48 protein-coding genes and 1 pseudogene (2 of these 49 cut by a window edge) are annotated in these 57,671 nt (G+C 57.7%); 20 read left to right on the top strand and 29 right to left on the bottom strand.

Going from position 1 to position 57,671, the window contains the following annotated elements; translation table 11 throughout:
* Positions 1 to 124, bottom strand: the 5' end (the start) of a protein-coding gene (locus H8S34_RS06625; RefSeq protein ID WP_186963384.1) for an FAD:protein FMN transferase. Its footprint begins 947 nt before the window's first position; only the first 124 of its 1,071 coding nucleotides appear in the window; the start codon lies at positions 122 to 124; its stop codon lies beyond the left edge, outside the window.
* Positions 125 to 315: 191 nt separating this feature from the next.
* On the opposite strand from H8S34_RS06625, the gene H8S34_RS06620 reads away from it, so the two are divergent.
* On the top strand, positions 316 to 1,086 hold the full coding sequence (locus H8S34_RS06620) for a hypothetical protein (RefSeq protein WP_101691873.1): 771 nt from the start codon (positions 316 to 318) through the stop codon (positions 1,084 to 1,086).
* A gap of 67 nt (positions 1,087 to 1,153) precedes the next feature.
* Here the strand turns inward: H8S34_RS06620 and H8S34_RS06615 are convergent, their stop codons facing one another.
* Positions 1,154 to 2,947, bottom strand: a complete 1,794-nt coding sequence (locus tag H8S34_RS06615; RefSeq protein WP_235964248.1) for a Na/Pi cotransporter family protein — start codon at positions 2,945 to 2,947, stop codon at positions 1,154 to 1,156.
* Positions 2,948 to 3,199: 252 nt separating this feature from the next.
* Between H8S34_RS06615 and H8S34_RS15115 the strand changes: the two are divergent.
* Both H8S34_RS15115 and H8S34_RS06605 read left to right on the top strand, forming a co-directional pair.
* Positions 3,200 to 3,544, top strand: a pseudogene (locus H8S34_RS15115) (sigma-70 family RNA polymerase sigma factor); the annotation flags it as partial.
* Between the two features lie 95 nt (positions 3,545 to 3,639).
* Complete coding sequence (locus tag H8S34_RS06605) at positions 3,640 to 4,146, top strand: helix-turn-helix domain-containing protein (RefSeq protein ID WP_186963383.1); 507 nt, start codon at positions 3,640 to 3,642, stop codon at positions 4,144 to 4,146.
* Between the two features lie 15 nt (positions 4,147 to 4,161).
* On the opposite strand, the gene H8S34_RS06600 is transcribed toward H8S34_RS06605, so the two are convergent.
* From H8S34_RS06600 to H8S34_RS06590, 3 genes are all read right to left on the bottom strand, one after another.
* On the bottom strand, positions 4,162 to 4,344 hold the full coding sequence (locus H8S34_RS06600) for a hypothetical protein (protein WP_087262208.1): 183 nt from the start codon (positions 4,342 to 4,344) through the stop codon (positions 4,162 to 4,164).
* Between the two features lie 37 nt (positions 4,345 to 4,381).
* A complete protein-coding gene (locus tag H8S34_RS06595) occupies positions 4,382 to 5,302 on the bottom strand; it encodes a tyrosine-type recombinase/integrase (protein ID WP_186963382.1) in 921 nt (306 codons plus the stop codon).
* Between the two features lie 1,041 nt (positions 5,303 to 6,343).
* A complete protein-coding gene (locus tag H8S34_RS06590) occupies positions 6,344 to 6,553 on the bottom strand; it encodes a helix-turn-helix domain-containing protein (protein WP_101691877.1) in 210 nt (69 codons plus the stop codon).
* Positions 6,554 to 6,649: 96 nt separating this feature from the next.
* Between H8S34_RS06590 and H8S34_RS06585 the strand changes: the two genes are divergently transcribed.
* From H8S34_RS06585 to H8S34_RS06575, 3 genes are all read left to right on the top strand, one after another.
* Entirely contained in the window at positions 6,650 to 7,159 is a 510-nt protein-coding gene (locus H8S34_RS06585; protein WP_243207939.1) for an SLOG family protein, read from the top strand.
* A gap of 97 nt (positions 7,160 to 7,256) precedes the next feature.
* Positions 7,257 to 8,534 (top strand): ATP-binding protein, encoded by a 1,278-nt coding sequence (locus tag H8S34_RS06580; RefSeq protein WP_186963380.1) that lies wholly within the window; start codon positions 7,257 to 7,259, stop codon positions 8,532 to 8,534.
* 73 nt (positions 8,535 to 8,607) lie between these two features.
* Positions 8,608 to 10,590 (top strand): ATP-binding protein, encoded by a 1,983-nt coding sequence (locus H8S34_RS06575; RefSeq protein WP_101691880.1) that lies wholly within the window; start codon positions 8,608 to 8,610, stop codon positions 10,588 to 10,590.
* A 157-nt stretch (positions 10,591 to 10,747) separates the two neighbouring features.
* On the opposite strand, the gene H8S34_RS06570 is transcribed toward H8S34_RS06575, so the two are convergent.
* Complete coding sequence (locus H8S34_RS06570) at positions 10,748 to 10,927, bottom strand: hypothetical protein (RefSeq protein WP_186963379.1); 180 nt, start codon at positions 10,925 to 10,927, stop codon at positions 10,748 to 10,750.
* A 375-nt stretch (positions 10,928 to 11,302) separates the two neighbouring features.
* Positions 11,303 to 14,797 (bottom strand): suppressor of fused domain protein, encoded by a 3,495-nt coding sequence (locus H8S34_RS06565; protein WP_243207938.1) that lies wholly within the window; start codon positions 14,795 to 14,797, stop codon positions 11,303 to 11,305.
* On the opposite strand from H8S34_RS06565, the gene H8S34_RS15110 reads away from it, so the two are divergent.
* On the top strand, positions 14,765 to 15,730 hold the full coding sequence (locus H8S34_RS15110; RefSeq protein WP_243207937.1) for a hypothetical protein: 966 nt from the start codon (positions 14,765 to 14,767) through the stop codon (positions 15,728 to 15,730). The genes H8S34_RS06565 and H8S34_RS15110 overlap by 33 nt on opposite strands.
* A gap of 47 nt (positions 15,731 to 15,777) precedes the next feature.
* Here H8S34_RS15110 and H8S34_RS06560 read toward each other — a convergent pair whose 3' ends face one another.
* The 14 genes from H8S34_RS06560 to H8S34_RS06495 all read right to left on the bottom strand — a co-directional run bounded on the left by H8S34_RS06560 (position 15,778) and on the right by H8S34_RS06495 (position 28,540).
* Positions 15,778 to 16,347, bottom strand: coding sequence for a hypothetical protein (locus H8S34_RS06560; protein ID WP_186963377.1), 570 nt, complete (start codon positions 16,345 to 16,347; stop codon positions 15,778 to 15,780).
* Between the two features lie 14 nt (positions 16,348 to 16,361).
* The gene (locus tag H8S34_RS06555) at positions 16,362 to 17,321 is read right to left on the bottom strand and encodes an NTF2 fold immunity protein (protein ID WP_186963376.1); all 960 of its coding nucleotides are present in this window, start codon (positions 17,319 to 17,321) and stop codon (positions 16,362 to 16,364) included.
* Between the two features lie 57 nt (positions 17,322 to 17,378).
* A complete protein-coding gene (locus H8S34_RS06550) occupies positions 17,379 to 17,627 on the bottom strand; it encodes a hypothetical protein (RefSeq protein WP_186963375.1) in 249 nt (82 codons plus the stop codon).
* A 9-nt stretch (positions 17,628 to 17,636) separates the two neighbouring features.
* Positions 17,637 to 18,641, bottom strand: coding sequence for a hypothetical protein (locus H8S34_RS06545; protein ID WP_186963374.1), 1,005 nt, complete (start codon positions 18,639 to 18,641; stop codon positions 17,637 to 17,639).
* Between the two features lie 41 nt (positions 18,642 to 18,682).
* Positions 18,683 to 19,060, bottom strand: a complete 378-nt coding sequence (locus H8S34_RS06540) for a hypothetical protein (protein WP_186963373.1) — start codon at positions 19,058 to 19,060, stop codon at positions 18,683 to 18,685.
* A gap of 42 nt (positions 19,061 to 19,102) precedes the next feature.
* Entirely contained in the window at positions 19,103 to 20,128 is a 1,026-nt protein-coding gene (locus H8S34_RS06535) for a hypothetical protein (RefSeq protein ID WP_186963372.1), read from the bottom strand.
* A 9-nt stretch (positions 20,129 to 20,137) separates the two neighbouring features.
* Positions 20,138 to 22,420, bottom strand: coding sequence for a DUF6892 domain-containing protein (locus H8S34_RS06530; protein WP_243207936.1), 2,283 nt, complete (start codon positions 22,418 to 22,420; stop codon positions 20,138 to 20,140).
* A gap of 176 nt (positions 22,421 to 22,596) precedes the next feature.
* A complete protein-coding gene (locus tag H8S34_RS06525) occupies positions 22,597 to 23,235 on the bottom strand; it encodes a hypothetical protein (protein ID WP_036627031.1) in 639 nt (212 codons plus the stop codon).
* A 55-nt stretch (positions 23,236 to 23,290) separates the two neighbouring features.
* Positions 23,291 to 23,755: a hypothetical protein gene (locus H8S34_RS06520; protein ID WP_186963370.1), complete on the bottom strand. Its 465-nt coding sequence runs from the start codon at positions 23,753 to 23,755 to the stop codon at positions 23,291 to 23,293.
* A 24-nt stretch (positions 23,756 to 23,779) separates the two neighbouring features.
* Entirely contained in the window at positions 23,780 to 24,541 is a 762-nt protein-coding gene (locus H8S34_RS06515; protein ID WP_186963581.1) for a hypothetical protein, read from the bottom strand.
* Between the two features lie 5 nt (positions 24,542 to 24,546).
* On the bottom strand, positions 24,547 to 24,873 hold the full coding sequence (locus H8S34_RS06510) for a DUF5713 family protein (RefSeq protein WP_186963369.1): 327 nt from the start codon (positions 24,871 to 24,873) through the stop codon (positions 24,547 to 24,549).
* A gap of 11 nt (positions 24,874 to 24,884) precedes the next feature.
* The gene (locus tag H8S34_RS06505; protein WP_186963368.1) at positions 24,885 to 26,267 is read right to left on the bottom strand and encodes a DUF6138 family protein; all 1,383 of its coding nucleotides are present in this window, start codon (positions 26,265 to 26,267) and stop codon (positions 24,885 to 24,887) included.
* Positions 26,264 to 27,733, bottom strand: coding sequence for a DUF6138 family protein (locus H8S34_RS06500; protein WP_243207935.1), 1,470 nt, complete (start codon positions 27,731 to 27,733; stop codon positions 26,264 to 26,266). Before H8S34_RS06500 ends, H8S34_RS06505 begins: the two co-directional genes overlap by 4 nt.
* A gap of 171 nt (positions 27,734 to 27,904) precedes the next feature.
* Positions 27,905 to 28,540 (bottom strand): TetR/AcrR family transcriptional regulator, encoded by a 636-nt coding sequence (locus H8S34_RS06495; protein WP_186963367.1) that lies wholly within the window; start codon positions 28,538 to 28,540, stop codon positions 27,905 to 27,907.
* Positions 28,541 to 28,821: 281 nt separating this feature from the next.
* On the opposite strand from H8S34_RS06495, the gene H8S34_RS06490 reads away from it, so the two are divergent.
* The gene (locus tag H8S34_RS06490; RefSeq protein WP_366485721.1) at positions 28,822 to 30,582 is read left to right on the top strand and encodes a recombinase family protein; all 1,761 of its coding nucleotides are present in this window, start codon (positions 28,822 to 28,824) and stop codon (positions 30,580 to 30,582) included.
* 7 nt (positions 30,583 to 30,589) lie between these two features.
* A complete protein-coding gene (locus tag H8S34_RS06485; RefSeq protein ID WP_101691896.1) occupies positions 30,590 to 30,952 on the top strand; it encodes a sigma-70 family RNA polymerase sigma factor in 363 nt (120 codons plus the stop codon).
* 103 nt (positions 30,953 to 31,055) lie between these two features.
* Here H8S34_RS06485 and H8S34_RS06480 read toward each other — a convergent pair whose 3' ends face one another.
* The 3 genes from H8S34_RS06480 to H8S34_RS06470 form a co-directional block, all read right to left on the bottom strand.
* Complete coding sequence (locus tag H8S34_RS06480; RefSeq protein ID WP_186963365.1) at positions 31,056 to 31,382, bottom strand: hypothetical protein; 327 nt, start codon at positions 31,380 to 31,382, stop codon at positions 31,056 to 31,058.
* Between the two features lie 52 nt (positions 31,383 to 31,434).
* Positions 31,435 to 32,892, bottom strand: a complete 1,458-nt coding sequence (pdxR, locus tag H8S34_RS06475) for a MocR-like pyridoxine biosynthesis transcription factor PdxR (RefSeq protein ID WP_186963364.1) — start codon at positions 32,890 to 32,892, stop codon at positions 31,435 to 31,437.
* Positions 32,893 to 33,061: 169 nt separating this feature from the next.
* Positions 33,062 to 34,279, bottom strand: coding sequence for a YgeY family selenium metabolism-linked hydrolase (locus tag H8S34_RS06470; protein ID WP_101691898.1), 1,218 nt, complete (start codon positions 34,277 to 34,279; stop codon positions 33,062 to 33,064).
* Between the two features lie 104 nt (positions 34,280 to 34,383).
* Here H8S34_RS06470 and H8S34_RS06465 point away from each other — a divergent pair, with 104 nt between their 5' ends.
* The 11 genes from H8S34_RS06465 to H8S34_RS06415 all read left to right on the top strand — a co-directional run bounded on the left by H8S34_RS06465 (position 34,384) and on the right by H8S34_RS06415 (position 49,941).
* Positions 34,384 to 35,391 (top strand): ornithine carbamoyltransferase, encoded by a 1,008-nt coding sequence (locus H8S34_RS06465; RefSeq protein ID WP_101691899.1) that lies wholly within the window; start codon positions 34,384 to 34,386, stop codon positions 35,389 to 35,391.
* Positions 35,392 to 35,625: 234 nt separating this feature from the next.
* A complete protein-coding gene (locus tag H8S34_RS06460) occupies positions 35,626 to 36,942 on the top strand; it encodes an amidohydrolase family protein (protein ID WP_101691900.1) in 1,317 nt (438 codons plus the stop codon).
* Between the two features lie 89 nt (positions 36,943 to 37,031).
* A complete protein-coding gene (locus H8S34_RS06455) occupies positions 37,032 to 39,356 on the top strand; it encodes a xanthine dehydrogenase family protein molybdopterin-binding subunit (protein WP_101691901.1) in 2,325 nt (774 codons plus the stop codon).
* 10 nt (positions 39,357 to 39,366) lie between these two features.
* Positions 39,367 to 40,236, top strand: a complete 870-nt coding sequence (locus tag H8S34_RS06450; RefSeq protein WP_186963363.1) for an FAD binding domain-containing protein — start codon at positions 39,367 to 39,369, stop codon at positions 40,234 to 40,236.
* A gap of 14 nt (positions 40,237 to 40,250) precedes the next feature.
* Complete coding sequence (locus H8S34_RS06445) at positions 40,251 to 40,727, top strand: (2Fe-2S)-binding protein (protein WP_101691903.1); 477 nt, start codon at positions 40,251 to 40,253, stop codon at positions 40,725 to 40,727.
* A gap of 26 nt (positions 40,728 to 40,753) precedes the next feature.
* Entirely contained in the window at positions 40,754 to 41,959 is a 1,206-nt protein-coding gene (locus tag H8S34_RS06440) for a 4Fe-4S binding protein (RefSeq protein ID WP_101691904.1), read from the top strand.
* A 454-nt stretch (positions 41,960 to 42,413) separates the two neighbouring features.
* A complete protein-coding gene (locus H8S34_RS06435) occupies positions 42,414 to 44,633 on the top strand; it encodes a xanthine dehydrogenase family protein molybdopterin-binding subunit (protein WP_186963362.1) in 2,220 nt (739 codons plus the stop codon).
* Positions 44,634 to 44,648: 15 nt separating this feature from the next.
* Positions 44,649 to 46,904, top strand: a complete 2,256-nt coding sequence (locus H8S34_RS06430) for a xanthine dehydrogenase family protein molybdopterin-binding subunit (protein WP_186963361.1) — start codon at positions 44,649 to 44,651, stop codon at positions 46,902 to 46,904.
* A 33-nt stretch (positions 46,905 to 46,937) separates the two neighbouring features.
* Entirely contained in the window at positions 46,938 to 48,296 is a 1,359-nt protein-coding gene (locus H8S34_RS06425; protein ID WP_101691907.1) for an amidohydrolase family protein, read from the top strand.
* 192 nt (positions 48,297 to 48,488) lie between these two features.
* Positions 48,489 to 48,836 (top strand): Hpt domain-containing protein, encoded by a 348-nt coding sequence (locus H8S34_RS06420; protein ID WP_180956752.1) that lies wholly within the window; start codon positions 48,489 to 48,491, stop codon positions 48,834 to 48,836.
* A 31-nt stretch (positions 48,837 to 48,867) separates the two neighbouring features.
* Positions 48,868 to 49,941 carry an HD-GYP domain-containing protein gene (locus H8S34_RS06415; protein ID WP_186963360.1) on the top strand — a complete coding sequence of 358 codons (1,074 nt, stop codon included), beginning with the start codon at positions 48,868 to 48,870 and terminating at the stop codon, positions 49,939 to 49,941.
* Positions 49,942 to 50,003: 62 nt separating this feature from the next.
* Here the strand turns inward: H8S34_RS06415 and H8S34_RS06410 are convergent, their stop codons facing one another.
* The 5 genes from H8S34_RS06410 to nrdD form a co-directional block, all read right to left on the bottom strand.
* Positions 50,004 to 52,430, bottom strand: a complete 2,427-nt coding sequence (locus H8S34_RS06410; protein ID WP_186963359.1) for an HAD-IC family P-type ATPase — start codon at positions 52,428 to 52,430, stop codon at positions 50,004 to 50,006.
* Between the two features lie 176 nt (positions 52,431 to 52,606).
* Complete coding sequence (locus H8S34_RS06405) at positions 52,607 to 54,121, bottom strand: 4Fe-4S dicluster domain-containing protein (protein ID WP_101691911.1); 1,515 nt, start codon at positions 54,119 to 54,121, stop codon at positions 52,607 to 52,609.
* A gap of 225 nt (positions 54,122 to 54,346) precedes the next feature.
* The gene (locus H8S34_RS06400; protein ID WP_207724912.1) at positions 54,347 to 55,921 is read right to left on the bottom strand and encodes a glycosyl hydrolase family 18 protein; all 1,575 of its coding nucleotides are present in this window, start codon (positions 55,919 to 55,921) and stop codon (positions 54,347 to 54,349) included.
* 157 nt (positions 55,922 to 56,078) lie between these two features.
* Positions 56,079 to 56,606: an anaerobic ribonucleoside-triphosphate reductase activating protein gene (gene nrdG, locus H8S34_RS06395; RefSeq protein WP_101691913.1), complete on the bottom strand. Its 528-nt coding sequence runs from the start codon at positions 56,604 to 56,606 to the stop codon at positions 56,079 to 56,081.
* 23 nt (positions 56,607 to 56,629) lie between these two features.
* A protein-coding gene (gene nrdD / locus H8S34_RS06390) for an anaerobic ribonucleoside-triphosphate reductase (protein WP_186963357.1) crosses the window boundary here: on the bottom strand, positions 56,630 to 57,671 show its end. 1,139 nt of this gene lie beyond the right edge of the window; only the last 1,042 of its 2,181 coding nucleotides appear in the window; its start codon lies off the right edge, out of view; it ends in the stop codon at positions 56,630 to 56,632.

Raw genomic sequence — 57,671 nt, 5'->3', positions numbered from 1 at the left:
TGTTCATGGCAAAAAATTGCCGCTGGGCCGGCTCTGCGGCGGAGGTCTCTCCGCCGGGGAGGGCGCAGGAGGAGAGCAGAAGCGCGGAGAGCAGGAAAAAGGTGGGGATGGCACGACTTGACATAAAAAATAAACTCCTATGGGATAGATTCTGGAAAACAGAAGAAGAGAACCGGCTCTATTTTAGCACAGAAAAACAGGATGGGTAAAGAGCGCACTTGGGAATCCGGGGGTTTTTCTTGTTGCAAAAGGGGCTGTAATCTGCTAAAATATACGAATGCGAGACGAATGCTGCATAGCACAGGAGATGAATACATGGATAAGAGAGAACGAGCGGAGCGGGCCAAGCAGGAGGAAGCGGCCATGAACCGGGTCCTCATCTGGATCGGCGGTTCGGTCGTGCTGGAGGCTCTGCTTTTGCTCCTCAATCGCTATTATGTCAATTATCAGGTAAAAGATATCGAGATCGCCATGGCGCTGCGGAACGTGTTCAGCGTGCTGGCGGTGGTCCTTCCGGTGTGTTTCCTGGGCTGTCTGGCCTGGTGGGTGACTTCCTGGAAGAAGGGGTCCCGTCGGGTGATGCCCCAGGTGCTGACCACCATAGCCGGAGTTCTGGCGGCCTGCGCCCTGATCGTGCATTTTTACGACAAGACCGGCGTCAAGGCCCTGTACGTGGGTGTGCCCTGTCTGGCGGTACTGGCCCTGATCTACTACCTCTATCAGCGGGAATTTTTCGCCATGTCCCTGATGAGCGGTGCCGGGCTGCTGGGCCTGTGGCTGCTCAACCGCCGTCTGGCCCATCCGATGGAGGTCTACGGGTATCTGGCGGTGGAGATCCTCTTCCTGGTAGCCGTGGCGGTCACGTCTCATCTGCTTCAGGAGCGTAACGGCGTGTTCCAGCGGGGCGACAAGCGCATGGTGCTCCTGCCCAAGGACGCCAACTACACCATGCTTTACGCCACCTGCCTGGTGGTGGCCCTCATCCAGGTGATCGGCCTGGTGATGGGGCCGATGATGCTCCTGTACGGGGTGCTCATCGTGTGGCTCCTGGCCATGGCGGTCTACTACACCGTAAAGCTGATGTAAAATCGAATATGTATGAAAAGAGCCGGGATCGATTGCGATCCCGGCTCTTTTTGGCCTGTAGGGAAACTCAGCGGGAGGTGAGGGGCGCGGCCTCCAGGGGCGCGTAGTATTTCTGGCGGTACTCCTGGAACATGGCGTCAAACTCCTGGTCCTCACCGTGGTGCAGGGCGTGCATATAGGCGTGGGAGTCGGTCCGGATGAGCGCGTCGGCGGGGGAGGTCTCCCGGACGATGTAGAGGGCGATGTTGGAGCAGTGGTCGGAGATGCGCTCCAGGCTGATGAGCAGCTCCAGGAACTGGCTGCCCAGCTCCACGGTGCACTCGCCGTTTTTCAGGCGCTCGATGTGGCGGCTGCGCAGCTCGTCCCGCAGGAGGTCCACCACCTCCTCGATGGGCTCCACCTCCATGGCCAGATCGTGGGAGCGCTTGGTGTAGCACTCCAGCGCGCGGACGATAGTCTCCTCCACCGCGGAGGTCATGAGGCGCAGCTCCTGCTTGGCCGAGGGCGAAAAGACGATCCCCCGGTCGTGGAGGAGGACGGCACAGTCGGAGAGATTGACCGCATAGTCGCCGATGCGCTCAAAATCGGACAGGGTGTGGAGCAGCTCCGAGACCTTGGCGCTGTCCTCCGGAGAGAGGGAGGAGCGGTCGCTCAGGCGGACCAGGTAGTTGTCCAGCAGGCCCTCCAGCTTGTCCAGAGCGGCCTCGGTCTCCTGGAGGCGCTCCAGCTTTTTGGAGTCAAAATGGTTGAGGAGCTCCACCGACAAGCGGTAGTTTTCCAGGGCGAAATGGCCCATCTGCACCACGGTGTCGTGGGACTTTTCCAGGGCCAGGGAGGGGGTGGAGAGGAAGCGCTCATCCAGCACGGAGACCTCCTTCTGGTCGGTATCGCCGGGGATGAGCCGCTCCACCAGGGTGACCAGCAGGCCGTTGAAGGGCAGGAGGAGGAGGGTACAGCCCACATTGAAGGCCAGGTGGAGGTTGGCGATGCTGCCCCGGTCCATCTGGGCGGTCCAGAAGGAGAAGTGGAACAGGGCGTTGCAGCCGTACAGCAGGATGAGGAAGAAGAGGGTGCCGATCACATTGAAGAGCAGGTGGATGCAGGCGGTGCGCTTGGCATTTTTGCTGGCGCCGATGCCGGAGAGCAGGGCGGTGACGCAGGTGCCGATGTTCTGTCCCATGATGAGGGGGATGGCGATGTGAAAGGTCACCACACCGGTGGAGGTCATGGCCTGCAAAATGCCCATGGAGGCGGAGGAGCTCTGGATCAGGGCGGTGACCAGCGCGCCCACCAGGACGCCCAGGAAGGGGTTGGAGAAGGCCACGAAGAGCTCCTGGAATTCCGGCAGGTCCTGAAGGGGAGCCACCGCGCCCTCCAGGGTTTTCATTCCAATAAAGAGGAGGCCCAGCCCCAGAATGATCTGCCCGATGATCTTTTTCCGTCCGCCCCGGAGGAACATGTAGAAGAGAATGCCGATCACCGCCAGGATGGGACCCAGGGTGGCCGGCTTCAGCAGGAGCAGGAGGGGCTGATCAGAGGAGAGATCACCCAGACGGAGCAGCTGGGCGGTGACCGTGGTACCGATATTCGCGCCCATGATGATGCCCACGGTCTGCCGGAGCTTCATGATGCCGGCGTTGACGAAGCCCACGCACATGACGGTGGTGGCGGCCGAGCTCTGGATGAGTCCGGTGACCAGCGCGCCCAGAAGAACGCCCTTCCAGACGTTGCTGGTCAGGCGCTCCAGAATGGACTCCAAACGTCCGCTGGACAGCTTTTCCAGACCGTCGGTCATCGTGGACATTCCGAACAGGAATGTGGCAATGGCGCCCAGCATGGTAATGATGTCTGTGATCCCCATTTGCGGTGGCCCCCTCAATTCTCCAAATCAAAACAAAATTCAGCGTGTCTTTTTTTATTATATACGTCTTTTTGTACAGCGTAAATGCCCGGAGGGGGGTGGGAAGAAAAAATTTCTGTTTCGAATAAAAGGGAAAGAGATATTTTGTCAAAATTAGTTCTTGCATATCAGGGCGATACATAGGGACTTGCACCGGGGGAATAGGATGGGATGGAGCCCATACGCATTGTGACGGAAAGGGAGGAATGAAGCATGATCCCGGCATGGATTGCCCTGATACTCAACGGGCTGTTTCTCACGCTTCGGCTTTCGGGAGGAGAGGGAGGGTCCTTTCCCAGACCCCTGAAGGCGGAGGAGGAGCAGGAATGTCTGGAGCGGATGGCGGCGGGAGATCTGGAGGCCCGCAACCGGCTGATCGAGCACAACCTGCGCCTGGTGGCCCACATCGTGAAAAAGTACTATACCCCCAATGGAGATCAGGACGACCTGATCTCCATTGGAACGATCGGACTCATCAAAGGCATCACCACCTTCAAGCCGGACAAGAAGGTGCGCCTTGCCACCTATGCAAGCCGATGCATTGAAAATGCTATACTATCGCAGCGGACCTTTTGCCCCATCATGTGGCGGATCGCACCGACTTAAGGGATAAATGGAGGGTGTTTTGCCAACCTACGGAACACATGGTAGTCATGACACGCTATGCTCTCGATGTGGTCAGTTACGCGCCCTTGTATATTCATAGTTTCCGGCTTGTCCAGCCCCACACGCTGGTGGAGGCGGAGAAGTTCAATCTTATCTACACAGATCCAGCTCAAATCGACAAGATTGCGGACAAGCTGCGGTGGTACCGATACCAGCATGGTCTGCTGCAAAGAGATGTGGCAGACTACGCCGGTCTGGATCGCAGTACATATTCCGGCTATGAGAATACCCTGCGGGACTACTACCCCATCGAGAAGATGCAGAAGATTGCAGAGCTGTTCGCTGTGCCGGTCACGGATTTGCTGGACGAGTTTAAATTGTTCCTCTACAATGGTCAGGGACGACAGATTAAAGAAATGCGCCGGCGGCGTCAGATGACCCAGGTGGAATATGCCAGGCGACTGGGTGTCCCTTTTGGTACGCTGCAAGGGTGGGAGCAGGATCGGGTACAGATCTGCAAGCAGACATGGCGCAGACTGAAAATCAGAGGATAACACAAAGGGATGGGGTTATGCCCCATCCCTTTGCTGATGTATTCGTTTGATGGCCTCAATCAACTCCGCTTTCTGCTCCACGGGGCAGGGCATGGCTTTGATTTGTTCCATGACCGTCTGCGCATGGACGGCGGCAACTTTCTTGGAAAGTTCTTCCTGCTTTTCCGGAGTTGTCGGATAATGCATGATAACGCCCAACGCACATACCCTCCTCCTTGGTAAGGCAGTATATGCGTCAATGCTTGTCCTTCATGTTCTTTGTGGACAGTGAAGCCAGGTAAACATTGGTCACATCCGTCCGCTCATGGCCCAGCAGCCGGGACACCGTGAAGTGGGCGTCCAGAGCTCCCATGCCTTTGTCCATCAGTTCCTTATATTTCTCCGCCGCAAAGGTGTGGCGAAGCCCGTGAAAGGTCAGGGGAGGGTCGGATTTTACTTGAATGCTGTTTCGATGCGCCGCGATGAACAGCTGCAGGCGGTGGATGGCCTGGTCGGTGGGCATATCATCCGGCACCAGCAACTTGTGGCCCCGCTGGGTGCGTGCCAGTTGACGCCGCAGGGCAATGGCGATCTGCTCGTTGATGGGGACGGTGCGGATCTTGCCGCCCTTGCCCTTGACGGTGACGGCATTCTCCCGAAGGGCCTGCTTTGCCGCGGCGGTGTCGATGCGGAAACACTCGTGGATGCGGAGCCCAGCGTAACGGGCCAGATAGAGAGCCAGAATGTAATCCCAGCGCTCCGCAGCCAGGGCCCTGCCCAGCATGTGGTTGAACTCCTCTGTACTCCAGGTGCGGTCAACACCGCCAAAGCGTCGGCGCTCCAGTTCGACTCCCAGTTCGCTATTGGTGGGCAGCGCATATTTGGGATTGCTCACTTTGTCATGGAAAAAGCGAATGGCGGCCAAATCCGTTTTTATGGTGGAAGCCGACTTCCCATGCTCCTGCAAATACAGAACATAGCCAACCAGGTGCTTGCCGCTGATATTGCTCAGTTTCTGAAGGTGGTACTCGTCAGCCAGGTAGCCGCAGAACCGCTTGCACGCTTCGTAGTAGCGATCCTTGGTGCGGAAACTGCCTTGACGATTGTGGCGGGCCAACTTGTTCAGTTGACTCACCAGAACCAGGTAGAGGCCCTTGTTTTGGATGGATCGTGTCATATTGTAAAGTGCTCCTTTTCTTTCATAGATAGTTCAGATGGGCGCAGTTCGCCCCTTGGCAGAGCCGTCTGTTTCCGCCGGATCTCCAGGAAAATCTTCCTGGAGCCTGGGGGCAATCGCTTCGGAACCCATTGCAGCAGAGGCGTTTCCAGGAAGCGAGCCATGAACGGCGAATCTCTGTCTCTTTTTCAATTGGAACCAGGTCAGTACGAGCGCAGTATGGGGATAGACCCTGCCATCGGCGGGCATTGCTCCGATGACGACTGCCGACACAACCGCTGAAACTCGGCTGCAAGCTGCGGTAAAGAACCACAGCCTGCGTGTGTCTGTTGATCCCTTCGGCTGGGATCAGGGGAATTGCGTCCTCTTTGCTGCCGAACCGGCACTGTGCCGGAACAAAGAGGGGTGAGCCTGCTACACAGGCTCCGAGGTGCAGCACCCCAAGTCACTCCGCACACCTCAACGCGGAGAAGGGGGACGGCCATGTTTTAGAATAAGTTCTTCTGGCACCATACCGCAGACTGGCAGGGTCTGGTGTAACTCCCATCGGGAGTGCGGGGCTATGAACGCACAAAAAGAGGGTGCGAAAAGTTCCTTCTGTGCCTGATCTACACAGGCAGCAAACTTTTCGCACCCTCAAACAAGTGCTCGTATTCTTTCTCATGGCCATCCGAAGAAGAAGTCAACATCTTCGGCGCAACACCACATCATCAAAGGAAAAGACAGCCGATGAACATGGTTCCCTTGTTGTCCACTGAAACGGAGACAACAGCCGCAGGGCATTGCCCTGGCGGAAAACGGCTGAAACGTACAAACATAACAGCGTGCGCAATGCGAGATGCCCCACTCGCTCACAGGTGAATCCTGCCCCGGAGTTCCACCGAGTACGCGCAAAGAATCAATCGTAATTTTTATATACCACAAGATATTGTGCTTGTCAATATGATTAAACCATATATATAATTTTAACTGAAAAATTTTCTCTACTTCTTTCGACAGAAAATCAAAAGCCGCCTCCACAGCATATGTGTGGAAGCGGCTTTATGCCGGATCATCCGGGACATATTTGGCAATGTCTCCGATCTCGCAGGACAATACGGCACACAACTTGTTCAAAGTCTTGGTCTCCATATTATCGTTGGCCCGGAGACGGCGGATAGTTTTGCTGTCAATGCCGCATTTTTCTCTCAACTGATAGGTGGAGACGCCTTTTTCCTTCATCAACACCCATAAATTATCAAATACGATCATCTGCATCCCCCCATCATTGATACCATACAGTATGGGGGTTATAATCCGCCTTATTAAGGGGATATAATCCCCATGCAAAATGCGGGAGATGATTTTTTGAAGAAAGCAAGAAAAGCCTGTGCGTTCACCGGTCACCGCCCGAAAAAACTCCCCTGGGGCTATAATGAGACAGATGTGCGGTGCGTCGCACTGAAAGCAGCGTTGGAGCGGCAGATTCGTTCACTGGTTCAAGAGGGGGTGACGGATTTCCTCTCCGGAATGGCCGAAGGAATTGACTTGCTGGCGGCAGAGATTGTCTTAAATCTGCGGGCCGAATACCCCTGTATCAAACTGCACTGCATTCTTCCCTATAAGGGGCAGGAAACGGAGTGGTCCGCTGCGTCCCAGGCCCGGTATCACGCCATTCTGGCGCAGGCGGATTCCATTATTTATGTCAGCCGGATCTTCCGAAAAAATTGTATGCTGGAGCGCAATCACTTTCTGGCCGCTCACTCTGATGTTCTGCTGGCCGTCTATAACGGCGAGTATCGGGGCGGCACAGCGGCGACCATACACTACGCACAGAAATTGGGACACAGCGTGATTATCCTTGACCCAACAAAATAAATTGAGCACACTCAAAATTAAAAATCTGACTGAATGGAGTTGTAAGATTTAACTGAATAGAGTATAATGATTTCACTGAATCATTGAGGTGACTGCCATGGACAAACAAATCTATAAGCCCCGCATTATCGATCATCAGGTGGAAGAATACCTATCCGCCTTCGGTGCCATCTGCGTGGAGGGGCCGAAATGGTGCGGCAAGACCTGGACTTCCTCTTATCACAGCAAGAGTGAGATCTATATTGGTGACCCTGCCGGCAACTTTCAGAACCGTCAGTTGGCGGAGTTGTCTCCTGCTCTGGTGCTGGAGGGAGAGACGCCCCGGCTGATTGACGAGTGGCAGGAAGTACCACCTCTTTGGGACGCGGTGCGCTATAAAGTAGATCAGACAGCGCAAAAGGGGCAGTTCATCCTCACTGGCTCCGCCACCCCTAACCACAAGGGGATTCTCCACAGCGGCGCGGGACGGATCGCCCGACTGCGGATGCGTCCCATGTCCTTGTGGGAATCTGGGGACTCCAGCGGCAAGGTGTCTCTGAAGCAGCTGTGCCAGGGGAAAGTGACCCCCGCCATGACCGGCGAGGTGGATCTGAAAAAGTTGATCGAACTGATTATTCGGGGCGGTTGGCCGGGAAGTCTGGGCCTGACTTTGGAGCAGGCGGCGCTGCTTCCGGCCCAATACCTGGATGCTGTCATCGACGATGATGTGTACCGGATGGACGGTGTGAAGCGGGATACCCAGAAAATGCGCCTGCTGCTGCGCTCCCTGGCCCGGAATGAGAGTACTACCGTTACCAATAAAACTCTGATGAAGGACATCAAGGCGGTGGATGACGAGGATATTGACGGCAACACGGTGGCAGCCTACCTGGACATCTTCAAGCGGCTGTTTATTACGGACAATCAGCCGCCCTTTTCGTCCAGTATTCGTTCCTCTGTACGGGTGAAGCAGGCAGAGAAACGGCACTTTGCTGATCCATCCTTGGCCTGCGCCCTGCTGAAGGCCACACCTGCCAGCCTGCTGGGGGATCTGGAGACACTGGGCTTTCTCTTTGAAGCTTTGTGTGAACGGGATCTGCGGATCTACGCCGAGGCCTTCGGGGCGCAGCTCTACCACTACCAGGACTATAAGAACCAAGAGATTGATGCAGTGGTCGAGTTGCCGGATGGCCAGTGGTGTGCTTTCGAGATTAAACTGGGAGCCAATCAGATTGACGCCGCGGCGGTAAACCTGCTGGAGATTAAAAAGCAGATCGAAGCCGATCCCAAAGGCAAGCCACCCGCAGTCCTGTGCGTCCTGTGCGGCATGGCCAACGCGGCCTATCAGCGGCCGGACGGGGTGTTTGTGGTGCCTGTGACGGCGCTCAAGAATTGAGGATTACGGCTTTGCTAAAAAGGAATGCAGAAAAGGATCTGTAAGAGAATAACTGTGCAAGGGAGGAACTGCAATGGCCTATAAATCGGTAAATGTCGAAATTACGCAGGAACATTTTGACCGCAGTATCAAAGGATCTCCGAAAGAAGCAGTTAAGGAATTAATCTGGAATGCCTGCGATGCAGATGCCAAAAATATTGAAGTGTCCTTTGATTATGATGGTATTGCTGGTGCGGAAAGTGTATCCGACATCTATGTAAAAGATGATGGCCACGGTATTGCGATTGACCGTATTGAAGAATATTTTGGAAAATATGGGCGTTCTCAGAAAACATATTCTGATAAAAGCCCTGGTGGTCGGATTTACCATGGAAAGCTCGGGCAAGGCCGTTATAAGAGTTTGGCAGCAGGAAATTTTTTAGATTGGGACTCCGTATTTCGAGATGAAAGCGGAACGCTTCTCCGCTGTGAAATTCATATTAATTCAGCTTCCCGGATGAATATTAGTTACAGTGAAACTGCAGAAAAAGCGGAGTCCGAACATACAGGAACGATTGTTCACATTCATGGGATTCCAGACGAAAAGATTGGCTTCATTACAAAAATGGCTGAACCGATGGAAACGATCCCTGATTTACTGGCGACCTTTGCACCATATTTACTTGCGTACACGGATATTACTATCAAATATAACGGCGTAACCGTCGATCCCGCACAGCAGATTAAGAGTCAAGAAGATCAAGAACTTGTGTACGAAGAAGATGGCAAAGAGCCTATAAAGGCAAGACTCAGTGCGATCACCTGGAAGGAAGCGCAGTTCAATAAACTGTATATTTGTGGTAGTTCAGGCGTCGTATATGCAGAAATGGATTATACTCCACTGAAACGGACTTCAACATCGCTTTATCTCATGGGAGACCTCTTTGAGCAAATGCACCGTGATAACACCCTTGCTATGGGAAATACAAACCCGGCGTATGCGTATTTTGAGGAGGAAGCGAAAAAATTTGCAAGAGCACTTGTGGGAGAACAGGAGGAGGAAGATGCCGCAGTCGAAATTGCGCGCATCAAAGAAGAAGGCATCTATCCTTATGATGGGGAACCAGAAGATGACATGAAGAAAGCCGAACGCGATGTGTTTGACGTTTTCGCTGTTCAGGTAAATCGCGCTGTCCCTCAACTCAAGTCATCCTCACGACAGACAAAGAAACTGACCTATCGCCTTATGCGTGAGGCCATTAACACAAATCCTGCCAGCATCAAAACCATTTTGACCGAAGTGTTCAATCTGACACAGCAACAGCAGGATGATTTAGCGGAGCTCCTTACCCATACCAGCCTGCCGGACATCATTGACACAGCTAAAACGGTAAGCGATCGACTGGTGTTTCTGCAGGTGTTGGAGGAAATGGTATACAACGATTCTGTGGGGAAAGCGATTAAAGAACGGACGCAGTTTCATAAGGTCTTGCTGAAGGAACTTTGGATCTTTGGAGAGAAATATACATTGGGAACATCTGACCAATCCCTCAGGAATCTATTAAAAGCGCATCTGAACTGTCTGGGGCGGGATGAACTGACGCCGGAGATTCCACCTGAAGCAGTAGAGGATTTGACGCGTATCCCGGATCTCTGCCTGTTTCAGCAGATTTGCCCCAGTTATGAAAACTTTGAGCATTTGGTTATAGAACTTAAGCGGCCCACATTGACTTTGACATTGAAAGAAATGGATCAGATTCGTGATTATGCGCTGACAGTTGCGGAAAATCCAATGTTTGATAAAACTCGGACCAAGTGGCATTTTGTATTGCTTGGCCAGCGATTGGATCAGCATGTTCAAAGGGCACTAAGAAATCAAACCGTCGGCGAGGGTAACTTTTACAACGCCGATAATGTTTCCATATCCGTCTTTGAGTGGTCAAAGATTATTCAGGACAACAAACTCAAATATGAATATCTCCGTCGGAAGTTAAACCATCAATTGAGCAGTGACCCCAATTTCGCATCAGACTACCTGCGGACCAAGCACGCAGAATTGTTCCCAACAGAAGAATAGGAGGCCAAGTAAATGGCGCGTCCAAGAAATGATGTGTCATACAATGTGGCCGATGTGGACGGAATTATCGGAAAATATTGTTTGTCAAAGGTGAAGATATTTTCTAATCTATTTAGGACAAACAAGGATAGCTTGAAAGACCATTTTTCAAGTAGCTTCATTTCGCCAACTCCAGAAACGCCTCCCGGTATCTTTCCAAAATCCGGGCGGCCGCCGCATCGATCTTCTCGTCATCGGTTAGTTCACGCTTGCCAACTTGAGGCGCCTGGGAAGAGGAAGAACCGTTTTCCAGCTGCTGGTCACTATGCGGGATAGGATTGACTTGATCCGACATCATGCTTACCTCGCTTTCCACCTAAAATGATCTGCTCTTATTTTGGCAGATGATTGCTCAAAGTACAAGGAAATCCTATTACGACAAACAAAATCAAGGGATATGCCGCGAAACGCCCGGTTTCGCGGCATATCCTTTTTGTTTCTCCCACTCCAAGCAAACATCCACCGCAACTCTTTATTGAGGAAACCTTATCTATTTGACATACTTTTGACAGAAAAACGGAGCGCCTGCATTGTCGCAAGTGCTCCGTTTGTGGTTCTGGTAATTCACTTTTGTCTTGGCTTTGGCAGTCGGTAAGTTCTTTCTGCCTTATTTTGCTCCTCCAGAGGCTGGACAAAGACAGAGAAGAACTCCTTTATGACGCGCAGGCTCCCATTAATCCCACCAGAAGTACCAAACAGTGGACTGCCGCAGCACATCGGCCAGAGCACCCACGGTGGCTTCCTCCGGGCCCTGGTCGATCACATCGGGGCAGAAGCCGTACTGCTCCACTGCTGCATCCATGGCCTTCTCCTGGGAAACAGGAGTCGGGAGCAGGAACTCCAGTTCATCGTGGGTCATAACTGCGGGCACCGTGCCATATTGCTCAAACCAGTATTTCGCCACTGCCATCAGCGACTGCGTGTCAGGACATTCATTCCAGTCGCCAAAGGGCAGATAGGCAAAGACCTCCCAAGGATTCTTCACTGGGATTTTAGCCAGAATGAGAGGATAAGTCATTTTGCTATCGGAATTCCAGTAGCTTGAAAAACGACGGTTATCATATCCGCTCCCCATCTCGCCCAGGATATCCTCATCCCAGTCCATATCGTCATCCTCGGCTTCTTCTTTGCGCCGCCCAATCATTTCCTCCAGAACCATCTTTCCATCCTTGAGAAAAGCGGTAAGCATCTTTTTGCGGTATTCCGCTACCTTGTCCGGATCAAAGGCGTAATCGTCCTCGCCATCGCTGTCCGGGTCGGAATTCATAATCAGGCATTCCCACAGGATTTCGTCATCCGCCTTAATCAGAACCGGCACAAAGCCCTCTTTGACACTTTCTCGTTTGGCATAGTTATATGCCGACATGATGGGATCATCGTCCGCCATCGCGGGGAAATAGGTACATTCACAGTTCAGATATTTCATCATGGCTTTCGCAAGGTCCGAAGGCTCCAGAGTGGCCTCATCGAAATCCTGTCCCTGCCAGTTGGCAAAGCGTTTATCAATCACTTTTGCCATAGCCTGATAATAGTCCTCATCAAAGGGAATGAACAGGTAAGCTTCCTCCTGGAACTGATCAGAATAATATTGCTCCGAGCCGAAATATGCCAAGGCATAGTTGTCAATGTCGCTGGGGAAGTAAGGGCTGTCCGCCTCCCCATAGTAGTAGGAAGCAAAGGCCGCGCCCTCCTTGTTGAACAGTGCCCCAAAAAGCTGCCCGTTCAGCTGGTCCCGGATAAAGCCACGCAGATCGGCGCGGCTCAAATCCGCCATAAACGGCTGCACCTGCTCCCAGTAGCGCTCCATAAATTCCACGCTCATCAGGTCATGTTCCATGCACCAGCGCAGATAAATCACCATGTGGTTGTAGGCATTGATCTCATCCACCGGCAGTCCCTTTTCCTGAATGGATTCCAGGTGCCAGGCGGCATCGTCCATATCGCCGGTGAACTCCTCCTCTGCAAGCGTTCCTCTGGTGATGGCATTCTGGCGGGTGGGATTGACCACAAAACTGATGCCTGCCATCTTTTCCAGCAGAGCGTCCGCATCATGCTCCAGTTTATACTTCAATTCGTTCCGATAGAGAGGAATTACCTGATAGAAGTTGACCTCCTCGCCGCTGGGCAAAGTGCAGACCTCGCCTCCGTTCCAGACAACATCCTGCGGTCCCACCAGAAGTGCGCCGCAGAGCGTCGTGTTCTCCGCAAACGGCGACTGCTTGTCCATCGTGTGACCAAATCCCAGCCAAGTATCGCCGGAAATGGGCAAGCGGGCCAGCACTTTCAAGAGGCCAATGGGCCAGTACCACCGCTCATCCTTCAGGGATTCCTCATCCAGTTTCCAGTCCTTCGGCAGAGCGATGGCCAGCTCCGCCCGCTCCAGCTTGTATTCCGCCAGCTCCTCCGGTACATTCATCCGGTGGGCACCCATGCCCATCGTCACCAGCGTGTAGTAGTCCCGCGCCTCAGAGGGCGGAACAACGCAGATGTCCACATGAATGTCGGGGGAAACCAGCTCATGGAACACATTCTCAAACTCGCCAAAGGTGTTTTTGATGTGCTCCTCGATTGCGGACATCTCATCCTCTGTATAAACCTCCGGTCCCCTGCTATCCGTCGAGGACCAGATGGCATCTGCCTTTGTACCGTCTGGATTCAGAAAAATCTGAAAATACTGATCGTCTCCCGGCTGTTGATAGACAAGGCCGATGCGGCGGGTCTGGTCCACAAGCACCGCCGTCAGGATGCCCTCTGCTTCCCCTTCGGGAGTGTGGGTCAGCCATTCCCCGCTGTCCAGCCGTTCCTTAAGCTGCCGCAGCCAGTCCGTTCCCATCTTGGAGAGTCCGGCTTCGTTCATGCGGAAGGAGAGCTCCACCAAGTGTTCCTTCACCGGGTATCGGAATTCACAGCAGGGGGCATTTTTCTCATAGCCATACCGCTCCGGGCAGAACAGCTCATAAAATTCGGCAAGTCCCGCTTCGTCCACCCGGATACAGGCCAGGGCGCGCTGTTTATCATCCACATCTTGGCCCTGCCCCTGCTGGAGCAGTTGGTCGGCATCGGGGTTGATCCAATGGTACTCCATCTGTTCCAGGGTTGCTCCGGCTTTAATCTCCTCCTGCAAGGTCAAGAACTCATAATCGCCCGGCTCCAGTTTTAATCCTTGCTTGACGGCATCCAGCGCGCCGGCTTGATCGCCAAAATGCGCCCGCAGCTTGCCCACCTGCAGCCAGATCCAGGGGTAGTCCGGTTCCTCCTGAGCACCCCGCTCCGCATATTCCAGTGCTTCTTCCAACCTGCCGCAGTACATCAGCGCCACAGAATACCGGTAGTACCAGGTAGCGCAGCCTGCGGCGTTCTTCTCCGAATCCTTCATCCACTCTGCAGCCTGGTAATAATGGATATAGTCATCCAGATTGTTGCAGGCGAAGGAATACCAGAGGGCGATCTGCAAATCCTGATGAGCCTGCTTTTCGCTGAATCTTCCTTCTTCTACGCCGCTTTTGATAAAATCCTCCAGCCAGCGGAGCATTTTCCCAAAGTAGCCGGAAACGCCTTCATCAAAGGATTCCAGCGTTTTGATATCCTCTGCCGAGAGCAGGGAGCCGGTTTCCTCATGAATATCAGGCTCCGGTTCGTTCTCATCCAGCAGCGGCACACCGCCCACATCCCGCCGGAACGCATGGAAGTGAGCATAGGGCAGGCCGCTTTTTTCAAAGAACGCCTGTGCCGCAGTCAGCACAGCGGGCAGATCCCAGGCAATGAAATCCAGGTACCCGCAATACAAGCCAGTGGCCCCGCCCAGGAAGGTCACCGCTTCCGCTCCCGCATCCCGCAGGATGGCATCCCGCAGGTCATCCCGGAAGTCCAGAATGGCGTTGCTCCGCTCCTCGCCGGTAAAACCTTCTAATGGGTAGCAGAGGAACCCCACCGCAATGCCGTCCTTGTGGTATTCGTCCACCGCATCACTGCGGGCAGTCATGTAGTCGTTGATGATTACCGGGAGACGGCAGGTGCCGGTATAGACATCCAGCCGCCAGTCGGCCTCCGGGTCTTCTACCGGTTCCAGTTCATAGGCAAGGTAGCTGTTATCCAGGTAGTCGCTGCCGTCCCGCCAGAGGGAGAGTCCCATGCTTTGCATCAGCTCCGGCAGCTGGGAAAGGAGCATAGCTGGTTCCTCTTTCGGCTGAGCATAAACATCGAACCCGGCGACAAAGGCGATAGCGGAAACTTCTCCGATGGTTTGATCCACCAGCATAGACAGCGCCCACCAGACCCGGTCCGTATTCTCTTTCAAAAGCGGCGTCAGCTTTTCACAGCAAAGGATCAGGCTCACCCGCTGATCCTCTGTTTTCTCTGCCCACATCTGCACATCTTCGGCCCGGATTTCCATGTCTCCGGCCCGAAGCATAAAGTCCTTGGAAGGCTGGCGTCCCACCCAGATATTCCAATGCTCAAGTACCGATTCCGGGGCCTGCTTCTGAAAGTACACGAGCGGGAACAGGCGGGAGCGAAGACCCTCTGGACTGAAGATCAATTCATACTTTTCGCCATTGAAGCCCAGTTCAAAAGAAGCATCATGCAGGGCCGTCTTGAGTACATTCCCGCATTTTTCAACCAGTTCTTCGCCGCGCTGGTGTGTTTCGTCCGTATCTATGATTTGACGCAGTTCTGCCTCAATCTGAGAAAAGGCTGCCCATGCTTCCTGCGTCCTTTCACGGAAGTTCTTTTCAAAGCGGGGCAGGGACAAACGGCGGCGGCAATCGTCTATGTACTCCTGGGTATCTTTGTCGCCGGGGCGGGCCTTCAGGGCCTTTTCAAAGTAACGCAGGGCGGGGCCCTCCTCATCCAGACAGTAATAGGCCAAAGCGATTCGATAATTCCAGCAATGATCTTCGGCAAAATACTCCTCATGGGGAGCCAGAAGTTCCAGCGCCTTTTCAAAAGGCTCCCGTTCTCCTATTTCTGCAACGGCAATATATGCCTTGGCCAATTCACTGTCCAGTTCCGGGGTGCGCTCCCCTGCGGGAATCGCTTCCAGGGCGTCGATTACCTTCTGCGCTTCATCCTGTTCAAACCATTGCTGGCATTGTTTCAATAAATCCATATCATAATCTCCTTTTCCATCTTCGGTAGGGATAGGTTTCACTAATAAGCAGAGCTTGTAATTTCAAAGCTAAAATTCATATCTGCATTTATGGTGACTTCTTCATTTGTGGCTGGTTGTATCACAAACTCAAATGTAGGTTCATAGTCCCCATCCTGCAAGGTTTCTCCACCCAAAATCTCGATATGATACCAGCCATTTTCAAGCTCAATCATCGGCTTATTATGCACTCTATAATAAGAAATCAGATCTTTCACCTTTTCAGGAGTAAACTGTTTCAATATCGGCCATGTAAAAAGCAACAGCATATTATGAGCTACTTTGAGGGAATAACCGCTTTTCCGAAACTGCAATCGGTTTTTTTCTTTGCACAGCTCCGGTGTATCACCAGAGAGGTTGAACAATATGGTATAGGGATAGTTTTCAATACCGGTCATGGGGATAACAATTCCTTCGACAAACGCCCTGTCGCCGCTTTCGTTTGTGGTAAACTCCATCGCCAAATCATCTGAAAGATGATTTGCTCGCTTCCAGTTTTCCAGCAGTAAAATGTCACCAAGAATAAAATAATTGACAAGATCGTTTAATACTTCCGTAAACCTATATATCATCCATTATGCCTCCCTCACAATCCGATCCGCTGCCAGCCGTCCAGCCGCTCCTGCACCGCATCGATCTTCCAGCCATCGCCCACCCGTTTCATGAGAAAGCGGCGGTCAAAGCCGGTGTTTTTCTCTCTGGTGTAGATGTAGAGTTTGTTCTTGGTGATCTGCTCCGCGTCAAGGAATTCTTCCCCGTTGTAGGTGCCCTGGGCGCTGTACGAAAGGCCCAGGGGCCGATAGCCCGGACGGGGCTTTTCGCTCACATACTTCTCCCAGATCGCCAGCAGGCGGGGCACAGCCTCGGCATCTTCAAACCCAACCTGCTCCATGTACTGCTCCCATTCTGTCATTTCGGCAAAGAAAGCGGACAACACACTGCGGCATTCCGACGCTGCCTGCTCATCCAGCTGGGCGGGCTTTTTCGCCTTCTCCCGCTGAAGCTGAGAGAAGTGTTCCATCTGCTCTTTGGTAAACTGCACATGGGCTACCGGCTCGATGCGGCTGCTGCCTGCGATGGACAGCAGGCCCTCGTAAGTAACAGCGGTGTGGTCGATCTGGATGTGGGAGAGCTTGGGGATGGAGGCCGCCTGGAGCAAGCCGGCATCATCCAGCCTGGTGCGGTTGAGGGTCAGAAGATCCAGTTTGCAGCTTTGCAGGGCAGACAGGCCGCTGCCGTTGATTCCGATGTTGCCATCCAGCAGCAGATAGCGCAGCTTGGGCATGGCGGAAAAGACGGGGAAGCAGGCATCGGTGAGCGCCCCGTCCTCCACGCCAAAGTTGGCCATGCTTTTGTGTCCGGCGAAGGGGGTAAGCAGTTCATCCGTCACCGGATACCCTTTCACATGGAAGCCCACCAGGGTGTAACCGGCCAACCGCTCCATGATCTCTGCGGTCAGCTTCGGGACTTCAAATTGTTTCTCTCTATCTAAGGCCAGGACACCGTTTTCCCAATCCGCTGTCCGCGCCCGTTTTGGCCATTCCATAGCTTTCCTCCTTACTCCTGTGCTCAATCTGCTAACATTTCATGGGGAAATCTCTTTTCAAATATCCCAGTCTATGAAATCTTCACGGTTCAATACAAAGTGCTGATACAGGCACTTCAAATTTTCTTGTTCATCCCGTGAGAGCTTCGCCCCGTTTTCATACTGTAAAGTGTCGGCATACAGGATAAAACCATCCACTTTTCCTGATGAAGCCCGAAACTCACCGTTTCCAATCATGGCTACATTGCCACATACAAATGTAACCGAAGAAGAAGTGGTGTGGATTTTCGTAATTGCTTCGATCATCTGATACTATCACCTCTCATCTTCGGAGGATACCATTCTCCACCCGGATGTCTGCACCCGGATAACAGGACGGAAAAAGTCATAGTCATTGTGAATCTCGTTATCTTCCCGAACCTCCGGTTTACAGTGAGGGGAACAGGGTAAATATCCAAGCAAAGGGCCCATGCCACCGCAGACATTGCAGCCACCGTCACCGCCGCAGGTGGTCAATGTTTTCCCGTCTACCAACTCTCGCTTATAGGGGTCGTAGGCAATAGACAGGCCAAAGAAGTTGGGCTGCTCCATGTCGTATGGCTTACCCTGATCTTCCCCACTTTCAAAGTGGTGCAGTTTCATCTTGTGGTCCAGTCCATCCCCCCAGGGAAACAGGGTGCGGCATCCGCCTCCGCACAGATAGGCCCACTCATCCGGCGTGGGAAGGCTGGCTGCCAGCTCCCACAACAGGAATCGCTGAAACTCTGCGTAGGTCATGGGATGGCACAGCCACGCTCGCCAGCTATCACCATTGCGTTCAAAGCGGACAGTTTCATGTATCTCAAAACTCTGTCTGTTCTGGCCCGCCCACTTCTGCAAGTTCTCCAGCCAGTCGGGGTGGGCGGTGATGCGAGGGTCGTTCATGGGTACGCTTTCCCAGCCGATCTCCTCCAGTTTCCTGCCCACGAACATGGGGGCGATGGTCACCTGGTGTACTGGAGTCATGCCCTGCCGGAGAAATTCCTCCGCAGAGTCCTCATATTCGATTTCCACAAAAATATCCGCCAGTTCCTCTTGGTTGGCCTTGTCCATTCCTTGGACAAAGCTCTCCCAGCCAAGAATCACGGTATCGCCTGGGACAAAGACAAACTCCCGGCCACCTTTTTCAAATAGGCCGGTGGTACAGCTTTGTCCCCAGCGGGAAAAGGCGTATAGTTCTTTAAATGTCAAATTATAACGAGTCGCCAGCGTCTGCATAAGCCAGAGCTTATCGGACAGTTTCAATGTATCAAATTGTGGGCGAAATAAATTCTCGTTCATAGCCATTTCCTCTTTCTGATTCAGGGCAATCCTGTCTCAAATTAAAAAAGCAGTTCACCGAAAAACAGCCTGAGAGTCACGGCAGATAACGATTCAAGCTGTGGCTTGCTGAGAGGAGTGTAGTGAAGGACAATTTCTCTATACAACTCCGTGGTGATGTGGTGTTCTTCCAGATGCCGCAGAACCTTTCGGTTGTTCCGCACGATATTTAGACGAAACCTGGTATTATCAAGGGCATATTCAAAACAGTCCGGGTCAATCAACTGACCATTGGCTGGATCATTCATTTCCAAGCGGAGTGCTTCCGCGCCGGTCTTTCGGGAGAGTGTAAAGTAACCATCCTCCAGTTCAAAGGACAGGCAGGACAGCCCTTCATCATTGTCCAGCTCCCAAGTCATTCTTTTTGCAAATAATTCCATTGGCTTACCTCATATCAACACTATCATACTCAGCCCTCATAACTACTCCAAGGTCATTTCACAAAGAACCAGCTTGTCTTTCTCATCGCTGAGAAATGCCCAGTTCCCCCATACATCCAGCACATGAAAGGAAGCGTATCCACGGGGCATGGCAAGGTCGATCAGCACCAAATCCGAAAGGCGCAGCAGCTTTTGTTTACCCTTCCAGTCGTCATTCTTAAAAATGGGAGATAGGATCAGGTAAGTCCTGTCACCGGAGAATTTTCCGCGCATCCCATGTTTTCCGGGCAGGCGGCTTAAATTATCTTTACCCCACAGTTTCTTTTTGAATAGTCCGTTTTCCTCCAGTTCCAGATACCAATAGTAGCCCATGAGAGAAAGACCCGCCGGATTGATAGTGCTACTTTCCAAAAAGGCATAAAACTGTCCATCCTGTTCCAGTATGGAGCCAATCATAGGATAGTTGTAGTGAAAGTCTGCCTGGGCAAAATTTCCGCCAGCTCGCTCTACCGCCGCCAAATGGGTCTGTCGGGTTCCTGCTTTGCTGTATACGCAAGAGCCGCTTTCTGCCCAGTGTGCAGTCATGGTTTCAAAGTCTACCGTCAGGCTGGTAAAACTGTTGGTCGCACCAGCGGAGTTGTCCACTCGGCACACAATAGGGAAAACGCCCTGGCTTCCGGTGACTGCCACCGGCTTGGGAATACCCTGGGCACACCAGTTATCCATGGGGATCGGAATCCACTCTCCATCCATCTGCGGCATCCACCAAAGGGATTTACTGGCCGGGCAAACCAACAGGATTCCTCTGTCACATGAGAGCAAGACAGGATCTTCCCAAACATCTTGCTGCTCTTTCGGCTCCGGGCTGGGAATCCACCTGGAAACTTCGCCTTTGACCCACAAAACGCCACAGCACTTTTGCGCGAGATGATAGGTCCAAAACACAATTTCATCCTCGCTGCGGGCTACCATACCCTTGCATCCAGTCGGGCTGTATTTGAAGGAAGTTCCCGTCAGTTCAAATTCCTCGAACTCCCAGTTCTTTATCACTTTTAGTTTCGCTTTCATACTTTCACCTTATAGCAAGTCTACCTTGATACTGCACCGTTCCAGAACCGGCAGCACCTGTTCCGGCTTGGAGGACATGAGGGTAATATGTTTGAGATTGGGGAACTGGCGCAGTTCCGCCTCAGTAATGGTATTAAGATCAAAGGCTCCATCCTCGCCATCCCAGAACGGACAGAGCTGGGTATAAATCTCGTTGCCGCCATCCATCTCAATTTCTGTGACCGACCGGGCCAGCTGCTCCGGGACAGGGTATTTCTCCAGCCACTTCCGAATCTCTGGGATGGGTTTATCCCCTTCCGCGTCAATGTCGATCTTGCGTCGGCTATACTCTCTGGCAAACTCATGGGCATCCAGTTTAGGAGCCAGTAAGCATTTCTCGTACATCAGGACTTCCATAACCGCCAGCTTGAAGTTGAAGCTGGTAAAGGTGAGCACTGGTTCAGTCGGCTTGGATAACTTGTATTTCCGCGCGTTCGCCGCCTGTTTCTCTGGCCCTTTCCAGCTGATCTGTACCATAGCGGAGAGGGCCTCCAGCTTTGCTTTCTGCGCTGATTGCTCCTCTGGAACAGGACCCGGCAAGCGGGTATAAACGGTAAAGCCGCCTAATTTGAGGGTATGGGCAACGCCGCCAAAGTCCTTCCATTTGGCCTCCCGGTAGTCCTTGGACCCGATCCAAACCGCTCCGTCAAATGTCTGCCGAACCGCATACTCTCCCTGTGCCGCTACCCGGACACCAAGGGTTTTGATGGTCTGCTCATCTTCATCTAACCAGCCCTGGAGTCCAAGCTCGTCCCACAAAGCAAGTGCCTGGGTATAGGGATTCTCTCGGCCAGTCAGGGGGCTTTTCCGTGTTCCATTTTGCAGGACAATGCGGGCAGGCCCCAACTTTTCCGCCAGCTGCGACAGGGTAAACGGCGGCGTAAATACCGACCCCAGAATGGTCAGGCTGTCTTTTTTGAGAATGATTTTTCGCTCTGTGGCCTTGGGCGGCAGAAAGATGGGAAGATTTGGGTACGCTTCCCCGTACTCTCGCCAAGGCTCCAGCTTTTTGCGCTTGTTTGCCGAGCGCAAAAAGCCCCAGAAGTCGATGGGGTAACGGAACACCGGCCCAACCATATCCCGCCGGGTGACGATGACCACTGTGCCATCGGTGAGCATCCCAATGTGCTGCATTTTCTCCCCGCCGAACATGCCCGGACGGATACGCAGCACTTCACGGGTGTTCCTATTGATGAGCTGGGCAAAGTCATCGGAGAGGATTTCGCCGTTTCCCTGCACCAGCAGCCAGTCTCCGGTAAACCAGCGAAGTTTCAGCCCCTCGCCCATTCCAGGCAGGGGGGCAATTCGGCACCGCCCGGTGTCCATGTCCAGTTCCAGCAGGCATTCTTCCATCCGCCCTTTGCCACTGACTGCGTGGATCATGGTAATGCGGCCTGTGCCGGGAACGGGAACGGCCTCGGAGAGATGGTCGTATCCATCAAGAGAGAAGGTGTGCTTTGTTACCTTGCCGTTTTCCCATCGGTAAATCTGCCCCTTGTACCACTCGTTGGAAAAGTAGACCCGACCCAGACCGTCTGTCGTAATGCCGCAATGGTATTTGGTGCTCCAGCCATCTTCCGGCAGAGTCCAGTTTTTCACATCCTGGCAGGTGCCCCGGTCTGTCAGTTCAATCCGTGTAGCGTTGGTGGGATCACCCACCCAGAGGGAATGGTCAGCCCAACACAGGGTCTGGGGTGGACCGTCATATCCAATGGGGGACGGTTCGGCCCAGTTGAGGGTGGCTGGATTCTTGCTCAGTAATGCCCGGCCAATAGTCCCGCTGCCAGCGGCCCTCGATGCAGCATATAGTTCATGTTCCGGGGAATAGGTAAGGCACCCAAGGTGCGGCAAGCTGTGGGAGCGGATTACTTGCGGCGGACGGTGGCGCAGATCGGCCACACAGCCGCTTTTCCATTCTTCTTCATCCTGGTTTTTCCATTTGCCCGCCGCAAAATCACCCGCCAGAGAATTGAAGAAATAATCGTACTCATCCTGAAGTATGTATTCCTCGCAGGGCATCAGCTTCCCAGGGTCCTGCTCCTTGGCATGGTCGCCCCATTTTCGCCCTTGCTGTTTCATCAGGTGACAATATTGCCCCTGCTTTTTGCAGTAGCGTTCCCATTCGCTGCGTTCTTCCTCTGGGATCAAGGCAAACAGATACTCGTCCTCATCGTCCAGGTTATACAGTGCCCAGCCGAAGGCAGACAGCTCCTGCCCCAACGCCGCCGCCCCTTTTTCATGGGGCAATTTCATATATTGGATGCCGATGGCGTCAAAGCGTTCATCCAGCAGCGCCGGGACCTGTGCGCCCCATTTCCCTCGAAGTTCCGCCAGAGTGTCCTGTACGGCTCCGTCAAATTTTAGAATGTCCAGCGCATCGGATATGATTTGTGCCCAGTCTGGCATGAAAGTACCCCCTTTTTAGTGCCTCAAAGTTTGCTGCTCAGCCGCTTGACTGGCGCAGACATTACATCTGGAAAATGCTTACACAGAATCTCTGTGAATAAGGTCATTGCAAGAAACGGCTTGAGATTACCTGCTGCAATCTCAAAATATTGAGAATAGCCCCAATCCAACTCATCTTCTCCGCACCAAAAGTTGAGAAGTTCTGCCCCCAGATCCATCCGCTGACTGGATAGGGATTTCCATGGAATCTGTGACCGCAGATACTCCTGAACCTCTCTGAGCTGTTCTGCGGCAATGCGCTGATGGGCATAATCCCACACATTCTTAAAATAGGTATCCAGTTCTACATAGCCAGAAAAGAGGATGCCGCAATCAATCTTGGAAAATATCTCCACCATACAAAGGATGCGCCGCCGGTGAAAAGCCTCCATTTCCCGTTCCAAGGCCTCAGCCTGAATCATTTCGTGTTTCTCTATACAGGCATAAGCTTCATTTTCTGGTATCTGGAACGCTTCATCTACTTTTTTGGCTATGGTAAACATCTGGATTTCATCGGCATTCTTGCGCTTGCGCAGGTCATCCCAACTGCCTCGCTCCCATTTATCCTCTTTTGAATAACAAGCAGAGCATATCGCCTGTGCCGGGTCAATTTCTCTCGTCAAACAGTAAGGACAAAGAATTTTCGCATTCTCACACAATCTGATCGGCTCCTTTATATTATTCCATGTCCGCTTCTATTTCTTCCGCTTCCGACAAGCCATATACATCCGTTGGCGTATCCCCTGAAAACTCAACCATAAGTCCAAATGGCTCCCCCACAGGAAGGGTACAAATCTCAAAGTGCAGGCCCCATTCTGTCTCATCATAAAACAGAAATTGCGGCTGCTCGGCGGGAATCTCCGTTTCAGGGAATGGAGCGCGCTGCAATCCAAACTTCTCAGGGCTTTTACCAATCTGCGCCTGAATCTCATGCTCCGCTTTTGAAAGATACTCCCGCCAGTTTTGAAGCACAGAACGGATAAAATCCAGGTTTGCCGACCGGAGTTCAGATGTGTTCAAAATAATGGAAAACAGGATCTCTGTGTCTGCGATTCTTCCAGTCCAGCAGTGGATGGCCCCTGGTCCTTTCTGAAAGGTCAGTGCTCCCAATCCCAAATCGGAATGTTCAAAAAACTGTTCCATATCATTCTTGCCCCAATCCCCAGGTTACAGCGACAGCCATGTGGTCAAAGCACTAATTTCCTCCCGCAGCAATGCGGATTTCCCAGCGACGGCAAAGGCTTTTTGGACACCGCCATAGCGCCGCTCGGAGCGATCCGCCAGCTGGAGCGCGGCTGCCTCCAGATTGGGAATCGCCATCACAGCATCTGCCAGCGCCTGGGCGGAGAGTTTATCCCCGATCAGAGAGGCGGCAAAGTAGCGCAAATGGCTGTGAGAGAGGGCGGACAAATCGTTTAGTTTATGCAGCTCATAGAGTTTCAGGGCATAAAGGGAAGGAAGCCCATCCAGAGCCGGTAGTTCCTGCACAGCTGGGAGTGACTGGAGATAGAGTTTCTGAAGCCGGGTCGCTGGAGTCAGGAAAGCGGCAAGATCTTCCGTTTTCCGCATTTCCTCCAAATGGAGATCGGTAATGCTGGTGAGAAGCGGGGTGATGTCGCCATTCTTTTCCCCACGCAGGTGAAGAACACGCAGGCCGGGGAGAGAAACATTGTCCCAGGAAACAGGGGCCGACAGCCATAGGGACAGTGTATGAAGCTGCTTTAGCCCGGAGAGAACTTCTACACCCTCACACTTTTCCATTAAGATCAGTTCCTCCAGATTGGGATAATCTCGTAGGAAGGACAGATTCACCTTCCGCTCTCCCGTCACAGACAGACACCATACCGCATCTGGCTTTCGTCCATTCAGATCAATCTTTTCTCCGCCGCGCCAGAAAACAGCGGTGCTAAGAGGGGGCTCTATTTTCATAAAAATCACCAGTCCCGTTCTCGGATGGCCTCCTCCATATCAATCGGGATACCGAACCACTCCAGAATGTAGGCAACGGTGTCTCCAATACAATCCCGGGCCACCGTTTCAATCTCGCTGTCGTTTTCGTAAAATTCATCCTGAAGATCATTGATGCCGCAGACCGCCTTATCCAGCGTGTTCTGTATCACTTCAATGTCGGTTTCGCCGCCCTCCAGCAGGTCGATGACCTTCTGGAGCTCATCCTTGACCTTATCTACCAGAAAAGCAGGATAATAATCATCCTGATACATCTCGTCCAGTAATTTATAATTGGGATCAAAGGTTTTCATTTTGTTTCCTCCTATCGAAAAATTTCCTGATACCGCTCTCTCGGTTCCTTCGGTGCCGACTTGATGACCTTGCTGCCGCCGTTTTCAGAGGCTTGTCCCCAGATGGCCCAGAGCAGGCTCTGCCAAGCAATGGCCCGGAATTTCGGGTCTTCGTTTTCTTCCGGCAGGAGATAAGCGGAAAAGCGTCGCTTGACTGCCAGCAGTGCATCCAGGCTTTCCTCATTGGCGATCAGGCTGCGGAATTCTCTGGCAGGCTCCAGCCACTGCATGGACAATGCGCCCCGCACCAGTACCCCCAGCGTCCATGGTTGAAACCCAAACTTTCGGATCAAGGCATGAAGGAATTTCCCTTGCAGGGAGGAGTGCTCGTCATCGCAGAGATCCAGATACTCCGTCACCAGCGGTGCCCACGGTTCTCCCTCCAGCCCCAGGGCAAACACGGCGAAGGTGCCGGGCATCGCACAGGCTTCATCTGAGAGGTTTTGGTACCACTCAAATTCCCGCATAGCCAGACGAGCGTATCGCGCCATAGCCGGATGCAGATTGGGGTGCTGCACAGCACAGGCAAAGAGCTGATTGACGCCCTTTTTGGGCAGACCGGGAATGGGCAGATAGAGTTTTTCCTTCCCACGGAACTCCACCGAGTAACTGCGGGGAAATCCCTCCTGCTCCAACACCGCACACAGGTAATCCAGAATTTCAGCATAGCACTCCTCCGTGGAGTCCCTGGCGGTGATGCGGATGGTAGCAAACACATCATTAGCCGATGCGGTGAAATGCTCCGTCTTACGCCGCTGGATGTCCTTTGGCAATTTGCCGCTGCCAGCTGTTTTCAGCTGCTTCACCATATCCGGGCGAAGCTGGGAAACCAGATCAAGGTAGTGTTCGGTTATAATCGTATTATCGCTGGCCCCATACACCGTATAACAGACCGCCACATAGCAAGTAAAGCGCAGCAGGTTCTCGTCCACATCCTCCGGCCGCAGCTCCGGCCATGCGGTACAGAGCGGGAAAGGCGAAAAGTAGTCCTCATTCTCTCCAATCTCAAAAAACCTCTCCTGCACCTGGTGTTTGATGTATTTTCCCAAGGTGTGGCCAATCTCCCTCCAGCCCACCAGCCGCCGCAGGGCATCGCAGAATGTAACAGCTTCCTCATAGGGGAATCCCTTCAAAGGCAGTTTGGACAGATACCGCTCCAGGAGCTGGCTGGGAAGAAAGGGCGTTCCGCTTTGGTTCCGAACGACCACCGGATAGCCGGAATGGTTTTCTTTTGCAGTTCCATCCAACACATCCTGGATGCACTGATCGGCGTGTTCCAGCACTTCGGGGTTCGTATCTGGTTTCTGGATCAAATAATAACGACCTTGTACGCCGTCGCGTTTCGGCAAACTCATAGCAGGCCACCACTTCCTTCCAGGTTCTTCGTTATCGGAATAAAAATCTGTCGGTAAAGTTCCTTCAGTTCCTCCGAAGCTGCTTCCACCACTTTCTGACCACCCTTGGCGCTGGCTTTGCCCCAGATCACATAGCAGACCGTTTCCCATGCGTATTGCAGCACTTCCTCCGGGCTGGCTTCTGTTTCCTCAGCGGGTTCCTCGTCCTCGTCATCATCCTCGTCGGAGGAAAAACCGCTTGGAACGATCTCGGACAGGTGGATTTTTGCCTCCAGCAGAGCGCCCAGGCTTTCTGCATTTGCCATCCACGCGGTATAGTCCTTGGAATACTTCATGTTCTGCATGGACAGCACCCCACGGACAAATACAGGGACGGTATCGGCGGTAAATCCGAACTGTTTCACATACTCCCGGAGGAATTTTTCCTGTAAGTGGGAGTGCTCATCATCGCAGAGATCGAGATAATCCCATACCAGCTGCTGCCACTCTTGCCCCAGCATTCCCAGGGCGAACACGGCAAAACTTCCGGGGAGCGCGCACTGCTCATCGCTGAGATTGGTGTACTGCTCATATTGCCGCATGGCAAGCCGGGCGTACCGTTCCATCAGGGGGTGGAGGCCGGGGTACTGCACGGCACAGGCAAAGAGCTGGTTTACTCCCTTTTTGGGCAGTCCTGTGATGGGAAGATAACTCTTTTCCGGCCCTTTGAACTCCACCGCATAGCTGCGGGGAAAATCCTCCTGCTCCAGAAGCTCACACAGGTAGTTCAGTACTTCATGGCAGCACTCCTCCGTGCTGTTCCTGGCAGTAATACGGATCACAGCAAAGGCATCGTTGGCCGATGCGGTGAAGTGCTCTGTTTTCCGCTTTTGCAGGTTGAGCGGCAACCTGCCGGTCCCATTTTCCCGGAGCTTTTTCACCATATCAGGACGGACTTTCTCCACCAATCCAAAGAGGTAATTGGTGTCCAGATACTGAAAGTCCATACCATATACCTTATAGCTCACCGCCACATAGCAGGCGAAACGCAGCAGCGGCTCCGGGACCTCCTCTGCACGGATACCTGGTTTCAGAGAATACTCCCGATCCCAGAAGTGATCATCTTCATTGCCTGTCACGATAAAATACTTCTCCTGTAGTTCCCGTTTCAGCATATCAAGTAAATGGTGGTCAATTTCACCCCACCGGCTCTGGCGGCGCAGGTTTTCGCTGAAGGCGATGGCCTTTTCCGCATCCAGGGTCTCGGCCCGCTGTATTTCGGTCCACGCCCTAAGCAGTTGCCACACCTCAAAGGGCGCGCCTTCGCTGCTGACCACGACCGGTGGCCAGAGGGAATCAAGCCGCGTGATTCTCCCGTCAATGGCATCCTGGATGCACTGGTCAAAGAGCGGCTGCAATTCCTCCTGTACCTCTGGCTTCATCCAGTAACAGCGCCCGTCCGCACTATTTCGTTTTGGTAAACTCATATCAGGCCACCTCTTTCCGAACAATAAAAAATGCCCCGCGACACCCTGTCATTTGGACAGGCTGACGCAGGGCGCGAAAAGGCCGCACAGAACCAAGACCTGTATCCCAAGGCTCTGTGTCTGACGATATTCTGCTGTCTTTCCCGTCCGCTTGGACATGGGTACTCATCTCTAGCCATCCGCTTTCACCTGCCGCACATCCTCTTTTACCCGCTCCATCTCGTCCACCAGAGCCCTGACCTGGAACTCCACCATGTCCTCCGCCACTTCTGGAAACAGGAAGGGCATAGTGTCCGGAATGGCCTTGTGCACCATCATCATGCTGAGGGCCAGATTGCCAAACAGCCGGGGATCAATACTGTCCACAGGGAGGCCAAAGATGGAGAGCAGTTTCCCATAAAAACTGACCTGGTCCTGTCGAAAGGCCTGAAAATTCTCCTCGGAAAGGCAGAGGCGCACCTGCTGCTCCTCCTCAATGGACAAAACCGCAACTCCGCTTTTGGCTCCGTAGCAACAGTTTTTCAGGAAGGTCTCCACCCCTGCCCGCCAACTGAGTGCCGGGTCCTCCATCAGCTGACGGGCATAGTCCAGCAGTCTGGGCTGCTGGTATCGCAGAGCATGGGATACCAATTCCTCCTTGGATGAGAAAAAACTGTAGAAGAAAGTCTTGGAGATGCCAACCTTTTTGCACAGTACATCAATACTGCTGTGGATCAGACCCCGATCCACAATACACTGGATCATAGTGGTCATCAGGGCCTCCTTTACCCGTGTCCGTTCCTCATCGGAATATGCCTTTCTTGCCACAAACCGTCACCTCCCCATATAAAATACAAAATTAAAAAATAGTCTTTATTTGTATTATAGCGAAACTTAATTGAAATGCAAGACTATTCCAAAAAATAAGCCCCCCGGTGCAACACACCGGGGGCATAGTAGGATGCGTTTGAGATGTCAGAGTAATCTTTGCTAATGCCTGCACAGATAAACCGCCGAAAGCTTTGCTCTCGTATTTACCAAAAGAGGACAATGTGATATATTAACTACATACACATATCGTATGACAGGACGGTGATTTTATGGCCGCTGTGCGTCCAATCGTAATCTACTCCCGAAAATCTAAATTCACCGGTAAAGGGGAGAGCATCGAAAACCAGATTGAAATGTGCAGGCAATATATCCGGCTGCAGTTCGGAGACGATGCCGCAGAGCAGGCCCTGGTATATGAGGATGAGGGCTTCTCTGGTGGCACGCTGGAGCGTCCCCAATTCAAAAAAATGATGGCCGATGCAAAAGAAAAAAGTTTCCGTGCCATCGTTGTCTACCGCCTGGACCGAATCAGCCGCAACATCGGCGATTTTGCCAAACTGATCGAGCAGTTGAACAAGATGAAGATCGACTTCATCTCCATCAAGGAGCAGTTTGACACTTCCTCCCCTATGGGGCGGGCCATGATGTATATTTCCTCGGTTTTTTCCCAGCTGGAACGGGAAACCATTGCCGAGCGCATCCGCGACAATATGCATGAGCTGTCCAAAACAGGGCGCTGGCTGGGCGGTAACACCCCCACCGGCTATGAGTCGGAGAGTGTCTCCCATGTGACCATCGACGGCAAGACCAAGAGGGCCTGCAAGCTGAAGATTCTCCCGGAGGAGATCGGCATCGTCAAGTTGATCTACGACAAGTTTCTGGAAACCGGCTCGCTGACAAAGACGGAGACATATCTGCTGCAGAATGGCTATACAACAAAAAACGGCAAACAGTTTACCCGCTTTGCCGTCAAGGGGATTTTGTCCAATCCGGTTTATCTGATTGCCGATGAATTTGCTTATGACTACCTGACGAAAAGTCATGTCGACCTCTTTGCGGAGCAAAGCGACTTTGATGGTGTCCACGGCATCATGGCCTATAACCGCACCTTACAGCAGCCGGGTAGAGCCCACCAGATCAAGCCAATGGAGGAGTGGATCGTGTCGGTGGGCAAGCACCAGGGCGTCATCGAGGGGAAGGCATGGGTCAAGGTACAGACGATTTTGGAGCGGAACAAATCCAAAAGCTACCGCAAGCCCCGCAGCAATGTGGCCTTGCTCTCCGGCCTGCTTGTCTGCGGCAACTGCGGCGAGTATATGCGCCCCAAACTGTCCAAGCGCCGGAATACAAAGGGCGAGTTTATTTATACCTACCTCTGCTCCATGAAGGAGCGCAGTCGGGGCCATGTCTGCAATATGAAAAATTGCAACGGCAACATGTTAGATGCCGATATTATAGAGCAGCTGAAGCATTTAAGCGAAGACGGCTCCGATTTTATCCGGCAGCTGGAGCAGAGCAAGCGGGCGCTGCTGGGCAACCGGCAAAGCTATGACGAGGAGATTTCCAAATTAGAAACTGAGATCGCTGCAAACGAGGAGGAAATCAAGTGCCTTGTCTCTGCCCTGGGAAAGTCTTCTGGCACCTCTGCTGAAAGTTACATCATGCAGCAGATCGATGAACTGCACAAGAAAGGCGAGGGCTTGAAACGGCATTTGGCAGAGTTGAAAGAGTTGACCTCCAGCCATGCCCTTGCGGACATTGAGTTTGATCTGTTGGCGCAGATGCTGTCCACATTCAAGGACACCGTGGACAAAATGACGGTGGAGCAGAAACGGGCAGCCATCCGTACCTTTGTCAAGGAGATCATTTGGGATGGGAGGGACGCCCATGTGGTGCTGTTTGGCTCGGAGTATGAATACGAGTTTCCCAAGACGCCGGTGGGCATAGGGAAACAAGTCGCAGGCAGTAAAGCAGAGGAAAATCTTGAAGGAGCGGCGGAAGGAGGGCTTGCGGAGCCGTCAGGAGAGGATAGCAAATGAGATCCTGATGTATTTTCGCTCCCAGCGCAAGCTGCAGGGGGAGGTCTCCCTGTCGGACACGCTGGATGGGGACGGCGACAGCAATTCCCTCTCCATTTTGGACACCATCCGGGTGGATGACAATATGCTGGAGGAGCTGGACACCCGGGATGCCTGCGCAAAGGTCCGCGCCTGCGTGGAGCAGTGCCTGGACGAGCGGGAGGCAATGGTCATCCGGATGCGCTATGGACTGGCCCGCAGCCATCCCCTGACCCAGCGGGAGGTGGCCGCGCAGTGCGGCATCAGCCGCTCCTATGTATCCCGCATCGAAAAGAAGGCCCTCAAAAAGCTGGAGGCCGCCATGGAGAGCGGGAAGGGCGGCGTATCATAAATAATAGGAGCGCCGCAGGGAGGAATCCCTGCGGCGCTCTCTCTTTGATATGGGGTAAGTATGCCGTCCGTGAGGACGGCATATCGGTGGATCAAGACCAGGATCAGTCACAGCAGTTTCGGATTTCCTCTGCCAGCTCCCATCCGCAGCTGCGGGCCGCCTCGGCCAGGGCCCACCCACAGCTGCGGGCTTCCTCGGCCTGGGCGCATCCGCTGCCGCAGAGGAACGAGGGGACCGACACCCAGTAGGAAGAGGCGCAGCCGGAGCCGGAACTGCGGTTCCAGCCGGAGCAGGAGGCCGAGCTGGTGGAGCTGGAGCAGCCGCAGCCATTGGAACGGGCGGAGCCGCCGCCGTAGGAGCAGCCACAGCAGCCCGAGCAGCAGGAGCAGCGGGAACAGGAACGAAGCGCGTTGTTTCGATAGCAGCACATAACGAGATTCCCCCATATCAGAGTACGGCGGGAAGGCCCCGCCTGCACCATACTATGGGAGGGAGGGCGAAGAGGTGCGGCGCCCGGAGGGACTGCCGGGAGAAAAGAAGGGCTGCCAGGCCGCGGCCAGCTGCTCCATGGCGGGGACCATGTCGGCGGGGTCCAGCCGTCCATAGCCCAGGACCAGGACGGGACCGGGTGTATCCGGGGGCGTGATGGAGTAGGCGCTGAGCGGGGAGACCCCCACCCCGGCCTCCGCCGCGGCCTCTACCAGAGCTCCCTCCGGAACGGGGGAGGACACCCGAAAGAGCAGGTGGAGACCAGCCTCCATGCCGGCGAAGGAGCCCCACGCCAGGAGCCCGGCCCCCTCCGCCGCCGCCAGCAGGGCATCCCGGCGCTGGCAGTAGATGGTCCGCATGCGGCGGATGTGGCGCTCGAAGTGGCCCCGCTCCAGAAAACGGGCCAGGGTGTACTGTTCAAAGGAGGGGACCGTGGAGGAGTAGAGCCGGAATTCCTCCCGATAGCGCCGGATCAGATGGGGCGGAAGGACCATATATCCGATGCGGAGAGAGGGGGCCAAACTCTTGGCAAAGGTGTTGAGGTAGATGACCCGCTCATTCTTGTCCAGGCTCTGGAGGGCGGGGACGGGGCGGCCGTCAAAGCGGAATTCGCTGTCGTAGTCGTCCTCGATGATATACCGGTCGGGCTGCTCTCCGGCCCAGCGGAGGAGGGCCTCCCGCCGGGGCATGGACATAACGGTGCCCAGGGGAAAATGGTGGGAGGGGGTGACATGGACCACCCGGGCGCCCGACCAGCGCAGGGCGTCGGTGCGCAGGCCCTCCCGATCCAGCGGAATGGGGCAGACCAGTGCGCCGGTGTGGGAGAGGATGCGCTGGACCTTCCGGTAGCCGGGGTCCTCCACCGCCCATCCGCCGCCCCGGCCCAGAAGCTGGAAGAGCAGGGTGGTGAGATATTCCGCGCCGGCCCCCACCACGATCTGGTCCGGGTGGACGTCGATGCCCCGGAAGTCATGGAGGTAGCGCACGATGGCCGCGCGCAGCGCCGGCACGCCCTGGGGGTGGGGGGAGGAGAGGAGGGCGCTGTCCTCCTCGCTGAGGACCTCCCGCATCAGACGGGCCCAGGTGGAGAAGGGGAAGTGCTCCGTGTCCACGGCGTTGGTGGAAAAGTCATAGGGAAGAGGGGACACCTCCGCAGGCGCGGGCAGGGCGGGGGCAGAGGGAGCGGCCGGGGAAAGGGGACGCTCGGTCTCCTGGGACTGGACAAAGAAGCCCCGCTTGGCCTGGGTGTACACGTAGCCCTCGGCCAGCAGCTGTTCATAGGCGTTTTCCACCGTGATGACCCCCACCTTCAGGTGGGCGGCCAGGGCGCGCTTGGAGGGGAGGCGCTCCCCGGGGCGGAGAGCGCCCCCTTCGATCTCCCGGCGGATATGGCGGTAGATCTGTTCATACAGGGGCTGAGAAGCATTTGGGTCCAGGACAGGTGTGAGCATGGCATTACCTCCCGATCCGGCGGCCGGAGCGCCCGGTCAAAGTTCACTCTATTATAAAAGAAAGGATACCGGCCGGCAAGAGAAAGAAACTTCATGCCGTGCTTCTGCACAGCAAAAAGCCGGGGGGCGCGGCCGCTTGGACCGCGCCCCCCCGGACAGGGGATGTAAATTAGCCCTTCTTGGGAACGAACAGGGGCAGGGAAGCGTAGAAGGAAATGGCCTTCATCAGCTCATCGATGGGCATCTTGTCCTGAGTGGAGTGGCACAGGGAGCCGTCGCCGGGGCCGTAGCCGATGGCGGGCACGCCCATGCGGCCGCACAGGTGGGTGGCGTTGGTGCAGAACTCCCAGGAGCCGACCACGGGCTTCTCGCCCCACAGCTCAGTGTAGGCATCCACGCCGGACTGGATCAGGGGATGATCCTCGGGCAGCACCCAGGAGGGGAAGTAGTCCACGCAGGTGATGTCATAGCCGGTGTAGGTCTGGACCTTCTCGGTGTCGATGGCAGCGGTGACGCCGGGGATATCCTTATAGAACTGGGAGACCTCGGCCAGCAGGTCATCGATGGACTCACCGCAGGAGATGCGGCGGTCGCAGGTGATGACGGCCTCACCGGGGATGGTGTTCAGGGAGGGGGTCTTACAGTCGACCTTGGTCACCTCGATGGAGCCCTTACCCAGGAAGGGATCCTCCACGAAGTCCTGGAACTTGTCCACGCGCTCCATGATGGGCAGAGCCTTGATCAGGGCGTTGTCGCCGCGCCAAGCGGTGGAGGCGTGGGCGCACTTGCCGGGAACGGTGATCTTGATGAGGGCGCGGCCCTTGTGACCACGGATCACGCGGCCCTCGGAGGCCTCGGCCACCAGCACGAAGTCGGGCTTAATGTCGGGGTTCTCCTCGGTCATGGCCTTCACGCAGGAGCCCTCCACGTCCTCCTCGGACAGGGAGCCGGACACCCACAGGGTGAAGTCCTGATCCAGACCCAGGGCCTTGAGGGCCTTGCCGGCGAAGGTGATGCCGGTCAGGCAGCCCTTGTCGTCCACGGCGCCGCGGCCGCGGAGGACCTTGCCCTCCTCCATCTGGGCCTCCAGGGGGTTCATGCCGCCCCAGTCGGCGGGCTCGCCCAGCTCCACGGTGTCGATGTGGGCATCGTAGAGGAGGACGGTCTTGCCGGAGCCAACGCGGCCAACCACGTTGCCGACCTTGTCGATGCGGACCTCGTCGAAGCCGAACTCCTTCATCTTATTGGCGAGAAATTCAACGGCCTTTCCCTCGTTGTAGGTGACGCTCTCGATGGCGATGAAGTCCTTCAGGAACTGAATGACTTCCTCTTCCTGAGAGGCCACGTACTCCTTGATTTTTTCCAGCGCTTCTTTTTTTGTAATCATGTGAATTCCTCCTTGATTTTTTCGAGAGATGCTGGTATGATTATACCATAAAGTATTCTAGAGATATAGAGACTTTTGAAAAAATTTTTTGGGAGGTTTTTATCATGCAGACAGGTCTCAAAGGTAAGCATTTTCTCTGTGAGCAGGATTGGACGAACGAGGAGCTGGAGACCCTCATGGACGTGGCGTCCGCTCTGAAGATGGACAACCTGCTGGACACCCACAAGTATGATGAGCTGCTGAAGAACAAGTCTCTGTTCATGCTGTTCTTCGAGGAGTCCACCCGTACCCGTAACGCTTTCGAGTGCGGCATCACCCAGCTGGGCGGCCACGGCAACTACCTGACCCCCAAGGCCACTCAGATCGACCACGGCGAGACCCCCCAGGACACCATCGAGGTTCTCTCCCGCATGGGCCACGGCATCGGCGTGCGCAACACTCTGGTGGGCGGCCATGCTTACATGCAGAAGCTGGCTAAGTACTCCAAGATTCCCATCTACAACATGCAGTGCGACCTGTGGCACCCCACTCAGTCCATTGCCGACCTGTTCACCATCAAGGAGAAGTTCCACAATGAGCTGAAGGGCCGCAAGTTCGTCATCTCCTGGACCTCCGCCGGCAACTACATGCGTCCCCTGTCCATGGCTCAGTCCCTGATCACCCTGATGCCCCGCTTCGGCATGGACGTGACCCTGGCTGTGCCCAACAAGGACTTCGAGCTGATGCCCGAGGCCATGGAGACCGCCCGCAAGAACGCTGAGTTCTACGGCTCCAAGTTCGAGGTCTGCAACGACATGGACGCTGCCTGCGAGGGCGCCGACGTGGTCTACGCCAAGGGCTGGGGCCCCATCATGGCCGTGGGCGACGACGAGAAGACCGGCGTCGAGATGATCAACGCCAATCCCGGTTGGTGCGTCGACAGCCGCCGCATGAGCCTGGCCAAGAACACCGCTATCTACATGCACTGCATGCCCGCTGACCGCGGCATCGAGGTCACCGACGAGGTCGCCGACAGCGCTCAGTCCGTCATCTACGACGAGGCCGAGAACCGCATGCACACCATCAAGGCTCTGATGGCTCTGACCATGGGCAACGTGGCCAGCCGCCGCTAAGCCTCGGCAAATCACAATTGACCCATTCCGCCCGCCGGCCCAGCGCCGGCGGGCGGGGGGAACATTCCCCTGCGATGCAGGAACTCAAAAACAGGCGCCTGTGCGCTGAAACGAAACATGGCGGCACATGCGACAAGATGTGTCGCCATTTTTTCACCGGTCTGGGGAAAACCAGAGAGTTTACCAGAGAACGGAACACGTTTCGGCGCCGGGACTGCCGGGAAGGGTGTATGTATGGAAGCGGCAACTATCATCCGTGGCGGAGCAGTGCTCCTGAAGGAAGGTCTCAAGACCGGATGGGGCGTCAAGCTCAGGGACGGTCTCATTGCAGAAGTGGGGCCCAACGAGACCCTGAGCGCTCAGGCGCAGGATACGGTGATCGAGGCTACCGACCAGGTCATCCTGCCCGGTTTCATCAACGGGCACAACCATATGTATAATGTATTCTCCCGCGGCATCAGCACCGATGCGGTGGTGACCGAGTTCTCCAGCTTCCTGGACGACTTCTGGTGGCCCTACATCGAGAACCGGATCACTCCGGAGCTGGCGGAGATCACCACCCGCTGGGCCAGTGTCGAGATGATCGACAGCGGCGTGACCACCTTCTTTGATATTCTGGAGGCGCCCAATGCCATTCCGGGCGCGCTGGAGCGGGAGGCTCAGGTCATCCGTGAGGCCGGTCTGCGCGGCATCCTCACCTTCGAGGCCTGCGAGCGGATGAGCAGCGAGAATGCAGAGATTGGACTGAAGGAGAACGCGGATTTCATCCGGAATCACGCCGACGATCCTCTGGTAAAGGGCGCGATGAGCATCCATACCCTCTTTACCTGCTCCAAGGAATATGTGCAGAAGGCCCGCGCCATGGCAAAGGAGCTGGGCTCCAAATTCCATATGCACCTCTCTGAGAGCGTGTTTGAACCCAACTGGACCCAGGAGCACTACGGCAAGCAGCCCGTGTGCATCTATGATGAGCTGGGCTGTCTGGACAGCGATGTCCTGGCCTCCCAGGTCGTACAGGTCAACCAGGAGGAGATCGACATCCTGGGCCGCAGCGGCGCCAGTGCCGTGACCATGCCCCTGTCCAACTGCGAGGTGGGCGGCGGAGTCGCACCGGTCACCGAGCTCCTGGATGCCGGGGTCAAGGTTGGGATTGGCACCGACGGCTACATCAATAATTTCTTCGAGGTTATGCGCGGCGCATTTCTTATCCACAAGGCACATCGGCAGGACCCACAGGCGATGGGCGCCCGGCAGGTCTACCAGATGGCCACGGATATGGGGGCCAAAGCCCTCGGCATGGAAAATACGGGGTGTATTGCCCCGGGAATGCTGGCGGACGTGATCACGGTCAGCATGAACGATACGCCCACGCCCATCAACGAAAAGAATATTTACGACCAACTGATCCTGTACCGGAACCCCGCCGACGTGAAAAACGTCTTTGTCGGCGGAAAGCAGCTCAAGAAGGACGGCGTTATCACGACGCTGGACGTTGAGAAGGCCCGCGCCGACATGCGGCAGGCCTGTGCGGAGTTCTGGAAGTTCAAGTAATCCGGACTTTTTCGACCCGACTGTACCTTTAACACCGGAGAAAAGGTCCCGTTCCGGATGGGATTTCCATGCAAGAGGAAGGTGATTTCATGCCCCTGTTAGGCGAGCTGAAGAAGAATTATAAAATTGTCAACCACTCGGTCCCGCGCATCGACGGTATCGACAAGGTGACCGGACGCGCGCACTACGCCGCGGACCTGAAATTTGTCGATATGGTGTACGGCGGCTGCCTGCGCAGCGGCCGCTCCCACGCCAAGGTGACCCGGATCGACACCGAGAAGGCCAAGGCCATTCCCGGCGTGCTGGCCGTGGTGACGGCGGACGATATGCCCAAGCCCAAGAGCTGCGCGGGCAACGCCCCCTACATGTACCTGACCAAAGAGGTCAAATATGCCGGCGACGTGGTGGCCATCGTGTGTGCCGAGACCAAGGCCCTGGTGGACGAGGCCCTCAAGGCCATCGAGGTGGAGTATGAGGATCTGCCCGGCGTCTACACCATCCGCGACGCCATCAAGCCCGGCGCCCCCGCGGTGCATGAGCAGTATCCCGACAACGTCTTTACCGACTCCATCTACCCCATCCGCAAGGGCGATGTGGAGAAGGGCTTTGCCGAGGCCGACCTCATCATCGAGCGGGAGTACGAGACCCAGTACATCGAGCACTCCTACATCGAGCCCGAGGCCGTGGTCTGCATCCAGAATCCCGCTGACGGCGTGATGACCGTCCACTCCTCCAGCCAGAACCCCTTCTTTACCCGCCGCTATGTGGCCGACATCCTGGGTGTGGGCATGCACGACGTGCGCGTGTTCCAGGAGACCCTGGGCGGAAGCTTCGGCGGTAAGGAGGAGGGCGTCGGCATGCTGGCCGCCCGCTGCGCCTATCTGTGCCGCCTGGTGGGCCGCCCCGTCAAGATGACCTTCTCCCGGGAGGAGTCCTTCCTGGAGAGCGCCAAGCGCCATCCCTTCCTGCTGCGCTACAAGGTGGGCGTGAAGAAGGACGGACATATCGTGGCCTGGGAGGGCACCCAGATCGACAACTGCGGCGCCTACAACAACCAGACCCAGTTCATGAACTCCCGCGCCAGCATCCACAGCTGCGGCGCCTACACCATCCCCAACGTCAAGACTGATACTTACGGCGTGTTCACCAACAACATCCACGGCGGCGCCATGCGCGGTTACAGCTCTCCCCAGCTGATCTGGGGCCAGGAGCAGCTCATTGAGGAGATCGCCGAGGAGCTGGGCATGGACCCCCTGGAGTTCCGCCGCATCAACTGCCTCAAGGACGGCACCACCAATGCCACCGGCACCGTGCTGGACCACGTGAACATGCAGGAAGTCATGGACTACACCGCAGAGAAGACCGACTACCAGCGCAAGCACGAGGAGTATAAGCACCAGACCTCCACCAAGAAGCGCAAGGGCATCGGCATTGCCATCGGCCACCGCGGCTGCGGCCTGGGCGCCGAGTCTCCCGACGCCTCCGGCGCCATGGCTATCGCCAATGAGGACGGCACCGTGCTCATCAACACCGGCCTTGCCGAGAACGGCCAGGGCCTGAAGACCGCCTTTGCCCAGATCGCTGCCGAGGCCATCGGCGTGCCCTACGAGGCCATCCGCTTCTACGGCACCGACACCCAGGCCATCGCCGACTCCGGCATGACCGTGGCCTCCCGCGGCACCGTGATGGGCTCCCAGTCCACCCGCAAGGTGGGCTACAAGCTCAACGAGATCATGCGCGCCAATGCCCTGGCTCTGGGCTTCTTCAAGGACCAGGAGAACGTGAAGAGCATCGAGCAGATCGTGCTGGAGGACGGCTTCTTCCACACCACTGAGAAGCCCGACGTGAAGGTCGCCTTCAAGGACGTGTGCAACGCCTCTCTGTGGACCGGCCGCCAGATGGCCGCCTATGAGTGGTATATGCCCCCCGCCTGCATCCAGGATCACCACACCGGACAGGGCGTCGCCTTCCCCAACTACGCCTACGGCTGCGTGGTGGCTGAGATCGAAGTGGATATGGAGACCGGCTACGTGGACGTGCAGAAGGTCACCGCCAGCCACGACGTGGGCACCGCCGTCAACCCCGCTCTGGTCATGGGCCAGATCTACGGCGGCATCCTGATGGGCCAGGGCTACGCCACCACCGAGGAAGTGGAAGTGAGCAACGGCAAGGTCCGCAACCAGAACTTTGAGAACTACATCGTGCCCACCGCGGCCGATATGCCCGAGATGGACGTGAACATCTTCGAGTGCGACGACCCCCGCGGCACCTTTGGCGCCAAGAGCATCGGCGAGCCGGCCACCGAGGTGGTGGGCGCCGCCATCGCCAACGCCATCTACAACGCCACCGGAAAGCGCATCCGTGAGAATCCCGCCAACCTGGAGCGGGTGCTGCTGGGCAAGAAGCTGAGATAAGGGGGATACCATGCAGAAGCTGAGTTATCTGAAGCCCCAGACCCTGAAGGAAGCTCTGGGCTATCTGAAGGAATACGGCGAGAAGGTTAAGCCTTACGCCGGCGGCACCGATCTGATGGTGCAGCTGCGGGAGGGTTCCTCCCGCCTGAAGGACGTGGAATACCTGATGGATGTGCAGGCGCTGCCCGAGCTGCGCGGCATCGAGGTCCGGGAGGACTCCATCCGCATCGGCGCCATGACCAGCCACACCGAGGTCAACGAGTCGGAGGTCCTGCGCAAGCATGTGCCCTTCCTCTCCATCGCCTCTTCCACCGTGGGTTCCACCCAGATCCGCAACAAGGGCACCGTGGGCGGCAACATCTGCAACGCCTCCCCCGCGGCCGACACCCTCTCTCCCTTTGTGGCGCTGAACGCCCGCCTGGTGGTGGTCAGCGTGGACGGGGAGCGGGAAGTGATGGTGAAGGACGCCATGGAGAAGGCCGGCAAGCTCAAGCTGGCTCCCCATGAGATGGTCACCAGCATTCTCATCGACCGGATCGACGACTACTCCACCGCGTTCATCAAGCTGGGCCGCCGCAAGGCTCTGGCCATCTCCCGTATGAACGCCGCCGTGGCTCTGAAGATGGAAAACGGCGTCATCGCCGCCGCCCGCATCGCTCCCGGCTGTGTGTTCTCCACCCCCGACCGGGTGGAGAAGGCCGAGGCCCTCATCGTGGGCAAGGCTCCCTCCGCCGCTCTCTTCGAGGAGGCCGGCAAGGCCGTCTCCGAGGAGATGATCGCCCGTACCGGCATCCGCTGGTCCACCGAGTACAAGAAGCCTGTCATCGAGGCCCTCATCCAGCGCGCGCTGTGCCGTGCCGCCGGGCTGCCCGAGGACTGAGGGGGTAAATGGATATGAAGAAGATCACTTTGAATTTTATCCTCAATGAGGAGCCGGTCTCCCTGGAGATCGACGAGAACGCCCGCCTGCTGGACGTCATCCGCGACGTGGCCGGCCTCACCGGCACCAAGGAAGGCTGCGGCGTGGGCGAGTGCGGTGCCTGCACCGTCATCCTGGAAGGGGAGGCCGTGGACTCCTGTATCGTCCTGGCCGCCTCGGTGGAGGGCAAGCATGTTACCACCGTAGAGGGTCTGGCCAAGAACGGCAAGCTGGACCCGGTGCAGCAGGCTGTGCTGGACCACCACGCCCTCCAGTGCGGATTCTGCACCCCCGGCTTCCTGATGAGCGCCAAGGCGCTGCTGGACAAGAAGCCCAACCCCACCCGCGACGAGATCAAGATGGCCATTGCCGGCAACCTGTGCCGCTGCACCGGATATCAGCAGCTGGTGGAGGCCTTTGAGGACGCGGCCAAAGAGTATCAGAAAGGCTAATCTGACGGAGAAAAGAGGAGAAATAGATGTTTGATAAGGAAAAGGTGAAAGGCGCCTCCATTGGCGTCAAGTTCTGTGGTTATGACCTCCAGAGTCCCTTTATCGTAGGCTCCGGCCCCCTCACCTATGGCTCCGAGGGCATGATCCGTGCCTATCAGGCCGGCGTGGGCGCTGTGGTCACCAAGACCATCCGCCTGGGCGCCGCCATCAACCCCGCCCACCACATGGCCAAGATCAACAACGAGGCCATTCTGAACTGCGAGAAGTGGGCCGACTCCGACCGCTTCCAGTGGTATGAGAAGGAGATCCCCGAGGCCGTCAAGGCGGGCGCCATCGTCATCGGCTCCGTGGGCCACACCCCCATGGAGGCTCAGGCCATCGTGGAGGACGTGGAGAAGGCCGGCGCGCACATCATCGAGCTGGTCTCCTACACCGAGGACACCCTGCTGCCCATGCTGGACTACGCCAAGGCTCACGTGAACATCCCCGTGATCTGCAAGCTCTCCGGCAACTGGCCCGACGCGGCGGCTACCGCCAAGAAGTGCTATGAGCACGGCGCCGACGGCATCTGCGCCATCGACTCCATCGGCCCCACCCTGATGATCGATGTGGAGAAGCGCGCCCCTGTCATGATGAGCAACGACGGCTACGGCTGGATGACCGGCGCCCCCATCAAGCCCATCTCCATGCGCATCAACAGCCAGATCACCCGCAACATCCCCGGCTACAAGAACCTGTATGGCACCGGCGGCGTGATGAAGGCGGACGACGCCATCGAGTACCTGATGATCGGCTGTAACGCCGTGGGCATCTGCTCCGTGGGCATCCTGAAGGGCCTGGACTATGTGGAGAAGATGTGCTATCAGCTCTCCGACCGTCTGGCTCAGCTGGGCTTCTCCTCCATTCAGGAGGCTATGGGCGTGGCCCTGCCCAACTTCCCCAGCACCGAGAACATCACCGACATGGGCTTCCACTACGAGCCCGGCAAGTGCACCAAGTGCGGCCGCTGCGAGACCGTCTGCTGCTACAACGCCCGCAAGGTGGAGTTCCCCGAGATGAAGCTGGACCGCACCCTGTGCCGCTCCTGCGGCCTGTGCGCCGACGTCTGCCCCACCCACGCGCTCACCAGCTTCGTGGAGGAGCAGTCCGCCGAGAACGCCAAGCGGGCCGCCGCTTCCAAGGAGTTCGACGCCCTGGTGAAGGAGCAGTCCCCCAAGCTGCTGGAGCACTAAGCTTCCAGGAGCAGCGCAAAGTCCCGACAAAGTGACCTGAACACCGAGGTATGACCCTCTCTTATGCGCGGTAGAGCTATTGTGCTTGCTACCCTGGCCGCCGGGAGAGCCCGTGAGGGTAAGGTGCGGGTGTATGAAGACGTGCATGTGAACCACTCCGTTTGGATGGAGGCGGAACTGCAGCTTTGTTTGGCACGAAGAATACAGGGAAGCAGGCGCCTCCATCCAAAAAAAGATGGAGCGCCTGCTTTTTTATACGCATTTTTCAATCACAAGGCAAACAAAACGGCTACTGTACGCCGGGCATACCTGAGTGTCGGAACCACCGGGCGGTGCAGAGAGCACCGGCGGCATCGGCACCGGGCTCCAGGCTATGTGAATCGTGTACGGGCTACGTCAAAGGATGCCGTGGGCAGCTCAGATGGCCGTAAATCGGATGAGGAGATGAATACATATGGAGGATTATAGCCGGATTGGTGAGAGTACCCCCATTCGGGACGCGGCGCTGAAGGTGACCGGCCGAAAGATGTATGTTGGTGACATGAAGCTCCACGGGATGCTGTACGGCGAGGTCCTGTTCAGCAAGGTGGCCCATGCCAAGATCAAGTCCATTGATACCAGTGAGGCCGAGGCCCTGCCCGGCGTGCGCGCCGTGGTGTGCCACAAGAATTCCCCCGATACCCTGTACAACAGCGCCGTGCGCTTCTATGAGCACCAGATCCCCGACACCGAGCGGGTCTTTGACGATACGGTCCGCTTTGTGGGCGACCGTGTGGCGGCGGTAGCCGCCGATACCCAGGCCATCGCCAAGAAGGCCGTGGGACTCATCAAGGTGGAATATGAGCCCCTGCCGGTCTATCTGGACCCGGAGGAGGCCGTGCAGGAGGGGGCCTACCCCATCCACGGCGACAAGAACGCCATCACCACTATGGTCCACAACGCCGGTGATCTGGAGCAGGGCTTTGCCCAGGCCGACCGCATCTTTGAGGACCGGTATACCACGCAGGCGGTGCACCACTGCGCCATTGAGCCCCATGTGTCCATCGCCGACTACGACTATTCCGGCAAGCTGACGGTCTACACCTCCTGCCAGAATACCTTCGGTTACCGCATCGCCCTCCACCGCATCTTCAAGCTGCCCATGAGCCGCATCCGGGTGGTGACCCCCGCCATCGGCGGCGCCTTCGGCGGCAAGCTGGAGATGACCCTGGAGCCGGTGGCCGCCCTCCTCTCCATGAAGGCCGGCCGTCCGGTGAAGGTGACCTACTCCCGTCAGGCCTGCATCGACTCCACCCGTACCCGCCACGCCTCGGTGGTCTACCTCAAGACCGGCGTGAAGAACGACGGCACCATCGTGGCCCAGGATATCCGCATCATCACGAATACCGGCGCCTATGCCACCAGCGCCCTCAACGTGCTGGGCGCCCTGAGCCATAAGGTATTCAAGGTCTACAAGATCCCCAACATGCGCTTTACCGGCATCCCGGTGTACACCAACACCCCCATCGCCGGCGCTATGCGCGGCTATGGTTCTCCCCAGGCCTTCTTCGGCCAGCAGCGCCAGTTCCAGAAGATCGCCAAAGCCCTGGGCATGTCCCTGGTGGACTTCCAGATGAAGAATCTGGTCAACCCGGAGGACAGCGATCCCATGGGCTTCAAGCTGGGCAACCCCCATCCCAAGGACTGCGTCCGTCGGGGCGTGGAGCTGATGGCCAACTGGAAGCCTCTCTCCGATGAGGACGGAAAATACTCCATCGGCGTCGGCATGGCAGTGGGCGCCCACGGCTGCGGCTGCTTCGGCGCACACCGGGATCAGGCCTGCGTCATGCTCAAGATGAACGAGGACGGGACCTGCACCTACTTCACCGGTACCCACGACATGGGCAACGGCTCGGTCACGGCCCAGACCCAGGTGGTCTCCAACACCCTCCAGATCCCCCTGGAGTCCATCACCACCATGGAGGCCGATACCGATGCCTGTCCCTGGCAGCTGGGCGACTACTCCAGCCACGGCATCTTCGTGGTGGCCAGCGCCGCCAAGAAGTGCGCCGAGTCGGTGGGCCGTGAGCTGGTGAAGGAGGCCGCCCTTCTCCTGGAGGAGAAGGAGGAGGACCTGGAGCTGGTCCCCGGCGGAATCCACTCCAAGGCCACGGACAAGACGGTCTCGCTCAGCGACGTGGTGGTCTATGCCCAGGATAAGTCCAAGCGGGAGATCATCTGCTCCGAGACCTATCCCATGCCCAACGGTCCCACCGCCTACGGCGCCCACTTCGCCCGGGTCAAGGTGGAGAAGGCCACGGGCAAGGTGACCGTCACCGACTATGTGGCCGTCCACGACGTGGGCAAGGTCATCAACCGCATGGGCATTGAGGGCCAGCTCCACGGCGGCATCCAGATGGGCCTGGGCTACGCCCTGTGCGAGGGACTCAAGTATGACGAGAACGGCCGCAACGTGTACAACAATTTCCGCAAGTACAAGATGTTCACCGCCGACCAGATGCCCAGCATCCAGGTGGACTTCATTGAGGCCTATGAGCCCAACGGCCCCTATGGTGCCAAGAGCATCGGCGAGGCCGCCGTGGTGCCCTCCAATCCGGCGGTGCTCAACGCGGTGTGCGACGCCCTGGGGAAGGAAATTTACAGCTCTCCCTACCGGGATTGGGAAGAGAACTGAGAAGGGGGATCGTTTATGAGCAACAACCGCAGGGATGTCCTGGCCAAGGTCACCGGCAAGGCCATCTATGCCAATGATATCCAGATGCCGGGTATGGTCTTCTGTAAGGTCGTGCGCTCCACCATCGCCAGCGGGCGCATTCGCTCCATCGACACGGCCCGGGCCGAGCAGGTCCCCGGCGTGCTCCGGGTGTTCACCGCCAAGGACATCCCCGGCATCCCCAACCAGCCCTGTGACCGGCCCGTCATCTGCGGCGACCGGGTGCGCTATATCGGCGACGCGGTGGCCCTCATCGCCGCCGAGACCCGGGAGCAGGCCGAGGAGGCCGCCGCCCTGGTGCAGGTGGAGTATGAGGAGCTCCCCGCCAACTTCGATCCCCTCCGCGCCCTGGATGAGGACGCCCCTCTGATCCACGAGGGCGGAAACACCATCTGCTGCTGGAAGACCCAGCGGGGCGATGTGGAGGAGGCCTTCCAGCACTGCGACCACATCCTGGAGCGGGACTATGTGACCTCCCGGGTCCAGCATGTCTGCATCGAGACCGAGGCGGCCGTGGCCTACACCGATCCGGTGACCAACGAGGTCATCGTCCGCTGCCCGGTCAACAGCCCCTTTGTCATCCGCAAGACGGTGGCCGAGACCCTGGGCGTGCCCTACACCCAGGTGCGGGTGATCCTGGCCACCATCGGCGCCTCCTTCGGCGGCAAGAACTACGACATCGCCATGGCCTCCAGCCGGGCGGCGCTGGTGAGCACCCTGCTGGGCCGGCCCTGTAAGGTGTGGCTCACCCGGGAGGAGTCCATCATGGAGGGGACCAAGCGCCATCCCATCCACGCCCATTACAAGGTGGGCTTCAATGACGACGGCAAGCTCCAGGCCATGCAGGTCCGGCTGGTGCTGGACGGCGGAGCCTACAAGAGCAAGACCTTCCCGGTCACCACCCGCATGGCCATCGAGGCGGCGGGTCCCTATATCGTGCCCAACATCGACACGATTTCCACCAGCGTCTACACCAACAACGTCTACTCCGACGCCCTGCGTGGCTTCGGTTCGCCCCAGGTGGACTTCTGCTCCGAGTCCCTCATGGACGAGATCGCCAAGGAGCTGCACATGGACCCGGTGGAGCTGCGCAAGAAGAACATGCTCTATGAGGGATGCACCTCCACCACCGGCCAGCACATGACCAACGTGACCCTGGACCAGTGCTATGAGGCCCTGGACAAAGCGGCTCAGATCCAGGAGCGGCGGGCGCGCATCGCCGCCTACAATGCCAGCCACACCGGCACGAAAAAGGGCCTGGGGATCGCCTTCCTGCACCGGGGCGAGTCCTTCGGCGCGGCCGGTCAGGGCATTGACACCGCCAGCGGCATGATCGCCCTCCAGCCCGACGGGAGCGTCACCGTGGCCTCCTCCATCGCCGAGGTGGGCCAGGGCGGCCCCAACATGCTGGTGAGCGTGGTCCATGAGACCCTGGGCGTGGCCCGGGAGAAGATCCACGTCACCCCGGTGGATACCGGCTACCTCACCGATGCCGGTCCCACGGTGGCCACCCGCGGCACCGTGTTCTCCGGCGGCGCGGTGTGGAAGGCCTGCCTCAGCGTGCGGGAGAAGCTGACCGGCTACGCCGAGAAGCGCCTGGGCACCCGGGATGTGGTCTTTGCCGAGGAGAAGATCACCGACGCCAAAAATCCGGCCAACTCGGTGGCCCTTCTGGAGGTCATCGGGGACGCCTTCAATAACTCCGATCACCTCAACTCCCTGGGCTACTTTGCCGCCCCTCCCTTCAACTACGACCGGAGCACCGGCGTGGGCGATGCCTATTGGTCCTGGGTATACGGCGCGGCGGCGGCCGAGGTCACGGTGGACCTGAAGACGGGCGCCGTGTCGGTGGACGACTACTTTGCCGTCCACGACGTGGGCCATGCGCTGGATATGGAGGAAGTCAAGGGACAGATCCGGGGCGGCGTGGCCATGGGCATCGGCTATGCCCTCACCGAAGAGGTGGACCTCAAGGAGGGCCGTATCCGGAACCTGAACCTGGAGAACTACATCGTGCCCACGGCGCTGGATGTGCCGGACCAGATCCACGCCATCGCCCTGGAGATCCCCAGCGAGATCGGCCCCCTGGGGGCCAAGGGCCTGGGCGAGCCGGCCACCTGCAACGTGGCCCCCGCCATCATCAATGCCATCGACGACGCCTGCGGAAAGCGGATTCGGGAACTGCCTGCCAATCTGGAGCGCATTGTCCTGGGTCATTCCATGAGCAAATAAGCGACGCCGTGAAGTGAAACAAATGGAAAGGAAATGATCGGTATGAACACCCTCTTCCGCAATCCCTGGATCGTGACGATGAACGACGACTTTGAGATGATCCGCAACGGATACGTCTACGTCGTGGAGGATAAGATCAGCGAGGTGGGCTCCGACCCGATGCGCATGGCGCAGCTGAGCCTGGAGGCCGATTCGGTCATCGACGCGGCCGACAAGATCCTGATGCCCGGTATGGTGAGCGCCCACACCCATCTCTTCCAGACCTTCATGCGGGGCCTGGCCGACGACCTGGAGCTCTATCCCTGGCTGTCCACCCAGGTGTGGCCCTTCTCGGAGCTGATGACTGAGGAGGACTTCTACTACGCGGGCCTCATCGGCTGTCTGGAGAACCTGAAGACGGGCGCCACCAGCTGCATCGACCAGCACTATATCTTCACCTCCCTGAACAACGGGGACCACATCTTTGAGGCCATGCGGGACTCCGGTATCCGCGGCAATATGTGCCGGTGCTTCGCCAACATCGTCTACTATGAGAAGTTCCGGGAAGAGGACCAGGACCGCATCCTGGACGACATCAAGCGCCTGCACAGCCAGTGGGCGGGCACCGAGAATGGCCGCCTCTCCCTGAGCGTAGGCCCCCTGAATCCCTGGGGCGTCTCCCCCGACCTGTTCCAGAAGAGCAAGCAGCTCTCCAAGGACCTGGGCGTCAAGTTCCAGGTCCACACGGCGGAGGACCAGGACGTGGTGACCAAGACGGCCGCCATGTACGACGGCATGCGCAACCTGGAGTTCTTCGACTCCCTGGGCATCCTGGATGAGGACACCCAGCTGGCCCACGCCATCTGGCTGGACGACCACGAGATGGAGATTCTGGAGAAGCGCCGCTGCCAGCCCATCCACTGCCCCGTGGCCAACGCATATCTGGCCGACGGTGTGGCCCGGGTGCCCGAGATGCTGAAGATGGGTCTGCCCGTGGCCCTGGGTACCGATGGGCCGGGCAGCAACAACGCCCAGGATATGCTGGGCACCCTGAAGTACACAGCCCTGATGCACAAGAACCACAACCTGAATGCCCACATCATCTCCAACAAGGACGTGCTCACCATGGCCACCCGCAACGGCGCCGTGGCCATGGGCATGGACGGCCAGATGGGTCAGATCGTCCCGGGCATGAAGGCCGACATCATCCTGGTGGACTGGAAGAAGCCCCACATCGCCCCGGTCCACCATCCCGAGTCCGCCCTGGTGAACAATGCCAACGGCAACGACGTGGACACCGTCATGGTCAACGGCGAGATCGTGGTGCGCAACAAGAAGTCCACCAAGATCGACGAGATCGCCCTGATCGACGAGTGCCAGAAGCGCATCGAGTACATCAAATCCAAGATGTAAGTTTGTAAAGTTACAAAGAAAGGCCCCGTTTCGCCGGATTCCGGCGAAACGGGGCTTAAAATGTAACGGAAAGCGCTGCGAGAAGGGAAAAACGTTGACAGTCCGGGGGAAAAAGGGTATGCTAGGTGTAAAAGGCTCTGTATGGAGGACATGGAAACAGGAAGACCCCGACAGAGCGTGGGAGGAACAGAGATGGATCTGAACACAATGGCACAGACACTGGGCCTGGATTTGACGGGAACACTGGCGCGCTTTGGCGGAAGTGAGGCGCTGCTGGTGCGGTTTTTAAAGAAATTTCCCCAGGACGGAAGCTTTGCGGCCCTCTGCGCCGCAGTGGAGCAGGGGGACATGCAGGGGGTGGAGCACGCCGCTCACACCCTGAAGGGAGTCGCGGCCAATCTGGGCCTGGAGCGGCTGAAGGAGCACAGTGACGCCCTTGTGGCGGCGGTGCGCAAGGGTGAGACAGAGGGCGTCCCCGCCCTCTTCGCCCAGGTGCGGGAGGACCATGCGGCCATCCTGTCCGCACTGGAGAAGCTGTAAAGTTGAGCCAAAACGAGGAGGAAGCCGTGATATGCAGGAGGAACGACAGACCATATTGATCGTCGATGACGTGGAACTCAACCGCGCCATTCTCCATATGGTCTTTGAAGAGGAATTTGAGATCCTGGAGGCGGAGAACGGTGCGGAGGCCCTCTCTGCCATCGACGCGCATCCCAGCGGCCTGGCGGCCGTGCTGCTGGATGTGGTCATGCCGGTCATGGACGGGTTTCAGGTTCTGGAGGAGCTGGGGAAGCGGGGACTGCTGGAGCAGCTGCCGGTCTTTCTCATCACGGCGGAGAACGATCCCAATGTACTCAAGCGGGGGTATGACCTGGGGGCGGTGGATATCATCGAGAAGCCCATTACCCCCTACTTCATCAAGCGGCGCATCGGAAATGTGATCCAGCTCAACAATCTGGTGCGCACCCAGGACGAGATGCTCCGGGAGCAGGCGGAGGAGATCCGCTCGCTCAACAGCTCCATCCTGGAGACCCTGGCCACCGCCATCGAGTTCCGGGACCAGGAGTCGGGGGAGCACGTCCTGCGCATCCGGGAGCTGACCATGCTGCTGCTGCACGGGATGATGGAGCGCTATCCCCAGCGCTATCAATTTGACGAGGAGGAGCTGCGCCTGATCGGAGACGCGGCGGTCATGCACGATCTGGGCAAGATCGCCATACCGGATCAGATCCTCAATAAGCCGGGCAAGCTGACACCGGAGGAGTTTGCCATCATGAAGACCCACACCACCCAGGGGTGCATCCTGCTGGACAGTGTGCCCCAGGTCCGCTCCAACCCGGTGTACGACTACGCCTACGACATCTGCCGGCACCACCATGAGCGGTGGAACGGCCGCGGGTATCCGGACGGTCTGGCCGGGGATGAGATCAGCATCTGGGCCCAAGTGGTGGCTCTGGCCGACGTCTATGACGCGCTGGTGAGCGAGCGGGTCTATAAGAAGGCCTTCTCCCACGAAAAGGCCGTGGATATGATTTTGAACGGGGAGTGCGGGGTCTTCAACCCCGAGCTCATGGAGTGCCTGCGGGAGATGGCGGGCGAGATGCGCACCCGGTATCTCCAGGTCCGCAAGGACGGGAAGTCCTGATTGTTTTCCATACTGCGCTGCTGCGCCGGTCTCAGAGCGAGGCCGGCGCAGTTTTTTTGTGCTCAGAGTGTGTTTTCCGGCCGGGGCGCGGAGCGGTGGGCGGCGCTGCGGAAGAGGCGCAGGAGCCAGGGCCGGAAGCGCCGGCACAGAAAGGTGAGCCCCAGTAGGACCAGTGCGGTGGGCGGGGCCAGCAGGCCCAGGAGGTTCCAGCCGTCCCGGGTGAGGGGCGTGAGCTGGAACCAGGGGAAGAAGAGGAGGACGGCCCCTGTAAAGGCGGCCAGAATCAGGCCCAGCACCAGCCCTCGGTAGGGGGTGAAGGGCCGGCACAGGAGCACCAGGACCAGAAATCCGTTCAGACTGAGGAGCAGGGTGCAGACCGTGGAGATCTGCTCCATGGGCAGCGCCATGGCGCTGCCCGCCCAGACGCAGGCGAAGATGGCGCACACATCGGCCAGTCCGCCGGGCAGGGCGTTGACAAAGACGCTGCGCAAGAAGTGGCCCCGGATGCGCTCGTAGGAGGGCTCAAAGGTCAGCAGGAAGGAGGGCACGCCAATGAGCAGGCCGCTCACCAGGCTGACCTGGGCCGGGCGGAGGGGGTAGAGCAGCGGGAGAACCAGCAGGATGGCCGAGGCCAGGAAGGAGAAGATGTTCTTGACCAGAAAGAGGGAGGCCGAGCGGGCGATGTTGTTGATGACCCGGCGGCCCTCCCGCACCACCTGGGGCAGAGCGGAGAAGTTGGAGTCCAGCAGCACCAGATGGGAGACCTGCTGGGCCGCGTCGCTGCCCGCCGCCATGGCGATGCTGCAATCGGCGTCCTTGAGGGCCAGCACATCGTTGACCCCGTCCCCCAGCATGGCCACCGCGTGGCCCCGCCGCTGGAGGGCGTGGAGGAGCTGCTGCTTCTGCTGGGGGGTGACCCGGCCGAAGACGGTGTACTGCTCAGCCAGGAGTTCCAGATCGGCGTCGGGGGGCAGGGTGGAGAGGTCCAGCCAGCGCTCGGCGCCGCTTACTCCGGCCCGCTGGGCGATGTGGGCCACCGAGGCGGCGTGGTCCCCCGAGATGACCTTGACGGTCACCCCCTGCTCCCGGAAATAGGCCAGGGTCTCGGAGGCGTCCGGGCGGAGCTGGTCGGAGAGGAAGAGGAAGGCCAGCGGCTCCGGCCGGGCGGTGAGCTTGTCCCCCGCCAGGACCTGGCGTCCCCGGGCCAGCAGGAGCACACGCTGCCCGGCGGCGGCCGCCTCCTCCAAACCGGGGGCGTACCGGGCCCAGTCGGGCCCCAGCAGGCCCTCCGGGGCGCCCAGCAGATAGCTCTCTTCCTCCGGGAGGACGAGGGCGCTCCACTTGCGCTCGGAGGAGAAGAAGACCTCCCGCACCGGGGACCAGGGGACCTCCGGCGGGGCAAAGCGGGCCTTGAGGGCCTGGGCCGTGGCGTTGTCACTGGCCGAAGCATGGACAAAGGCCCCCAGCAGTTCTTCAGCCCGGTGGGCCGGGATGGAGAGGGGGAGGAGCCGGGAGACCTCCATCTTCCCCTGGGTCAGGGTCCCGGTCTTGTCCAGACAGAGGATATCCACACGGGCCAGATGCTCGATGCAGGAGAGCTCATGGACCAGGGTGCGGCGGCGGGCCAGATTGGCCACGCTTACCGCCAGGGCCACGCTGACCAGGAGATAGAGCCCCTCGGGGATCATCCCCACCATGGCGGCCACCGTGGAGCTGACCGCGTAGGGGAGGGAGGTGTGGAGGAGCACATACTGCTTGTAGAAGAGCACGGTGCCCAGGGGGACGATGGCCACCCCGATGAAGCGGAGCAGCCGGTCCAGGGAGCGCATCATCTCCGAGCGGCTGGTACGCCGGCCCTTGGCGGCCCGGGCGATCCCGGCGGCATAGGAGTCGCCGCCCACCTTCTCCAGACGGGCGGAACACCGGCCTGATGCCAGAAAGCTGCCCGAGAGCAGGGGATCGCCCGGGCGCTTGAGAACGGGGTCGGACTCGCCGGTGAGGAGGGACTCATTGACCTCGGCGCAGCCCTCCTTCAAAACGGCGTCGGCGCAGATCTGGTCTCCGGCGGAGAGCAGGATGATGTCGTCCAGCACCAGCTCCTCCGTGGGGAGGGTAAGGCGCTTTCCGTCCCGCACCACGGTGGCCGTGGGGGCGGAGAGGAGGGCGATGCGGTCCAGGGTGCGCTTGACCCGCAGCTCCTGCACGATGCCGATGAGGACGTTGCACACCACAATGCCCAGAAAGAGCATGTCCCGGTAGGCTCCCACCGCGAAGAGGCACAGGGCCAGGGCCACAAAGAGCGCGTTGAAAAAGGTGCACAGGTTGTCCCGGATGATCTGGCTGACCGGCTTGGGCAGCTGATTGGGGTCCCGGTTGGACCATCCGGCGGCGGCGCGCACAGCAGCCTCCCGGGTGGTGAGGCCCTGAGAAGGGTCGGGGTCCAGCCGGGGGACCGGCGTGCGCTGAGGCGCTTTGGCGCGGGGCTTCATAGGCATCGTCCTCTCGTTGGGATCTTTTGCTAAGGAAAGTGTACCAGCTTTGTATGAAGAGTCAATGAGTCTTTTCTTACGATTTTTTAAAAAAGCGGGCAAAAACCGCAAAAGATGCAAAAAATCCCCCCTGCCCGTAGGCAGGGGGGAAAACATTTGCGGATGCGGAGGGGAAATTACTCCTCCAGACGCTCCAGATCCTTCAGGTAGTCGGTCTCACAGCAGAACTGCTTTTCGGCCTTCTTGGCATACTTCTTCACGGCGGCGGCCGACTTGTCGATGGGCTGCATGGAGCCCGCACCCGCCACACAGCCGCCGGGGCAGGCCATGCCCTCCAGCAGGTAGCCGTTGTACTTACCGGCCTTGGCCATGACCATCATCTTGCGGCAGTCCTCCAGACCCTGGGCGCTGGCCACCTTGATCTCGCCGTGCTCGGGGTACATCGTCTTGATGCAGTTGACCACGGCCTGGGCCACGCCGCCGCTGACGGCAAAGTTACGGCCGTCGGCGCTGGACTCGGAGAGGAACTCCTCCTCCTCGATGTTCTGGATGTCGATGTTCCGGGCGTTGAAGAGGCCCATCATCTCCTCAAAGGTGAGGACGAAATCGATGTCGCTGCGGATGCTCTTGCGCATGGCCTCCAGCTTCTTGGCGGCGCAGGGACCGATGAAGGCCACCTGGGCGTTGGGGTGCTTCATCTTGATGAGGCGGCCGGTGAGCACCATGGGCGTGAGGGCCATGGAGACGCAGTGGGCAAGCTCCGGGAACTGCTTCTTGGCCATGACGGACCAGGCGGGGCAGCAGGAGGTGGCCATGAAGGGGAGATTCTCAGGCACGTTCTTGATGAAGTCCTCGGCCTCCTCGGCGGCGCACAGGTCGGCGCCCACGGCCACCTCGATGACGTCGGTAAAGCCCAGCTGCTTCATGGCGGCGCGGAGCTTCTCCGGGGTGACGTTGGGGCCGAACTGGTCCACGAAAGCGGGGGCCACGGCGGCGTAGACATGGGAGCCGCCCTTCATGGCGGTGATGAGCTGGAAGATCTGGCTCTTGTCGGCGATGGCGCCGAAGGGGCAGTTGACCAGGCACATGCCGCAGGAGACGCACTTGTCATAGTCGATCTCGGCCCGGCCGTACTCGTCGGAGCCGATGGCCTTCACACCGCAGGCGGCGGCACAGGGGCGCTCCTGCTTGATGATGGCGTTGTAGGGGCAGGCGTCCACACAGCGGCCGCACTTGATGCACTTGTCCTGGTCCACTACCGACTTGCCGCCCACGATGTGGATGGCGTCCTTGGGACAGACCAGAGTACAGGGGTGGGCCAGACAGCCCTGGCACCCCTCCGTGGAGATGACCTGCTTTTCCGGGCAGGCATGGCAGGCGAATTTGATGATGTTGATGAGGGGAGGCTCATAGTAGGTCTCGGGCCGGGTGCTGTCCTCAATGCCCTTGGAGATGGGGGCCGACTCCGCCGCGGAGCGCACGGGCAGTCCCATGGCCAGACGCAGACGCTCGCCTACGATGGCGCGCTCCAGGAAGATGCTCTCCCGGTACTGGGCCTGCTCGCCGGGGAGGATCTCATAGGGAAGCTCCTCCAGCTTCCGGGCGTAGTCCCCGTCCTCGTAAGCCATACGGGCGATCTCGGTAAAAATACTGCGACGGATGTCGGTAATGGAGGTGTAAATTCCACGCATATCCAAAAAGTCCACCTTTCACTGCTTGCCTTGCAGCTGTCTCAATTCAAGTTCAGTTTTAAGTATAGCCGGAAACCAGTGGATTGGCAACGGAGACTGAGCAGTTTTGCAAAAATTTACAACATATAAACAAGAAAAAAGAAAAATAGATGGCAAAAAAGACGGAAATGAGAAGAATCTAAGGGGAAAAGATGTGACGGGAATGAACGGGTCGGTTCAAACAAACTAACCGGTCAGGGAAAAGGACACCCGGCGGTCGGGATCGGTCATGCGGGCCACCAGCGCGGCGGTCTCGGCCCGGGTGATGACGCTGTTGGGGCGGAAGGAGCCGCTGGCATCCGACCCGGCAAAAATACCGGCCCGGTAGAGCTGATAGACGGCGGGGCCGTGGAGGTCGCTCTCGGCCAGATCGGGAATGCGCTCCACCGTGTTGATGGGGGGCAGGGCGCTCCCCGGCAGAGAGCGGGCCAGGAAGGTGGCAAATTCCGCCCGGGTGAGGGGGGCGCTCAGCTCCGCGGCGGAGAGATTCTGGGTCAGAATGCCCTGGGTACGGGCATAGTCCACATAGGGCTGATACCAGGGAGAGCCTGGGGAGATGGTCTCCCGGCCGTTGTGATGGCGGTCGTGGATGCGGCTGGCCAGGGCGATGCCCTCGGCCCGGGTGAGGGTGCGCAGGGGGGAGAAGGAGGTGCCGCCCGTCCCCTTCATGAGTCCGGCCTCATAGGCCGCGCATACGTCCTCATAGTACCAGCTGCCCGGCACCAGGTCGGTGAAGGGGTGGGAGGCATCCTCCCGCAGGGTGCGGGTAATGGCGGCGAGGAGGCTCTTGGTGGGGTCGGAGGTGTCCTGGGTGATCTCCCAGATCATGACACTCCCCAGCTCATCCCGGGCATACCGGGTCTTGGCCTGGATGGTGGACAGGCCGTTGTACCAGACCGTGCGGCCCTGGTAGGTCACCGAGTCGCTCAGGTGGGCGTTGGGGACGGCGGAGAGGATGTCCCGGTAGGCCGTTCCGCCGGGGCGGGCATAGAAGGGGAGGCCCAGGACCACCTTTTCGGCGGGCACCCCCCGGGTCTTGTGCCAGTAGTCCCCGGAATAGCGGGCGAACTGGTAGGTGGAGTGGCGGGCGCCCTCGTCCCCGTCATAGGCCATGACATTGATCCAGTCCACGGCATGGAGGACCGCGTCGGTGTGGGCGGCCGAGTCGGAGTAGACCGCGCCCTCCGGAGACACCCCGCAGAGCACGGCGCTGGTGAGGAGCTTCCCCTTGGCGTGGAGGCGCTGGGCCAAGTCCAGCATGAGGGCCTCGTACTGCCGGTATGTACCGTCCTTAAGGCGGGGGTGCTCCCAGTCCATGTCCACGCCGTCAAAGCCGTACTGATCGCACATGGCGATGATGGCATCGGCAAAGGCCTTCCGCTTGGCCTCGGTGGCGGTGGCGGCGGCAAAAGTGGGCTCCAGGACCACGCCGTTGTAGCTCCAGCCGCCCACGGCCAGGAGGACCTTGACTCCCTTCTGGTGGGCGGTCTGGATGAGCTGCCGGGCCGCCTGGGCGTTTTCCAGGGGGCGCAGACCGCCCTCCGCGGTGGGGATGGCAAAGGCGTAGTTGAGATGGGTCACCTGGTCATAGGGGATCTGGGAGAAATAGCCGCTGCGCCAATAGGGGACATAGCCCACCACTTTTTTCTGGGAAGAGGTGCCGCCGGCGGCCTCCAGCCCGGGGGAGACCAGGGAGAACGCGGTGAACAAGGCGAGCAGCAGCGCCAGAAAGGAGAGGGCGCGTGTTGTTCGTCGGTGCATGATAAAATTCCTGCCTTTCTCAAGATTGCGTGTGGAAGATACCACAGAGAGCATGATACCATGGAGGCAGGGGGCCATGCATTAGGAGAGTACAGGAAAAAAGGGTCCGCCAGGGACAGTGATCTGTCCCGGCGGACCCTTTGCAGAGGTTGAACATTCAGTTGTCGTCGCTCCACAGGACCACGGTCCCGGCTGCGCGGGAGCGATTGAGATCGATGAGACGCTGGTTGGAGGAGCCGCGGAAACGCAGGGTAATGTCCTTCTTCTCCTCCACAAATTCCCCGTCCACCAGTACGTCGATGAGAGAGAGCATCTCGTCGGTGACCTCGCACCGGGCCCGGCTCTCGCCCAAAAGCTCGGTATCATAGACGTATCCGGAGAAGGCCCAGATATCCTTGTCCGGGAAGCGCGCCTTGACCCGGCGCAGGAAGGGGAGGAGGGCACGCTGATTGTCCGGCTCAAAGGGCTCTCCGCCCAGGAGGGTGAGGCCGTTCATATAGGAAGGGGAGAGGTCCTCCAGAATGGCGTCCTCCACCGCGGGGGTGAAGGGCTGGCCGTAGTGAAAGTCCTGGGCCTCCTCATTGAAGCAGCCCTTGCAGTGGTGGGTACAGCCGGAGACAAAGAGGGAGACCCGCACGCCGATGCCGTTGGCGATGTCCCGCCGTTTGATAGCGGCGTAGTTCATAGCGATCCGTCCTTTCCGGTGCCTTACAGGTGGAGCACCCGCTCCTTGATCTCCTGAGTGCGGCCCTGATTCCAGTACTGGGTGCCGATGTAGCCGCAGGTGCGGCGGGCCACGTTCATCTTGTCCTGGTTGCGGTTGTGGCAGTGGGGGCACTCCCAGACCAGCTTGCCGTCCTCGTCGGTGACGATGCTGATCTCGCCGTCATAGCCGCAGACCTGGCAGTAGTCGCTCTTGGTGTTGAGCTCAGCATACATGATGTTGTCGTAGATGAACTGCATGAGCTGGAGCACGGCCTCCAGGTTGTTCTGCATGTTGGGCACTTCCACATAGCTGATGGCGCCGCCGGGGGAGAGGGTCTGGAACTGGGCCTCAAAGGAGAGCTTCTGGAAGGCGTCGATCTCCTCCGTGACGTGGACATGGTAGCTGTTGGTGATATAGGCCTTGTCGGTCACGCCGGGGATGATGCCGAAGCGCTTCTGGAGGCACTTGGCAAAGCGGTAGGTGGTGGACTCCATGGGGGTGCCATAGAGGGAGAAGTCTATGTGCTCCTTGGCCTTCCAGCGGGCGGTGGCCTGATTCATGTGCTCCATGACCGCCAGAGCGAAGGGGGTGGCCTCGGGATCGGTGTGGGACTTGCCGGTCATGTACTTGACGCACTCGTAGAGGCCGGCGTAGCCCAGGGAGATGGTGGAGTAGCCGTTGTAGAGGAGCTTGTCGATGGGCTCGCCCTTCTGCAGGCGGGCGATGGCGCCGTACTGCCACAGGATGGGGGCGGCGTCCGAAAGGGTGCCCTTGAGGCGGTTGTGGCGGCACATGAGGGCCCGGTAGCACAGGTCCAGGCGCTCGTCAAAGACTTTCCAGAAGGCATCCATGTCCCCGCCGGAGGAGAGGGCCACGTCCACCAGGTTGATGGTGACTACGCCCTGGTTGAAGCGGCCGTAGTACTTGGGCTTGCCGGTCTCGGGGTCCACATAGGGGGTGAGGAAGGAGCGGCAGCCCATGCAGGTGTAGCAGTGGCCCTCGCCGTTCTGGTCCACCTTGTTCTGGAGCATGATCTTTTCCGAG

Origin of the sequence: Pseudoflavonifractor hominis (genome assembly GCF_014288125.1) — a bacterium.
Taxonomy (GTDB): Bacteria; Bacillota; Clostridia; order Oscillospirales; family Oscillospiraceae; genus Pseudoflavonifractor_A; species Pseudoflavonifractor_A gallinarum.
This window is presented reverse-complemented; position numbering and strand designations above follow the sequence as displayed.

Bases quoted from the DNA above. Each gene is read 5' to 3' on its own strand.
- H8S34_RS06620 (WP_101691873.1), top strand. From the start codon at position 316: ATGGATAAGAGAGAACGAGCGGAGCGGGCCAAGCAGGAGGAAGCGGCC.
- H8S34_RS06615 (WP_235964248.1), bottom strand. From the start codon at position 2,947: ATGGGGATCACAGACATCATTACCATGCTGGGCGCCATTGCCACATTC.
- H8S34_RS06605 (WP_186963383.1), top strand. From the start codon at position 3,640: ATGACACGCTATGCTCTCGATGTGGTCAGTTACGCGCCCTTGTATATT.
- H8S34_RS06595 (WP_186963382.1), bottom strand. From the start codon at position 5,302: ATGACACGATCCATCCAAAACAAGGGCCTCTACCTGGTTCTGGTGAGT.
- H8S34_RS06590 (WP_101691877.1), bottom strand. From the start codon at position 6,553: ATGATCGTATTTGATAATTTATGGGTGTTGATGAAGGAAAAAGGCGTC.
- H8S34_RS06580 (WP_186963380.1), top strand. From the start codon at position 7,257: ATGGACAAACAAATCTATAAGCCCCGCATTATCGATCATCAGGTGGAA.
- H8S34_RS06575 (WP_101691880.1), top strand. From the start codon at position 8,608: ATGGCCTATAAATCGGTAAATGTCGAAATTACGCAGGAACATTTTGAC.
- H8S34_RS06570 (WP_186963379.1), bottom strand. From the start codon at position 10,927: ATGATGTCGGATCAAGTCAATCCTATCCCGCATAGTGACCAGCAGCTG.
- H8S34_RS06565 (WP_243207938.1), bottom strand. From the start codon at position 14,797: ATGCTCCTTTCCCAGCTGCCGGAGCTGATGCAAAGCATGGGACTCTCC.
- H8S34_RS06560 (WP_186963377.1), bottom strand. From the start codon at position 16,347: ATGATATATAGGTTTACGGAAGTATTAAACGATCTTGTCAATTATTTT.
- H8S34_RS06555 (WP_186963376.1), bottom strand. From the start codon at position 17,321: ATGGAATGGCCAAAACGGGCGCGGACAGCGGATTGGGAAAACGGTGTC.
- H8S34_RS06550 (WP_186963375.1), bottom strand. From the start codon at position 17,627: ATGATCGAAGCAATTACGAAAATCCACACCACTTCTTCTTCGGTTACA.
- H8S34_RS06545 (WP_186963374.1), bottom strand. From the start codon at position 18,641: ATGAACGAGAATTTATTTCGCCCACAATTTGATACATTGAAACTGTCC.
- H8S34_RS06540 (WP_186963373.1), bottom strand. From the start codon at position 19,060: ATGGAATTATTTGCAAAAAGAATGACTTGGGAGCTGGACAATGATGAA.
- H8S34_RS06535 (WP_186963372.1), bottom strand. From the start codon at position 20,128: ATGAAAGCGAAACTAAAAGTGATAAAGAACTGGGAGTTCGAGGAATTT.
- H8S34_RS06530 (WP_243207936.1), bottom strand. From the start codon at position 22,420: ATGAAATTGCCCCATGAAAAAGGGGCGGCGGCGTTGGGGCAGGAGCTG.
- H8S34_RS06520 (WP_186963370.1), bottom strand. From the start codon at position 23,755: ATGGAACAGTTTTTTGAACATTCCGATTTGGGATTGGGAGCACTGACC.
- H8S34_RS06515 (WP_186963581.1), bottom strand. From the start codon at position 24,541: ATGAAAATAGAGCCCCCTCTTAGCACCGCTGTTTTCTGGCGCGGCGGA.
- H8S34_RS06510 (WP_186963369.1), bottom strand. From the start codon at position 24,873: ATGAAAACCTTTGATCCCAATTATAAATTACTGGACGAGATGTATCAG.
- H8S34_RS06505 (WP_186963368.1), bottom strand. From the start codon at position 26,267: ATGAGTTTGCCGAAACGCGACGGCGTACAAGGTCGTTATTATTTGATC.
- H8S34_RS06500 (WP_243207935.1), bottom strand. From the start codon at position 27,733: ATGAGTTTACCAAAACGAAATAGTGCGGACGGGCGCTGTTACTGGATG.
- H8S34_RS06485 (WP_101691896.1), top strand. From the start codon at position 30,590: ATGTATTTTCGCTCCCAGCGCAAGCTGCAGGGGGAGGTCTCCCTGTCG.
- H8S34_RS06480 (WP_186963365.1), bottom strand. From the start codon at position 31,382: ATGTGCTGCTATCGAAACAACGCGCTTCGTTCCTGTTCCCGCTGCTCC.
- pdxR (WP_186963364.1), bottom strand. From the start codon at position 32,892: ATGCTCACACCTGTCCTGGACCCAAATGCTTCTCAGCCCCTGTATGAA.
- H8S34_RS06470 (WP_101691898.1), bottom strand. From the start codon at position 34,279: ATGATTACAAAAAAAGAAGCGCTGGAAAAAATCAAGGAGTACGTGGCC.
- H8S34_RS06465 (WP_101691899.1), top strand. From the start codon at position 34,384: ATGCAGACAGGTCTCAAAGGTAAGCATTTTCTCTGTGAGCAGGATTGG.
- H8S34_RS06460 (WP_101691900.1), top strand. From the start codon at position 35,626: ATGGAAGCGGCAACTATCATCCGTGGCGGAGCAGTGCTCCTGAAGGAA.
- H8S34_RS06455 (WP_101691901.1), top strand. From the start codon at position 37,032: ATGCCCCTGTTAGGCGAGCTGAAGAAGAATTATAAAATTGTCAACCAC.
- H8S34_RS06450 (WP_186963363.1), top strand. From the start codon at position 39,367: ATGCAGAAGCTGAGTTATCTGAAGCCCCAGACCCTGAAGGAAGCTCTG.
- H8S34_RS06445 (WP_101691903.1), top strand. From the start codon at position 40,251: ATGAAGAAGATCACTTTGAATTTTATCCTCAATGAGGAGCCGGTCTCC.
- H8S34_RS06440 (WP_101691904.1), top strand. From the start codon at position 40,754: ATGTTTGATAAGGAAAAGGTGAAAGGCGCCTCCATTGGCGTCAAGTTC.
- H8S34_RS06435 (WP_186963362.1), top strand. From the start codon at position 42,414: ATGGAGGATTATAGCCGGATTGGTGAGAGTACCCCCATTCGGGACGCG.
- H8S34_RS06430 (WP_186963361.1), top strand. From the start codon at position 44,649: ATGAGCAACAACCGCAGGGATGTCCTGGCCAAGGTCACCGGCAAGGCC.
- H8S34_RS06425 (WP_101691907.1), top strand. From the start codon at position 46,938: ATGATCGGTATGAACACCCTCTTCCGCAATCCCTGGATCGTGACGATG.
- H8S34_RS06420 (WP_180956752.1), top strand. From the start codon at position 48,489: ATGGATCTGAACACAATGGCACAGACACTGGGCCTGGATTTGACGGGA.
- H8S34_RS06415 (WP_186963360.1), top strand. From the start codon at position 48,868: ATGCAGGAGGAACGACAGACCATATTGATCGTCGATGACGTGGAACTC.
- H8S34_RS06410 (WP_186963359.1), bottom strand. From the start codon at position 52,430: ATGAAGCCCCGCGCCAAAGCGCCTCAGCGCACGCCGGTCCCCCGGCTG.
- H8S34_RS06405 (WP_101691911.1), bottom strand. From the start codon at position 54,121: ATGCGTGGAATTTACACCTCCATTACCGACATCCGTCGCAGTATTTTT.
- H8S34_RS06400 (WP_207724912.1), bottom strand. From the start codon at position 55,921: ATGCACCGACGAACAACACGCGCCCTCTCCTTTCTGGCGCTGCTGCTC.
- nrdG (WP_101691913.1), bottom strand. From the start codon at position 56,606: ATGAACTACGCCGCTATCAAACGGCGGGACATCGCCAACGGCATCGGC.